This is a genomic window from Caproicibacter sp. BJN0012 (assembly GCF_035986805.1).
Taxonomy (GTDB): Bacteria; Bacillota; Clostridia; order Oscillospirales; family Acutalibacteraceae; genus Caproicibacter.
Genome location: NZ_CP142518.1, coordinates 2,758,803 through 2,814,644 on the forward strand (window position 1 = coordinate 2,758,803; position 55,842 = coordinate 2,814,644).

At 55.0% G+C, this 55,842-nt stretch carries 58 protein-coding genes and 1 tRNA gene (1 of these 59 cut by a window edge); 19 read left to right on the top strand and 40 right to left on the bottom strand.

The window, feature by feature from the left end; translation table 11 throughout:
• Window positions 1-158 precede the first annotated feature (158 nt).
• On the bottom strand, window positions 159-998 hold the full coding sequence (locus VA597_RS13455) for a prenyltransferase (RefSeq protein WP_128743340.1): 840 nt from the start codon (window positions 996-998) through the stop codon (window positions 159-161).
• A gap of 356 nt (window positions 999-1,354) precedes the next feature.
• On the opposite strand from VA597_RS13455, the gene VA597_RS13460 reads away from it, so the two are divergent.
• Window positions 1,355-1,582 carry a helix-turn-helix transcriptional regulator gene (locus tag VA597_RS13460; RefSeq protein WP_128743342.1) on the top strand — a complete coding sequence of 76 codons (228 nt, stop codon included), beginning with the start codon at window positions 1,355-1,357 and terminating at the stop codon, window positions 1,580-1,582.
• Window positions 1,575-1,922 (top strand): hypothetical protein, encoded by a 348-nt coding sequence (locus VA597_RS13465; protein ID WP_128743344.1) that lies wholly within the window; start codon window positions 1,575-1,577, stop codon window positions 1,920-1,922. Before VA597_RS13460 ends, VA597_RS13465 begins: the two co-directional genes overlap by 8 nt.
• Before the next feature lie 23 nt (window positions 1,923-1,945).
• Here VA597_RS13465 and VA597_RS17800 read toward each other — a convergent pair whose 3' ends face one another.
• The 9 genes from VA597_RS17800 to VA597_RS13510 form a co-directional block, all read right to left on the bottom strand.
• Window positions 1,946-2,296, bottom strand: a complete 351-nt coding sequence (locus VA597_RS17800; protein WP_243112521.1) for a hypothetical protein — start codon at window positions 2,294-2,296, stop codon at window positions 1,946-1,948.
• 261 nt (window positions 2,297-2,557) lie between these two features.
• A tRNA-Leu gene (locus VA597_RS13475) sits at window positions 2,558-2,644 on the bottom strand.
• Window positions 2,645-2,770: 126 nt separating this feature from the next.
• Window positions 2,771-3,568, bottom strand: coding sequence for an RnfABCDGE type electron transport complex subunit B (locus VA597_RS13480; RefSeq protein ID WP_128743346.1), 798 nt, complete (start codon window positions 3,566-3,568; stop codon window positions 2,771-2,773).
• Window positions 3,569-3,581: 13 nt separating this feature from the next.
• Entirely contained in the window at window positions 3,582-4,193 is a 612-nt protein-coding gene (locus tag VA597_RS13485) for an electron transport complex protein RnfA (protein ID WP_128743348.1), read from the bottom strand.
• Window positions 4,190-4,897: an electron transport complex subunit RsxE gene (gene rsxE / locus VA597_RS13490; RefSeq protein ID WP_128743350.1), complete on the bottom strand. Its 708-nt coding sequence runs from the start codon at window positions 4,895-4,897 to the stop codon at window positions 4,190-4,192. Before rsxE ends, VA597_RS13485 begins: the two co-directional genes overlap by 4 nt.
• Window position 4,898: 1 nt before the next feature.
• On the bottom strand, window positions 4,899-5,456 hold the full coding sequence (locus VA597_RS13495; protein ID WP_128743352.1) for an RnfABCDGE type electron transport complex subunit G: 558 nt from the start codon (window positions 5,454-5,456) through the stop codon (window positions 4,899-4,901).
• The gene (locus VA597_RS13500; RefSeq protein ID WP_128743353.1) at window positions 5,440-6,402 is read right to left on the bottom strand and encodes an RnfABCDGE type electron transport complex subunit D; all 963 of its coding nucleotides are present in this window, start codon (window positions 6,400-6,402) and stop codon (window positions 5,440-5,442) included. Before VA597_RS13500 ends, VA597_RS13495 begins: the two co-directional genes overlap by 17 nt.
• Window positions 6,402-7,742 carry an electron transport complex subunit RsxC gene (rsxC, locus tag VA597_RS13505; protein ID WP_128743354.1) on the bottom strand — a complete coding sequence of 447 codons (1,341 nt, stop codon included), beginning with the start codon at window positions 7,740-7,742 and terminating at the stop codon, window positions 6,402-6,404. The genes VA597_RS13500 and rsxC overlap by 1 nt, the downstream gene beginning before the upstream one ends.
• A gap of 117 nt (window positions 7,743-7,859) precedes the next feature.
• Complete coding sequence (locus VA597_RS13510) at window positions 7,860-8,912, bottom strand: FAD:protein FMN transferase (protein WP_164919073.1); 1,053 nt, start codon at window positions 8,910-8,912, stop codon at window positions 7,860-7,862.
• 238 nt (window positions 8,913-9,150) lie between these two features.
• Between VA597_RS13510 and VA597_RS13515 the strand changes: the two genes are divergently transcribed.
• Window positions 9,151-9,627 (top strand): YbaK/EbsC family protein, encoded by a 477-nt coding sequence (locus VA597_RS13515; RefSeq protein WP_128743357.1) that lies wholly within the window; start codon window positions 9,151-9,153, stop codon window positions 9,625-9,627.
• 5 nt (window positions 9,628-9,632) lie between these two features.
• Window positions 9,633-10,298 (top strand): tRNA (guanosine(46)-N7)-methyltransferase TrmB, encoded by a 666-nt coding sequence (gene trmB, locus VA597_RS13520; RefSeq protein WP_128743359.1) that lies wholly within the window; start codon window positions 9,633-9,635, stop codon window positions 10,296-10,298.
• Window positions 10,299-10,374: 76 nt separating this feature from the next.
• Here the strand turns inward: trmB and VA597_RS13525 are convergent, their stop codons facing one another.
• From VA597_RS13525 to ispD, 7 genes are all read right to left on the bottom strand, one after another.
• The gene (locus VA597_RS13525; RefSeq protein WP_128743361.1) at window positions 10,375-11,298 is read right to left on the bottom strand and encodes a hypothetical protein; all 924 of its coding nucleotides are present in this window, start codon (window positions 11,296-11,298) and stop codon (window positions 10,375-10,377) included.
• A 236-nt stretch (window positions 11,299-11,534) separates the two neighbouring features.
• Window positions 11,535-12,809, bottom strand: a complete 1,275-nt coding sequence (locus VA597_RS13530) for a CdaR family protein (RefSeq protein WP_128743362.1) — start codon at window positions 12,807-12,809, stop codon at window positions 11,535-11,537.
• Entirely contained in the window at window positions 12,809-13,699 is an 891-nt protein-coding gene (cdaA, locus tag VA597_RS13535) for a diadenylate cyclase CdaA (protein ID WP_128743364.1), read from the bottom strand. The genes VA597_RS13530 and cdaA overlap by 1 nt, the downstream gene beginning before the upstream one ends.
• Window positions 13,700-13,862: 163 nt before the next feature.
• The gene (locus tag VA597_RS13540) at window positions 13,863-14,999 is read right to left on the bottom strand and encodes an aminotransferase class V-fold PLP-dependent enzyme (RefSeq protein WP_128743366.1); all 1,137 of its coding nucleotides are present in this window, start codon (window positions 14,997-14,999) and stop codon (window positions 13,863-13,865) included.
• The gene (locus VA597_RS13545; RefSeq protein ID WP_243112522.1) at window positions 14,996-15,229 is read right to left on the bottom strand and encodes a putative Se/S carrier-like protein; all 234 of its coding nucleotides are present in this window, start codon (window positions 15,227-15,229) and stop codon (window positions 14,996-14,998) included. Before VA597_RS13545 ends, VA597_RS13540 begins: the two co-directional genes overlap by 4 nt.
• 58 nt (window positions 15,230-15,287) lie before the next feature.
• Complete coding sequence (gene ispF / locus VA597_RS13550; protein ID WP_326974756.1) at window positions 15,288-15,785, bottom strand: 2-C-methyl-D-erythritol 2,4-cyclodiphosphate synthase; 498 nt, start codon at window positions 15,783-15,785, stop codon at window positions 15,288-15,290.
• A complete protein-coding gene (gene ispD / locus VA597_RS13555) occupies window positions 15,782-16,498 on the bottom strand; it encodes a 2-C-methyl-D-erythritol 4-phosphate cytidylyltransferase (protein ID WP_128743370.1) in 717 nt (238 codons plus the stop codon). The genes ispF and ispD overlap by 4 nt, the downstream gene beginning before the upstream one ends.
• A gap of 140 nt (window positions 16,499-16,638) precedes the next feature.
• Between ispD and VA597_RS13560 the strand changes: the two genes are divergently transcribed.
• A complete protein-coding gene (locus VA597_RS13560; RefSeq protein ID WP_128743372.1) occupies window positions 16,639-17,118 on the top strand; it encodes an acyl-CoA thioesterase in 480 nt (159 codons plus the stop codon).
• A 64-nt stretch (window positions 17,119-17,182) separates the two neighbouring features.
• Here the strand turns inward: VA597_RS13560 and VA597_RS13565 are convergent, their stop codons facing one another.
• Window positions 17,183-17,776, bottom strand: coding sequence for a sigma-70 family RNA polymerase sigma factor (locus VA597_RS13565; protein ID WP_128743374.1), 594 nt, complete (start codon window positions 17,774-17,776; stop codon window positions 17,183-17,185).
• Between the two features lie 160 nt (window positions 17,777-17,936).
• Between VA597_RS13565 and VA597_RS13570 the strand changes: the two genes are divergently transcribed.
• The gene (locus VA597_RS13570; protein WP_128743376.1) at window positions 17,937-19,469 is read left to right on the top strand and encodes a YifB family Mg chelatase-like AAA ATPase; all 1,533 of its coding nucleotides are present in this window, start codon (window positions 17,937-17,939) and stop codon (window positions 19,467-19,469) included.
• A 72-nt stretch (window positions 19,470-19,541) separates the two neighbouring features.
• Here VA597_RS13570 and VA597_RS13575 read toward each other — a convergent pair whose 3' ends face one another.
• The 13 genes from VA597_RS13575 to VA597_RS13635 form a co-directional block, all read right to left on the bottom strand.
• Window positions 19,542-22,031, bottom strand: coding sequence for an SH3 domain-containing protein (locus VA597_RS13575; RefSeq protein WP_128743378.1), 2,490 nt, complete (start codon window positions 22,029-22,031; stop codon window positions 19,542-19,544).
• Window positions 22,032-22,289: 258 nt separating this feature from the next.
• Window positions 22,290-23,432 carry a (R)-2-hydroxyglutaryl-CoA dehydratase subunit beta gene (gene hgdB / locus VA597_RS13580; protein ID WP_128743380.1) on the bottom strand — a complete coding sequence of 381 codons (1,143 nt, stop codon included), beginning with the start codon at window positions 23,430-23,432 and terminating at the stop codon, window positions 22,290-22,292.
• Window positions 23,432-24,715, bottom strand: coding sequence for a 2-hydroxyacyl-CoA dehydratase subunit D (locus tag VA597_RS13585; RefSeq protein WP_128743382.1), 1,284 nt, complete (start codon window positions 24,713-24,715; stop codon window positions 23,432-23,434). Before VA597_RS13585 ends, hgdB begins: the two co-directional genes overlap by 1 nt.
• A gap of 77 nt (window positions 24,716-24,792) precedes the next feature.
• Window positions 24,793-25,575, bottom strand: a complete 783-nt coding sequence (gene hgdC / locus VA597_RS13590; RefSeq protein ID WP_128743384.1) for a (R)-2-hydroxyglutaryl-CoA dehydratase activase HgdC — start codon at window positions 25,573-25,575, stop codon at window positions 24,793-24,795.
• 91 nt (window positions 25,576-25,666) lie between these two features.
• Window positions 25,667-26,743, bottom strand: coding sequence for an NAD(P)-dependent oxidoreductase (locus tag VA597_RS13595; RefSeq protein ID WP_128743386.1), 1,077 nt, complete (start codon window positions 26,741-26,743; stop codon window positions 25,667-25,669).
• A 115-nt stretch (window positions 26,744-26,858) separates the two neighbouring features.
• A complete protein-coding gene (locus tag VA597_RS13600) occupies window positions 26,859-28,220 on the bottom strand; it encodes a sodium/glutamate symporter (protein WP_128743388.1) in 1,362 nt (453 codons plus the stop codon).
• Window positions 28,221-28,443: 223 nt separating this feature from the next.
• A complete protein-coding gene (locus tag VA597_RS13605; protein WP_326974757.1) occupies window positions 28,444-30,207 on the bottom strand; it encodes an acyl-CoA carboxylase subunit beta in 1,764 nt (587 codons plus the stop codon).
• Between the two features lie 16 nt (window positions 30,208-30,223).
• Window positions 30,224-31,015, bottom strand: a complete 792-nt coding sequence (gene gctB, locus VA597_RS13610; RefSeq protein WP_128744329.1) for a glutaconate CoA-transferase subunit B — start codon at window positions 31,013-31,015, stop codon at window positions 30,224-30,226.
• The gene (gene gctA / locus VA597_RS13615; RefSeq protein WP_128743391.1) at window positions 31,015-31,977 is read right to left on the bottom strand and encodes a glutaconate CoA-transferase subunit A; all 963 of its coding nucleotides are present in this window, start codon (window positions 31,975-31,977) and stop codon (window positions 31,015-31,017) included. Before gctA ends, gctB begins: the two co-directional genes overlap by 1 nt.
• Window positions 31,978-32,023: 46 nt before the next feature.
• Window positions 32,024-33,166 (bottom strand): sodium ion-translocating decarboxylase subunit beta, encoded by a 1,143-nt coding sequence (locus tag VA597_RS13620; protein ID WP_128743393.1) that lies wholly within the window; start codon window positions 33,164-33,166, stop codon window positions 32,024-32,026.
• Between the two features lie 12 nt (window positions 33,167-33,178).
• Entirely contained in the window at window positions 33,179-33,565 is a 387-nt protein-coding gene (locus tag VA597_RS13625) for a biotin/lipoyl-containing protein (protein WP_128743394.1), read from the bottom strand.
• A 49-nt stretch (window positions 33,566-33,614) separates the two neighbouring features.
• Window positions 33,615-33,878 (bottom strand): hypothetical protein, encoded by a 264-nt coding sequence (locus VA597_RS13630; protein WP_164919074.1) that lies wholly within the window; start codon window positions 33,876-33,878, stop codon window positions 33,615-33,617.
• A 383-nt stretch (window positions 33,879-34,261) separates the two neighbouring features.
• Complete coding sequence (locus VA597_RS13635) at window positions 34,262-35,443, bottom strand: acetyl-CoA C-acetyltransferase (protein ID WP_128743398.1); 1,182 nt, start codon at window positions 35,441-35,443, stop codon at window positions 34,262-34,264.
• A gap of 243 nt (window positions 35,444-35,686) precedes the next feature.
• Here VA597_RS13635 and VA597_RS13640 point away from each other — a divergent pair, with 243 nt between their 5' ends.
• The 4 genes from VA597_RS13640 to VA597_RS13655 all read left to right on the top strand — a co-directional run bounded on the left by VA597_RS13640 (window position 35,687) and on the right by VA597_RS13655 (window position 38,309).
• Window positions 35,687-36,463, top strand: coding sequence for an IclR family transcriptional regulator (locus tag VA597_RS13640; RefSeq protein ID WP_128743400.1), 777 nt, complete (start codon window positions 35,687-35,689; stop codon window positions 36,461-36,463).
• Window positions 36,464-36,595: 132 nt separating this feature from the next.
• Entirely contained in the window at window positions 36,596-37,363 is a 768-nt protein-coding gene (locus VA597_RS13645) for a sulfite exporter TauE/SafE family protein (protein ID WP_128743402.1), read from the top strand.
• A gap of 232 nt (window positions 37,364-37,595) precedes the next feature.
• Window positions 37,596-37,775, top strand: a complete 180-nt coding sequence (locus VA597_RS13650; RefSeq protein WP_128743404.1) for a hypothetical protein — start codon at window positions 37,596-37,598, stop codon at window positions 37,773-37,775.
• A gap of 297 nt (window positions 37,776-38,072) precedes the next feature.
• Window positions 38,073-38,309: a FeoA family protein gene (locus VA597_RS13655; protein WP_128743406.1), complete on the top strand. Its 237-nt coding sequence runs from the start codon at window positions 38,073-38,075 to the stop codon at window positions 38,307-38,309.
• On the opposite strand, the gene VA597_RS13660 is transcribed toward VA597_RS13655, so the two are convergent.
• Complete coding sequence (locus tag VA597_RS13660; RefSeq protein WP_128743407.1) at window positions 38,293-38,595, bottom strand: hypothetical protein; 303 nt, start codon at window positions 38,593-38,595, stop codon at window positions 38,293-38,295. The genes VA597_RS13655 and VA597_RS13660 overlap by 17 nt on opposite strands.
• Window positions 38,596-38,670: 75 nt before the next feature.
• Between VA597_RS13660 and VA597_RS13665 the strand changes: the two genes are divergently transcribed.
• Entirely contained in the window at window positions 38,671-40,107 is a 1,437-nt protein-coding gene (locus VA597_RS13665; RefSeq protein ID WP_128743409.1) for an alanine/glycine:cation symporter family protein, read from the top strand.
• A gap of 151 nt (window positions 40,108-40,258) precedes the next feature.
• On the opposite strand, the gene VA597_RS13670 is transcribed toward VA597_RS13665, so the two are convergent.
• Complete coding sequence (locus tag VA597_RS13670; protein ID WP_128743411.1) at window positions 40,259-41,077, bottom strand: undecaprenyl-diphosphate phosphatase; 819 nt, start codon at window positions 41,075-41,077, stop codon at window positions 40,259-40,261.
• A gap of 282 nt (window positions 41,078-41,359) precedes the next feature.
• Between VA597_RS13670 and VA597_RS13675 the strand changes: the two genes are divergently transcribed.
• The 3 genes from VA597_RS13675 to VA597_RS13685 all read left to right on the top strand — a co-directional run bounded on the left by VA597_RS13675 (window position 41,360) and on the right by VA597_RS13685 (window position 43,477).
• A complete protein-coding gene (locus VA597_RS13675; protein WP_442861462.1) occupies window positions 41,360-41,737 on the top strand; it encodes a NifB/NifX family molybdenum-iron cluster-binding protein in 378 nt (125 codons plus the stop codon).
• Between the two features lie 257 nt (window positions 41,738-41,994).
• Window positions 41,995-42,423, top strand: a complete 429-nt coding sequence (locus tag VA597_RS13680) for a DUF3842 family protein (protein ID WP_128743413.1) — start codon at window positions 41,995-41,997, stop codon at window positions 42,421-42,423.
• 58 nt (window positions 42,424-42,481) lie between these two features.
• Entirely contained in the window at window positions 42,482-43,477 is a 996-nt protein-coding gene (locus VA597_RS13685) for an asparaginase (protein ID WP_128743414.1), read from the top strand.
• On the opposite strand, the gene VA597_RS13690 is transcribed toward VA597_RS13685, so the two are convergent.
• Complete coding sequence (locus VA597_RS13690) at window positions 43,464-45,281, bottom strand: tetratricopeptide repeat-containing glycosyltransferase family 2 protein (protein ID WP_128743416.1); 1,818 nt, start codon at window positions 45,279-45,281, stop codon at window positions 43,464-43,466. The two genes, VA597_RS13685 and VA597_RS13690, sit on opposite strands and share 14 nt — an antisense overlap.
• 72 nt (window positions 45,282-45,353) lie before the next feature.
• On the opposite strand from VA597_RS13690, the gene VA597_RS13695 reads away from it, so the two are divergent.
• From VA597_RS13695 to VA597_RS13705, 3 genes are all read left to right on the top strand, one after another.
• The gene (locus tag VA597_RS13695) at window positions 45,354-45,560 is read left to right on the top strand and encodes a hypothetical protein (RefSeq protein ID WP_128743418.1); all 207 of its coding nucleotides are present in this window, start codon (window positions 45,354-45,356) and stop codon (window positions 45,558-45,560) included.
• A gap of 17 nt (window positions 45,561-45,577) precedes the next feature.
• Window positions 45,578-45,928 carry a VOC family protein gene (locus VA597_RS13700; RefSeq protein ID WP_128743420.1) on the top strand — a complete coding sequence of 117 codons (351 nt, stop codon included), beginning with the start codon at window positions 45,578-45,580 and terminating at the stop codon, window positions 45,926-45,928.
• 165 nt (window positions 45,929-46,093) lie between these two features.
• Window positions 46,094-46,321 (top strand): hypothetical protein, encoded by a 228-nt coding sequence (locus tag VA597_RS13705; RefSeq protein ID WP_128743422.1) that lies wholly within the window; start codon window positions 46,094-46,096, stop codon window positions 46,319-46,321.
• A 203-nt stretch (window positions 46,322-46,524) separates the two neighbouring features.
• Here VA597_RS13705 and VA597_RS13710 read toward each other — a convergent pair whose 3' ends face one another.
• Both VA597_RS13710 and VA597_RS13715 read right to left on the bottom strand, forming a co-directional pair.
• The gene (locus VA597_RS13710) at window positions 46,525-47,307 is read right to left on the bottom strand and encodes a zinc dependent phospholipase C family protein (RefSeq protein WP_164919075.1); all 783 of its coding nucleotides are present in this window, start codon (window positions 47,305-47,307) and stop codon (window positions 46,525-46,527) included.
• Between the two features lie 106 nt (window positions 47,308-47,413).
• Window positions 47,414-49,207: an EAL domain-containing protein gene (locus VA597_RS13715; RefSeq protein WP_326974758.1), complete on the bottom strand. Its 1,794-nt coding sequence runs from the start codon at window positions 49,205-49,207 to the stop codon at window positions 47,414-47,416.
• A 157-nt stretch (window positions 49,208-49,364) separates the two neighbouring features.
• Here VA597_RS13715 and VA597_RS13720 point away from each other — a divergent pair, with 157 nt between their 5' ends.
• Together VA597_RS13720 and VA597_RS13725 are read left to right on the top strand one after the other, a co-directional pair.
• A complete protein-coding gene (locus VA597_RS13720; protein ID WP_326974759.1) occupies window positions 49,365-51,098 on the top strand; it encodes a methyl-accepting chemotaxis protein in 1,734 nt (577 codons plus the stop codon).
• 74 nt (window positions 51,099-51,172) lie between these two features.
• Complete coding sequence (locus tag VA597_RS13725; RefSeq protein ID WP_128743429.1) at window positions 51,173-51,649, top strand: metal-dependent transcriptional regulator; 477 nt, start codon at window positions 51,173-51,175, stop codon at window positions 51,647-51,649.
• Window positions 51,650-51,739: 90 nt separating this feature from the next.
• On the opposite strand, the gene VA597_RS13730 is transcribed toward VA597_RS13725, so the two are convergent.
• The 4 genes from VA597_RS13730 to VA597_RS13745 form a co-directional block, all read right to left on the bottom strand.
• Window positions 51,740-52,111: a DUF134 domain-containing protein gene (locus VA597_RS13730; RefSeq protein ID WP_128743431.1), complete on the bottom strand. Its 372-nt coding sequence runs from the start codon at window positions 52,109-52,111 to the stop codon at window positions 51,740-51,742.
• Between the two features lie 77 nt (window positions 52,112-52,188).
• Entirely contained in the window at window positions 52,189-53,526 is a 1,338-nt protein-coding gene (locus VA597_RS13735; RefSeq protein WP_128743433.1) for an MATE family efflux transporter, read from the bottom strand.
• A 239-nt stretch (window positions 53,527-53,765) separates the two neighbouring features.
• Window positions 53,766-54,947, bottom strand: a complete 1,182-nt coding sequence (locus VA597_RS13740; protein ID WP_326974760.1) for an iron-containing alcohol dehydrogenase — start codon at window positions 54,945-54,947, stop codon at window positions 53,766-53,768.
• A 136-nt stretch (window positions 54,948-55,083) separates the two neighbouring features.
• On the bottom strand, window positions 55,084-55,842 hold the 3' portion of the coding sequence (locus VA597_RS13745; RefSeq protein WP_128743437.1) for a pseudouridine-5'-phosphate glycosidase. 171 nt of this gene lie beyond the right edge of the window; 759 of the gene's 930 nt are visible here — the last part of the coding sequence; its start codon lies off the right edge, out of view — the gene reads right to left on this strand; it ends in the stop codon at window positions 55,084-55,086.

Here is a 55,842-nt window from a genome sequence, read left to right on the forward strand (position 1 = left end):
TACGTCTTGCTTATCCGGCTACCGGCTTCATAAAACAACAGTGCATTTAATACGGTCCCTTGGCATACAACGGCCGCAATTGTAGTCTCCAATAACATTAGACAGAAAAAATAAATCACAAGCAGAACGGCTCCGTATGCCCATAATACGAATATAGGCTATTTGTCTGTTTGAAGATTTCGCAAAATTTCATGATAGCGTATTGTTGCCAATTCGCTTGCTTTACCCTTTTTACAGAAAGAAAGCCCGGCCAGTTTCGGAACAACGCGCTCAACCACAATCTGCCCATCCACCATTTTAGATTCCAATGTTTCCAAGGCTTCAAGAAACCGTTTGTCCTCTTTTGCCCGGTTGTAAAAGGATAAGACGTAGACATAAATAAAAAGGTTGTAGTTTCGGAAAGGGTATTCAACTTGCATGAATAATGTGCCAATTCCATAGTGACACGGGCCAATAGGTTTCCTGATTGTCCAATGCTCCAGCAAAAAATCCACGGCCTTGTCAAGTGCAGGTTTTTTGTTAAGATAATCGGTGAAACGGAACGCGTTAAGAGCGTTAAGCGTGGGGAAAGGATTGGAATACTCCGTTTCCGGCCCTCGGCCAAAGCTGAATTTATTGCAACGCCAGCCGCCGTCTGTATACTGAATATCAAAAAGATGCTTAAAAGTCTTTTGCAATCTGAAATCAGATACATAACCCATGTGACAAAGCACATTGGCGGCGTGGATGGTTTGGCATGGGTAAACAGGGCCTTGCGGATACAGCTTAAAACGTCCGTCCTCCTGCCACGCACCGAATATTAAGGCAGCGGTTTCTTTCAGTAGAGGTTCTGTAGGTTCCATGCCCAATTCCAATAGGTACATTACGCTCTCTAAAGTTGAGAATGGCGCACCCTTTATCAAACGCTTATCCGGCGTAGTCCAAAGGTCAGCTCCATTATCATGCCTATGGGACAATATCACTTCCACATCTGATGCATATTGCTTCTCTACAGCCATCCTTTTCACCTCCTTTAATGCGCATCCCAGGCATAAGGCTGTATAGATTTAGCCAGTTGGCTCCCGACAAAATAATCTTCTTGATGGAATTCCCGCCTATCGGCGTTTTAATAACAAGTATACTCTAAAAATATAGAAATTCAATTAAATTCTGACCGTCCCCTGGCTTTAGGTCCCTGCGTGGATTGTATTTTGCTGTCCTGATCTTAGAGGCGGGGATTTTCTATATATCCGTAATCTGTTGACCTTAACACGAATTTTATCCGCCTCTTCCGCAAGTATACTTTGCAATATGCAAAGTATACTTGACATTTCTTTTTGTTAATGTTATATTTGTATTGTCAGGAGGGGTTTCTTTGAATGATAAGACCAAACTAAAGAATCGCTTAAAAGTCGCGCGAGCCGAAATGGATATTTCTCAGGAACAGCTTGCAAAGATGGCGGGTGTGAGCCGGCAAACAGTCGGTTCCATTGAAAGCGGGCAATACTGCCCGACGGCTAAACTTGCGTTAGTCCTTTCAAAGTGTCTACAAAAAAGTTTTGAGGACTTATTTTATTTAGAGGAGGAAGATAATAATGGATAAAATGGACAAGAAGCAAGGCAAGGATACCCCCCTTTACGGTATTGTTGATGAGCGGACAAAAGCCGTTGTATATCAAGGAGATGCATATACCGGGCGGTTTATGTTATTTGCGGTACTCTTTGCCGTTTTTATTCGCGGATTGGACCTCAACATCCCATTTATAGATTCAAATTGGGATTTAATGCTGATCGTCATAATCGGCGGCGGCATTTCCACCGTATATCAGATCAAAAGCAAAGTTGTGTTTAATCGTCCGTTCTCCCGGAGTTTTCTTTTTCTCATTGCTTTGATAGCCATAAGCGCTCTGATAGCATTTATTTTAATTTTTTTCAAGCGATAAACCCTATTAGGCTGTGTTGGCTTTTAAAGCCTCGCGGCCTTTTCTCCTGTGAACTCTTCCCAGCGTTTGACCGCCAAATCGCAGTACGGGGGAAAACTCCATCGCGCAGCAGCGGCGCTCAGTCCGCTCCGCCGCGATGATCGTGTGCCGCTGCCGGAAAACGGCTCCAATACGATACTGCCCCGGCCGCTGTGCATTTTCAGGCACCGCCACGGCAGTTCGATAATTTCCCGCGCCGGGGGCGTCGGGGGACAAATTCGATGCAGAAAGACAAAACAGATCGTGAGCAGAGTGCCGGGAGCGCGTCGGGACATAAAATCTGAAAGGGCGACCCTTATTGAGAGCAGAATCAGCCTGCTGCGTTTTCCCGGCACTTTACTTACTCCCCCTTAAAAAATATGGGAGAATTAAATTTGTCACAAAGAGAGGTGCCATATGGCAACGAACATTTATATCCCGTCGGCAACGCATGGGCTGGGAGTGACAATATGCGTATTTTGGGCGTAACAACCGGCGAGACCATGCTTTATGCCATGCTTGCCGCAAAGATCAATCGACCCGTGTCTTGAAAATCCCAATGAGAATAAAAAAAGCCCCAAATCCGCTTAAAAAGAGGACTTGGGGAAACCACAAAATGGTGCCGGTGGTCGGACTCGAACCGACACGTCCAAAGGACACGGCATTTTGAGTGCCGCACGTCTGCCAAATTCCATCACACCGGCAAATTTATTTGTTTTCTCAAAAACTACAGCATGGAGTATTATATAATAAAAAGGCACCGAAATCAAGTCCATTATCAAAAAAACCGGAATATCTGCAGTGAGATATTCCGGTTTTCCGAATTAAAATCATTCCGCGTTGTAGAGACCGATAATATGTCTTGGGCACGCTTCAACGCATTCCCCGCATCCCACGCACTTTTCGGGATCCACGGCCGCCAGGAAATTCTTGACATGAACCGCATCGTATTTGCAGGTTTTTTCACATTTCATACAGCCAATGCAGCCAACCTTGCACACTTTATTGACAACGTTTCCCTTGTCGCAGTTGCTGCACAGTACCACCGCCTGCTTTTTGACCGGAACCAGCGTGAGCAGATGCCTCGGACAGGCCTTCAGGCACATGCCGCAGGCAACACAGTTTTTCGGCTCGACCATTGCCACGCCATTGCGTACGCTGAGGGCATTATAATCGCAGGAATTGACGCAATCACCCAAACCGATGCAGCCAAAGGTACAGCTGGTCGGGCCGCCCGCGACCGCGGCAGCGGCGGCACAGCTTGTAATTCCTTCATATTCCACACGGTCGGTCGTGTTGTCATGGCTGCCCAAGCAGCGGACGACCGACATGTGGGGCTCCACGGAAGTTGCGGCAACGCCAAGATAAGCGGCAATCGCGTTGGCAACATCGTTGCCGCCCACGGTGCACAGTCCGGGTTTCGCCGTTCCTTCCGCCAGAGCTTTTGCATAGCCGTCGCATCCGGAGAAGCCGCACGCGCCGCAGTTTGCGCCGGGCAGCATCGCACGGACATCCTCCGTCTTCTGGTCCTTCGGAACTGCCATCACGATGGACGCGACCGCAAGAATCAAGCCGGACAGAAGTCCGATAACTACCACAATCAAAACTGGAAGTAAAATCTCATTCATTCTCTACCATCTCCTAACCCAACATGCCGTCGACAAGACCTGAGAACCCGAGAAACGACAGGGAAACCAGAGATGCGGCGATCAGAGTGATCGGCAGACCCTTCATAAATTTCGGCACATCATTAAGTTCCATTCTTTCACGTACGCCCGAGAACATGATCAGGGCAACCATGAAGCCGATGCCCGCGCCAAACGAGTTCATCAAGGCCTGCAAGTAGCCGTAGCCGGTGGGATCCGCAGTGTGTTTGTCAAGCACCAGCATGGTCACGCCGAGGACGGCGCAGTTCGTCGTAATCAGAGGCAAATAAACTCCAAGGGCGTTGTACAGGGACGGAATGTATTTCCTCAGTACCGTCTCAATGAACTGAACCAAAACGGCGATGACCAGAATAAACACGATGGTCTCCAGAAAAGCCAGGTCCTGCGGCACCAGAATTCCATAATAGATCGGCCATGTGACCGCCGTGGCGAGGACCATAACCACCGTTACGGCGATGCTCATGCCCGTCGCGCTGCTGCGGCTTTTGGAGACGCCCAGGAACGGGCAGATGCCGAGGAATTTATCAAGGATATAGTTTTCCGTCAAAATAGCGGTAAGAAAAATCGCAAAAAGTGATTTTATCATTTCGTTTCAGCCTCCTTGTCTTTGCCTACGATAAGGGAGCAGTTTTTGGAAAGCGCGCAGCCCGCGCAGCCGGTGAATCCGCCGCAGCCGATTTCCTCGGGGGCTTTCCCCTCGCCGGAAAGCCGGTTTGCGACGGCGATCAAAAGTCCAAAGACAAAGAATCCTCCCGGAGGAAGCAGAAACACGATGATCGGAGGCATAAAGCCCGAAAGGATCGGGGCATTGAAAACCGTGCCGTTGCCCAGCAGCTCGCGGATGATGCCCATCGCGAGCAGCGTGGCGGTAAAACCGATGCCCATGCCGATCCCGTCCAGGATGGAGGGTAAAACCTTATTTTTGCTTGCATACATTTCGGCACGGCCGAAAATGATGCAGTTTACAACGATCAATGGCAGATAAACGCCCAACGCGGCCTTCAATGCGGGGGAAACCGCCTCGACAATCATCTGGACAATGGTCGTAAAGCTCGCGATTACCACGATGTAGCATGGAATGCGGACCTTGTCGGGGATAATATTGCGCAGCGCGGAGATAATCGCGTTGGAGCACACCAGAACAAAGGTTGTGGCAAGTCCCATCCCGATCGCGTTGCCGGCCGCCGTTGTGAGCGCCAATGTGGAACAGGTGCCCAGAACCAGCCGGAGCACGGGGTTCTCCTTGATAATGCCCTTTGTAAGTTCATGTATCGGACTGTTTTTAGCCATATTACTCACCACCCTTTACTTTCTGATAGTCCTCAATCGCCTCGTTGACGGCCGTCGTCACTGCCTTGCTGGTAATCGTGGCGCCGGTCATGGCATTGATCTGTCCTTCCTTGGCTCCGCCGCCTTTGACCACTTCAAAGCCCTTTTCCGGAGCCTTCTGTTTGTACTGGTCGCGGAACGAATCCTTCTGTGCGTTCAGGCCGAGGCCCGGGGTATCGCTGGTGCTCAGCAGGATCACTCCCGTGACCTTGCCGTCCTTGTCAATGCCGGTCATAACCTGAATCTTGCCGCCGTAGCTGCTGGCCTCGGTCGTGAAAACATAGCCGGCAATGTCGCTTCCCTTTTTGCCTACGTAACAATCCTCGTTCTTTGCGGACTGCTCAAAGGATTCGGCGGTCGGAAGGGCCACTCTGCGGGATTCCTCTGCGTCTTTCGCGTTCTGCGCCGCGATGGTGTCTTTGGTCGCCATGTTGGTAAAGGCCAACAAAGCCGTCATGACCAGGCAGATGGCGACCAGGATCATAGTCGGCTTCAGAATTTCTTTAGCGCTTAGCTTCATCTTTCACAGGCTCCTTTCCGAATGCCACCGGGCGCGTCGCGGAATCGATCAGCGGCACAAGAATATTCATGACAACGATGGAGTAGGATACGCCTTCCGGCAGGCTGCCGAAATTCCGGATCAGCATGGTGAGAATGCCGCATCCGACGGCAAAAATGACCTTGCCCTTGGTGGTGATCGGAGAAGTCGTGTAGTCGGTCGCCATAAAGATCGCGCCGAGCATCAGGCCGCCGGAGAGCAGATCCATCAGAACATCGCGGCCCATAAAGAGTGAGAGAACCGCCGCGGTGCCGATGTAGCACAGCGGGATCACAGGGGAAATCACTTTGCGGGCCACCAGATAGATTCCGCCCAGGAGCAGCGCAAGGGCGCAGGTCTCGCCCAGGCAGCCCGCCCGGTCGCCGACGAACATATTCAGGTAGCTGGGCAGCTGGTCAATTGACGCGCCCTGCTTTAAAAGGTTCAGAGGGGAAGCGGTGGTGACCGCGTCGGAAGTATGAAGGTAATAAAAAGGCTTTGCCCACGTGGTCATGGGTGTGGGGAAAGAATTCATCAGGATAATGCGGGCGGTCAGAGCAGGGTTGACAAAGTTCTGGCCGATGCCGCCGAACATCTGCTTGACCACCACGATCGCGACCATTCCGCCGAAAGCGGCCATCAGCGGATGAATGGTGACAGGCAGGTTGAAGGCGAGAAGCAAACCGGTCACCACCGCGCTCAAATCACCGATGGTGTTTTCCCGCTTCATGACTTTGCGGCATATGTACTCGCTGAGGACGCAGGAGATGATTGTCACGGCCATAATCAGCAGCGCACGCGGCCCGAACACAATGACTGCGGCGATGGCGGCCGGCACAAGCGCCAGGATCACATCCAGCATAATCTTCCTGGTAGTCACCCCGCTCCTGATATGAGGCGAGGACGATACGACCAATTTCTCTTCCATTATTTCTTCCCCTCCGCTCTAACCAAAGCTTTGCCAAGACGAATTGCCTGAACCAGCGGCCGGCCGGCAGGGCAGTTGAAAGAGCAGGTTCCGCATTCCATGCAGTCCATAATGTCCAGGCTGTTCAGCTCTTCCACGCGCTTCGCAACGGTATTTTTCTCAAGAAGCGTCGGCATCAGGTTCATCGGGCAGCCGGTCACGCAGCGCCCGCAGCGAATGCAGGCGGAAGGCTCCAGCTTATGCGCTTCCTTTTCATCCAGGCAAATAATCGCATTGTTTTGTTTAATGACGGGCAGATTGTCGCTTGCAATCGATACGCCCATCATCGGGCCGCCCATCAGGATCTTTTTGGGAGTGGCTTTGTATCCGCCGCAGAAATCGACGATGGTGCGGATGTTCGTGCCGATGGGCACAATGACGTTCTTCGGTTCCTTAATGGCGGAGCCGTCGATGGTCAAACGCTTTTCAACCAGAGGCATTCCCGTTCTCAGGAACTTGCCCAGGTGTGCGCAGGACGTGACATTCATCACAATGCACCCCGCGTCCGCCGGAAGCTTGCCGACCGGAACGCGGCGGCCCGTGCAGGACTGGATCAGCACTTTTTCAGCGCCCTGCGGGTAACTGGAGCGCAGCTCGAGCACCTTGATCTCTTTGTCGGACTCTTCCTTGCTCTCGCTCAGCACTTTGTTGAACTTGGCGATGACGTCCGGCTTGTTCCCCTCGACCCCCAAGATGACCCGATGCAGCCCAAGCCAGTGTTTGACCGCGCGGACTCCGGTGAAAATATCGTCGGTGTCTTCGATCGCGCACCGGTTGTCTGAGGTGATGTAAGGCTCGCATTCCGCCACATTGACAATCAGTGTGTCCACATTTTTATCGTCCGGAACCTTCAGCTTGACGTGCGCGGGGAATCCGGCGCCGCCCAGCCCGACCAGGCCGCAGGCGTGAACCGCGTCCAGAAACTCCGGAAGGCTGTTGATGACCGGAGGTTTCACATCCGGTGAGACTTCCATCTTGCCGTCGGAATCAATCACAACCGCGTCCATGAACTGGCCTCCGGACAGCGTCACCTTTTTGATCGCGCTGACGGTTCCGGAAATCGTTGCATGGATCGGTGCGCTGACAAACGCGGTGCTGTCAGCGATTTTCTGCCCAATCAAAACGGTATCCCCGACTTTTACCGTCGGAGCGCAGGGGGGACCTACATGCTGCTGCATGGGCAGGACAACCTGCCCGGGAGGCGGCAGCATGACGGATTCCATCTGCGCGGTGTTCTTCCTGTGAGGAACTGCCGCGCCGCCATGCGTTTTGAATGGCTGCGTTGGAAAAGTCAATTCCATGTTTAAATCCTCCAATACATACTAAACTAATGAAAATAACAATATTCAGTCACGGCACCCGGCCCGAAGTTTCCCTCTGACTCATGCCGAAGAGAACCCCAAAATATAAAGCAGGAATCATTTGGCGAGGACATAGTTTCCGCCGGTAATTTGAAAGCTGTCTTTCAGCCCGCCGGTTACATAAACCTGATTCGCGGAGTCAATAAACACGCCTTCCGCATGATAATCCGCAAGCAGTTTTTCGCCCTTTTCTCTTCCCAGAACAAAGCAGGCGGTCGAAAGCGCGTCGCTGAGCGCGCCGTTGTCACATTTGACGGTCACGGAAACCAACCCGTTGTTTTCGGGATAGCCCGTTTTCGGGTTTAGCAGATGGTGGTAGGTGACACCGTTTTCCGTAAAGGTCTGTTCGTATGTTCCCGAAGTGGACACAAAGCCGGAAGCAAGATCGATCTGCCCCATGGACCCGGCGCTGTCATCCTTTGTGTCCGGGTCGCGGATCGCGATATGCCAGGGGGACCCGTCCGGCTTTGAGCCGTAAACCCCGATGCTCCCGCCGACCGCGATGATTCCATATTCCGCGCCCGCGCTGCGGTAAGCCGCGATCGCATCGTCGCAGGCGGCACCCTTCCCGATCCCGCCCAGATCGATCGCCATATAGTGCAGCTTCAGCGACGCTTTGGAATTTTTTGCATCGACGCGCAAATCCTGATAATTCACATACTGAACAAACTTCTGCACTTCCGACTTGGCCGGAGCATGCTGGTTTTCCCCGCCGAAGTCCCAGAGCGACGACACCGGCAAAATCGTGGGATCGTAAGCCCCATCCGATTTCTGGGCCACATCCAGGCTGGCGGAAAGAATGGAAGCAGTCTCAGGGTCAATGGAAATCCAATCGGTCCCAGCGGCCGCATTCAGGCGCGCCACATCGGAGGTGTCGATGCGCCATGAAATTTCGTTCTCCAGCCGCGTTATCTTACCCAGCGCCGCCTTTGCCGCTTCTTCGCCGTTTTTTCCGTATACGGTCTGCTGTATGTAAGTTCCCATCGCGAAGTCTGAGCTTTCATAGGAAACGGGCTGCCGCTCCGTCCGATACCAGTAAAAGCCCGCCAGGACGGCAGCCCCGCAGAACAAAACGACCAGCGCCGGGACGATTCTTTTTTTACCGCGCATCAGCTTCCCCCTATGTTGCATATCTATGTGAATTATATCACATTTTCACCGAAAGTCCAGTAAAATGAGCAAAATACGCGGGAATCAGCCGGTTTTTCATACAATTGTGCAAAGAAAATTCTAAAACCTTCCCGATCTGAAATTTTATCATTCAGCCTGAAAAAAAGACTAAAAATATCCCCCATTCCTTTTCTTTATGATATAATCATTTGCAGAAAGCAACAGGAGGATGAAAGCGATGTCTGTCGACAAAGTAAAAAAATATTTGGCACGGTTTTCCATGCAGGACCGGCTGAAGGAATTTCCGGTCTCCAGCGCGACGGTGGAACTCGCGGCGAAGGCCCTCGGAGTGGAGCCGGCCAGAATCGCCAAAACGATCTCCTTCCGCCGGGAAAACGGCTGCATTCTGATCGTGGCCGCCGGAGATACGAAAATAGACAACGCGAAATTCAAATCGGAATTCGGGTTTAAGGCGAAAATGCTCGGCGCCGAAGAAGTGGAGCCCCTGACGGGGTACCGGATCGGAGGCGTCTGCCCGTTTGACAATCCGGCACAGGCGCAGGTCTACTGTGATGTGTCGTTAAAGAGGTTCGAGACGATTTTCCCCGCGGGCGGCAGCGAAAGCTCCTGCGTGTCGCTCGCCTGCGACGAGCTGTCCCGCCTGTCCAACAGCGTCCGCTGGGTGGATGTCTGTAAAAACCGGGAAGGTGCCTGACCGCCATGAGAATGCGGACGAAACATTGGGCGGCTCCGGAACTGGACGCCTGCCCGTATTTTTACCGGAAGCCGGAGCAGTACCTCGGCCGCTGGCACAGTCTTTTCGCAAGACAGCAGCCTGTTTACCTGGAGCTTGGATGCGGAAAAGGATTTTTCCTCGCCGGGGCCGCGCCGCGCCATCCGCAGATCAACTATCTTGGAATCGATCTGAAGGACGCCGTCCTCGGACCGGCCCGCAGAAATATAGAGCAGGCGTTCCGCGAGGCGGGCCGCCCGGTGGATAATGTGGTCCTGACGGCGCTCAACATCGAGCAGATTCAGTTTGCAATGGGGCCGCAGGACCAGGTGGACCGGATCTATATCAATTTCTGCAACCCATGGCCCCGAAAGAAACATCAGAAACGCCGTTTGACGCATCCGCATCAATTGGAGCATTACCGGCAGATCTTAATCCCGGGCGGGGAACTGCATTTCAAAACCGACGACGAGGGACTGTACGCGGACACCGTGGAATATCTGGAATCCTGCGGGTTTCAGATTTTCTTGCGGACGGAGGACTTGTACGCCGACCTGCCGGAAGACAACATTCAAACAGAACATGAAAAAATGTTTTTGCAGCAAGGCGTTAAAATCAAGGCGCTTTCCGCGCGGCTGCGTGAAAATCCATGAGAGAGGACCGGGCGTAAACCCGGTCCTCAAATTTTGCTGCAGCTTCGCGATTGGCACGGCATCGCCGGCTTCTCTGTCAGCCGCCGCCCTGATCCCCGATCGCCTGGACCGCGCCGCCCTGAAGCAGCTGATCCACCTCTTCGTAGCCTGCCGGAAAAGCAAAGTTGTAGCGCGCCGGAAGCGCGAATACGTATTTGGAATTGCGGGCCAGCTCGCTCGGACCGATCGGAGCCGCCCCGATATGGAATTTGTCCTGCCCAAGCGCATTCCACTGGTCCGGGGTGAAAACCAAAATCGGGATGTCCTGCCGCGGCGTCTCCTTGGTCCACTCCGGGTGGCGGACCAGGATCTCCGGGCCGGTCTCCGTGATTTTTCCCTCCTGCCCCTGGACCAGCGAATACCCCTGCCATTCCTGGGTGAGAACGGTATAGCCCTTCCAGCTCGACGGAAGGGTTACCGAAAAACCATACTGATCATTCCGATAGACGATGGAAGAGGAAGAAGTTTCCTGATCCAGCGTGACGTCCACAATCATCCAGCGGCCCCCTATCTTTTGCACGGACAGTTTGATCCCCTGTTTGCCGGACTGCTGACCGCCCGACACGTCTGCGGAAGTTTTTTCTATGATTTCTCCCGTCACGTCATAGGCGTCGTCCGCCTGTTTCTCCACGGAAAGGATCTCAATCCGGTCCGGCCAGGGGCTGGAAGTGAGACGTCCCGGAGCCGAAGACGGTTCGGACTGCCATTCCTTCAGCAGAGAGGGCGAAACATATTCGCCATAATATTTTTGCATGTCACTGGCGACCGCTTCCTTTGCCGCTAAAAGAGAAACCTTCTGCAGCTGGCCGCCGAATCCGGTGACCAGATCTCTGACGGCCGCCTCCTGCACCTCGCCGGTTGACCGGGAGGAATCCGGCTCCTGTGCCGAAGGCGCACCACGGCAGCCGGCGGCAAGTGTACAAAAAGCCAGCGCAAGAATCAAACATCCAATTTTTTTCACGCTCACTCCCCCTTCGATGCCAATTCCCATACAAAATATGCAGGCTGTCTTCTATTCATACCCTGATGCGAAAGAAATGAAGAAAACCCCGCCCTGTCCATTTCTGGACAGGCGGGGCCGCTTTCGTAACACTCGGCTGGCCGGCACAGGCTTTGCAGCTGAAAACGGCGCGTCCGCCCGCCGACCCGTTTTATGTCGCTCCGAATCCCGGCGTTTCCGGCCGCGGGCCGGCGCAGTCATCCGCTGACGCTGAGATTGACCATATAGCTGCCGTATACCCAGGAGCTGGAGGCGTTGCTGATGCTGAACGTCACCGGCATCTCCGTGTGACCGGTAAAATTTTCGCTGTCCGACAGATCGATTTCAGCCACCAAATTGCTTTCCGTCAGTTTTGCGATTTCCTCTTTCGGCCCGACGACCGTGACGTTCAGCGTCTTGGTGTAAATTTCCGCATGCTTTCCGGAACCCAGATTTTTTACGCTGAAATTCGTCACAGTAATCTTTCTTGTAGACAGGCCGCTCAGAGCCAAGGTCACCTTCGCGGTCGGAATATTGCTCAGGTTCTTGCAGGTCGACGGCAGACTGACATCGACGTCGAAACTGTTGGTACTGGGGCTCACCTTGGAAAAATCGATCGGCGCAAGGCTGACCGCCGACAAATTGGTCAGCACGCTGGAGGGTCCCGCCACCTCAATCGTCCGGGGATCGATCGAGATCTCGGAGCTTCCAAGGGACAGCCCGGCCGGCTTATTGGTGAAGACGGCATCCAGCGGCAGGATCTCCCTCGGCAGAACCGGAATGCTCACCTCAACCTGCTTCAGGCTGAGCGTCAGTCCGCTGTCTGTGATCTTATTTCCGTTCACGTCATACAGGACCAGATCCGCGGTAAAATTCTTTGTATCCTTCAAAGTATCGGTCACCTTGTATTCAAAAGCGACCCGGTTGACCTGCTGCACCTGCTTTTCCGGACCCGAGACCGTCACCGTGTCGCTGTTGAGCGCGGGCGTCCCGACGAAAAAGGAAGGATCCGATTTATAATTTTCGGGATAGGTGATATCGCTCTGAATATTAAATGTTTTTTCCTTGTAGCGGTCGACGACGACGATAGCCTGCTCCGGCAAAACAGAGGACACGGTGAAATCTGTCAGGTTCCGTTTCTCCGTCTTCTGGGCGGTCAGGGGAAGCGTATAAGTATTGGGGGAAGTAATCGACGAAGCCGAAAGCGCAACCACCTTCAGGTCGTCGGCACTGATCTGGTTGACCACCAGGCTGTTCCCCTTGACATACACCGTCGCCGTCTTGTTGACAGGGCTGAACACCTTGAGCCCGTCGGCCTGGGCGGCGTCGGAAAGCGTGATTTCGATCGGGACGTTCGCAATTGCCCGCGGGTGGTCCTCCGTATCCGCCGACGTGACAAAAAACCAGAGAAATATGGAGACAAGAAGAGAAAAAACCAACACAAATTTATTATTATAAAACAGCTGATCCATGGAAATCTTTCTGATTTTCATTATTTTTTCGTCCTCCGGAAAGAAGGAATCCAGTTTTGCCTTTTTTCGACAGGTTCGGCCGCTTCGGAGAGCATAAGGCTCTCCAGTTCGCTGTTCAGCGTCTCCCTTGTGTAATTTCTCGTAATCGTCCCGTTCCTCACGACGGAAATCTGGCCGGTTTCTTCCGAGACCACGACGATGACCGCGTCCGAATTTTCGCTCATGCCGATCGCGGCCCGGTGCCGGGTTCCGAGTTCCACGCTGACCTTGTCGCTTTTGGTCAGGGGAAGGATGCATCCGGCGGCGTGAACCATCCCGTCACGGATGATCATGGCCCCGTCGTGCAGCGGAGCTTTGTTGAAAAAGATATTGCAGATGATCTGGACGGATGGCACCGCCTCGACAATGGTGCCCGTGTCGATGATATCGCCCAGCTTCGTCTTCATCTCAAATACGATCAGCGCCCCGGTCTTTTGCCGGGACATCTGAGCGGCCGCGTCGACGACTGCGTTGACCGCCCTCCGGTTTTTCTGAAGCCTCATCTCCGCCTCGTCCGAAACAAAGCTGAGGCCCAGATACCATTTTTTCCCCGTCCCGATTCCGCTGCGGCCAAGCTGTTCCAGGGCGCGCCTGATTTCGGGCTGAAAAACAATCAGCAGAGCAATAAAAGCAAACTGGAACAGATAACTGATGATGCTCTGCATCAGATACAGATTGAGCCAGTAGGAAAGGAGCCAAACCGCCATCAGCACCAGAATCCCGCGCACCAGCTGCCCCGCTCTTGTTTCCCGTACCAGTTTGACCGCGTTGTAAATGATAAACGTGACAAGGGTGATGTCAAGAGCGTCGGCAAACCGAAAGTTATGGATCAGCTGAAGAAAAATATTCCATAGGCCGATGACAAAATCCATACTTTTTACCCTTTCCTATCGAACCGGGCGCCCGGCTTCCGATCCTTTCTTTTAAAAACCTATCCGCAAACAGTCTCCGGCGCAGGATATCCGGCCGGAGTCCGGTTTTTCCACTTCCATTTTAGCATATATGATTTTAGAATCAACCTTTTCTTTCTCAATTTTAACGGATTGAGGCCAAAACCTGCGCCAACCGGTCCATCTCTGCCCGGCGCGTGAAAACGGAGGGGCAGACGCGCACCGCGCCCTGCTCCAGCGTGCCGTAAAACCGGTGTGCCGCGGGAGCGCAATGCAGCCCGGACCGGACTGCGATGCCATATTCATTCAGTTTTCTGCCGACCGTCTCGCTCGGCAGGTCGCCCACGTTGAACGACAGCACCGGCGCAAAATACCGCGGATTCGGTTCGTCAGCGTAAAGCCGGACGTTGGAGAGCCTTGACAGGCGCTGGTACAGGTACTGGACAAGGCCGATTTCATGCTGGAAAATCCGATCGGTCCCGCGCGCCCGGACAAACTCGATCCCCGCCCGCAGGCCGGCGATCCCCGGCATGTTCTGGGTCCCGCTTTCCATCCGCTCAGGCATGGCCTCCGGCTGCTTCGTCTGCGCGGAATTGGTTCCGGTCCCGCCTTCGATCAGCGTGTTCAGCCCGCTGCCATTCGCCGTGATCAGAAGGCCCGTGCCCATCGGGCCGTAAAGCCCCTTGTGGCCCGCGATGCAGAGATAATCGATCCCGCTGTCCGCCATATCGACGGGAAGCACCCCCGCGGACTGAGCGCAGTCCACCGCGATCGGGACCCTGTACTCGTGGCCGAGCGCGGCGATCCGTTCCACCGGAAGCCGGATGCCCCACACGTTTGAGGCGTGAGTGCAGACGATCAGCCTGGTATTGGAGCGGATGGAGCGGCGGAAGGAATCCACCGTGGCATCGTTGTCGCCCGGGTATACCCGCGCTTCCGTCACCTCTACGCCGGCTTCGGAAAGCGCGTGGAGCGGGCGGGCCACCGCATTATGTTCCAGGCAGGAGGTGACCGCGTGGTCGCCGGGTTTCAGAAGTCCTTTCAGGACATAGTTTACCGCGTGAGTGCAGTTCAGCGTAAAGGCGACGCATTCCGGCCCCGGCGCGTGAAAAAAATCCGCCGCTGCCATCCGGCAGCGGTAAACTTCTTCAGCCGCGGCAAGGGACATATCGTGCCCGGCCCTGCCCGGATTCGCGCCGTAATTCCGGAGGGCGTAGGCCACCGCGCTGCGCACGGAATCCGGTTTCGGATAGGTGGTGGCCGCATTATCCAGATAGATCATATCGTATCCTCTCTTTCCGCGCGTCCATTGACCGGGACGCCGTACCGAAGAAGAATGTCTTCCGCTTCGTCGGCTCTGCCGCCGGGAACAAAAATACAATATCCGCAGCCCCCGTTCGCGTAGCTGCCGGGTATTCTTTCCACATAGGAACGAATTCCCAGCCGGACCAGTATGTTGCGGCTCTTGATGGCATTTGTAATGGAACCGACGAGTATCAACGGCTTGCCCACAACAATCCCCCCTCTGTTTTTACTAACAGAATATGCGGTGGGCAACGGTTTGACTATTTCACTTTACCGCATTCTCCCCAAAAACAGCGGTGTCGATCAGGCAGACCGCCTGGGCGGCAATCCCCTCTCCTGCGCCGGTAAAGCCCAGACGCTCCTCCGTCGTCGCCTTTACGCTGACGCGGTCTGCGGGGATTTTGCACGCCCCGGCGATCCTCTCGCGCATCCGCTGAATGTAAGGGCTCAGCTTGGGAGCCTGGGCAATCACAGTGGAATCGATACTGAGAACGGCATACCCTTTTTCTCCCAAGAGATCGGAAACTTTCCGAAGAAGCCCTATGCTGTCCGCCCCCCGGAAAGAAGGGTCGCTGTCCGGAAACAGCGCTCCGATATCCCCAAGCGCCGCCGCCCCCAGCAGCGCGTCCATCACGGCGTGCGCCAGAACATCCGCGTCGGAATGTCCGAGAAGCCCCTTTTCACAGGGAATTTCAACTCCGCCCAGAATCAGCTGGCGCCCCGGCGCAAGGCGGTGAACGTCGTATCCCTGCCCAACTCTCATGAAAGGCCCTCCCTTTTTTTCAGGATTGCTTCCGCAATGACGAGATCCTCCGGCGTGGTCAGCTTGATATTCTCATAGCTTCCCCGGCACAGATGGACCCTGACCCCGATCCGTTCAACCAGCTGGCAGTCGTCGGTATAGTCCTTTCCGTCCTCCCGGGCTTTTGAGAGCGCCCGCCGATAAAGATCCATGCGAAACGTCTGCGGCGTCTGCACCGTCCAAAGTCCTTCCCGATCCGGCGTGGAGAGGACCCGCTGCCCGGAATCGATCCGCTTGACGGTATCCTTCAGAGGCGTCCCCAGAGCCGACGCGCCGGTTTTGAAAGCGTCCCTTACGCACAGATCAATTTCCTCCGGCGTCACAAGCGGCCTTGCGCCGTCATGGACGGCAAGATATCCGGCGTCCCGCGGAAGCGCTTCGACCCCCGCGAAAACGGATTCCTGCCGCGAGGCCCCGCCGGGGACGACCGCGGCTGCCTTTTGGATGCGGTATCGGCCGATACAGTCCCGCATCGCCCCAAGGTCCTCCTTGCGGCAGACGATGACGACCTGCCCAACCGCCCGCGCACCGTCAAACGCTCTCAGCGTGCGGACCACCGCCGGAACGCCCAAAACCGGAAGAAACTGTTTCGAAATGCCGCTTCCCATTCTGGCCGACCGGCCGGCGGCGGCAATCACTGCGCAGCATACATCCGCCGCTCGGTCAAAGTTCATTGCATTCCCTCCAAAAAATGTCTTCCGTCATCAGTAATTTTCTCCGTCGGCGCCGAGGGCGTCTCCGAGCGAATCCGGTTGAAAATCGATGAATAACGGCGTATGATTATGATAATAAAAAATGGAATGGTGGAATCCATATGGGCGAAATCAAAGCAAAACATGTCTCAGATTCGGAAACAGAGCAGATACAGCCTGTGTTTTACTCCAATTTAAATTTGCAGCAGCGCCTGTTCGGCGGGGAGCTCGTCTCGTGGATCGACGTGGTGGCCGGCGCCGTCGCCCGCAGGCATTCCTCGAGCAACGCGACCACTGCGGCGATCGATAACCTGCAGTTCAAGCTGCCGGTTGTCGCCAACAGCGTCGTGGTACTGCATGGGAAAATGACCTATGTTGGACGCACTTCGATGGAAGTCCGTGTGGACAGTTACGTGGAGGAGCTTTCCGGCGAGCGAAAGCTGGTCAATACCGCCTACCTGGTGCTTGTGGCCCTGAGCGAGGACGGGAAGCCGATTCCCGTTCCCAGGCTGATTTGCGATACCCCGGAAGAAAAGGCGGAATGGGAAGCCGGCGAAAAGCGCCACGCTTTAAGAATTCAACGCAGACAGGAATCTTTCTGAAAAACGCCCCGGAAATCCGGGGCGTCTCGCTTCTTCTTACCCGCCAAACAGCGGACCCGAAAACTCAGATGCGGTTTTTGAGCTTCATCCGGGCGCGTTGCAGAGCATTATCCGCCGCTTTGGGCGTGATGGACAGCTTTCCGGCGATCTCGGAGTAACTGTACCCGCCCAAATACAGCCGAAGCACGCGAAGCTCCCGTTCCGACAGGGCGGACCGGATTTTCTCCCACATCTGGCCGACGCCTTCACTGCTCGCAAGCAGGGTCTCCGGGTCCCATCCCCCGGATTGCAGCTCCAGCCCCGGACGCTCACTGTCGCTGAGAGACACAAAGTCGCTCAGCGGTTTATTTTTCCTGCTCAGGGCGGAGCGGTAGGCCATAATCATGCGGTTCGCGATGCAGGTGCCCGCATAAGTCTTAAAGGCGGCGCCGCCTGAAGAATTGTAAGCGCGCGCCGCGTTGAAAAGACCGACCAGCCCCTCCTGGCAGAGGTCGTCCGTTTCCAACTGGGCGGAATGAAACGGCGCCGCCTTATAGCGAATCAGCGGGATATACCGCGCCGTCAGTTCGGCGAAGGCGTCGGAATCGCCGTCTTTTACAAGCGCGGCCAGCTGGCTGTCCGTAAAACCGGCAAGCCGTGTACGGTTTGGAACTGACAAGGCAAACACCTCATGACACACTTTCCTGCAGTTTCATCATACCTTACATCCGTCAAGAAGTCAATGGAATTCTCCCGATCCGCCTTTCCCAAAAGGAATTCCATTGCGGATTTAAGTCGAAAAGAGTATAATAAATATATTATGATCTGGGGGAATGGGAATGGTATCACATTTATACGGCATGGGTCTTTACGGCATGGATGCATTCCCCGTGGAAGTGGAGGCGGACCTCTCCTCCGGGCTCCCTTCGTTTGAGGTGGTCGGGCTTCCGGACACTGCGGTGAAGGAATCCCGCGACCGTGTCAGATCCGCGATGAAAAACTGCGGCTTCGACTTTCCGGTCAGCAAAATCACCGTGAATCTGGCTCCGGCCGACAAGCGGAAGGAAGGGCCGATTTACGATCTGCCGCTGCTGATCGCCCTGATGAAGGCCAGCGGGCAGCTGGACGCGGACCTTGATGGGAGCGTCTTTATCGGCGAGCTTTCCCTGACGGGCGAACTGAGGCCGGTGCGCGGGATTTTGCCGATGGCGATCCGCGCGCGGGAAGAGGGCTTCCGCCGATTTTTCGTGCCAAAGGAAAACGCCGCGGAGGGCGCGGTGGTCCGCGGGATCGAAATCTATCCCGTGGAGGACCTTCCCGGACTTCTGGGGCATCTGAACGGCGGCGGACAGATCGTTCCGGCCAAGCCCGCCGAGCCGGGGCCCGGCGGTATGCCGGACTGCCCCGACTTCGCCGACGTCTGCGGCCAGGCGGAAGCCAAGCGCGCACTGGAGATCGCCGCCGCCGGCGGGCATAACGCGCTGCTGATCGGGCCGCCCGGCTCCGGAAAGAGCATGCTGGCACGGCGCATTCCATCCATCCTTCCCGAAATGACATTCGAGGAGACCATTGAAACAACGAAAATCCACTCCATTGCCGGGATCCTTCCTCCCGGCGTCTCATTGGTGCGCACGCGGCCGTTCCGCTCTCCCCACCACACCGTTTCCCCCGCCGGGCTTTCGGGCGGAGGCAGTATTCCCCGCCCGGGGGAAATCTCTCTGGCCCATAACGGCGTGCTTTTTCTGGACGAGCTTCCCGAATTTTCACGCAGTTCGATGGAAGTTCTGCGCCAGCCGATTGAAAACGGAGCCGTCACGATCTCCCGGGTCGGCGGCACGGTCAGCTACCCTTGTTCCGTGATGTTTGTCGCGGCCATGAATCCCTGTCCCTGCGGATATTTCGGGCACCCGACGCGGCGCTGCACCTGCTCGCCCCAGGCGGTTTCGCACTACCTGTCGCGGGTTTCCGGCCCTCTCCTCGACCGGCTCGACCTTCACATCGAGGTGCCGCCCGTCGACTTCGAGCAGCTGGACACACACGGCAAAGAGGAAAGCTCCGAGTCCATCCGGCGCAGGGTCAACGCCGCCCGCCGGATTCAGAACGAGCGGTTCCGCGGAACGGGCGTCTCCTGCAACGCGAGAATCCGGACCGACCGGCTGCACGAATTCTGCCGGCTGAGCGAATCCGGGCGCGCCCTTTTAAAAAAGGCGTTCGACCGGCTGGGGCTTTCCGCGCGCGCCTATGACAGGATCCTGAAAGTGTGCCGCACCATCGCCGATCTGGACGGGAGCGAAACCATTGAGCCCGCACATGTCGCGGAAGCGGTGCAGTACCGCAGTCTGGACCGCAAATACTGGCTCAAGGAACTGTGAGCAAAAAGGGTCCGCAGAATGCTTTTACATTCTGCGGACCCTTTTATCGTTATGCAGACTTTTTATTCGCGTTTACTGCAGCGACGAAGCCGCGCTCGGATAGCCGTACCCGTACTTGTTGTAACGCAGCGCGTCATAATCCCCGTAATTATAAACGTTTGCTTCCCCGAGGCGCCGATAAAACAGGCCCGTGTAGAACTTGCCGCCCGCCTGGTTCCAGCGGATCAGCTCCGTGCCGAAGGCGTAGGCATTCGTATAATTCAGGTCGTGAACAAGCTGGCCGGAGCACGCCAAACTCACATAGCCGGCGTTCACCCAGCCGGTCGTTCCGTCCGCCAGCTTTACCTTGTACCATCCGTCCTTTTTGTCGGAGAAATCTCCGCCTGTCACGGTGACAGCCGTTCCCGCCGCCACCGACCCGGTCTGAGCGGACAGCATCCCGCTGTTGCTCCTCACCTGCGTATCCAGCGCGACGGTCGCATCATAAGTGGTCCCGGAAGAGAAATCCGGCGGCCTGACCGCATTTTTCATAATCTTGATAAAATCCATTTCCGTCGAGCTGTTGAAATATCCCGAGCCAACGTTATAGGCAAAGCTGATCAGGCAGTCCGCCTGATACTGGTCCATCAGAAAGCCGTTGTTTTTAATCATCTTGTTCAGTTCCGACGTATAGGAGGAACTGTTGATCTTATTTACCATCATGGACCAGGCCTCGGTCGCGCTGACCCCGTTGTAGAATTCGGCGTTCGCCCCCAGCGTACAGCCATAGCCGATCGTGGGGACCTGGCTTGAGGACATCGTATCCGTGTAGACGCAGGAAACGTATCCCTCCCATTTGGAAATCAACCGGATCATCTCGTCGCTGACGCGGCGCTGTTCGGAAGTCGTCACGGACCGGTCGCTCTGCGTGGCGACATAAGCGCTGGTGGTAAAGCCGGTGCTGCTGTAAGCCCCGCCGGATCTGGATTTCGCAAGGACCGTGTAATTGCCCGGGCTGTTAAAGGAAGCAGCCGCCTTCCAGACCTTGGTCGTTACCCCGTTCGTCGTTTCCGCCGTGCTGCTTTCCGCAGTCGCCGTAACCGTCTTTCCGTCCGGGCCGGTCACGACAAATTGCACTCCGTCGCGGCTGTTGTCCGTAATTGCCGTCAGCGCCACGCTCTCCCCCGGCGAGGCGATATTCGGAGAAGCGTAAGCCGTGCGGACAGGCTCCGCGTCGGAAACCGTCACGCTGCAGACCGCCGTCGAGGAACCGGATTTCGCGGTGATCGCCGCGCTGCCCGTTGCAACGGCGGTGACATACCCGTTTACGACCGTTGCAACGGAAGCGTTGCTGCTCGTCCAGGTGACGTCCGCGCCGCTCGGGTTGGTCGTCGCTTTCAGATACAGCGTTTTCCCCTCCGGCACGGTCTGGCTTCCGGACGACAGGGACAGCGAGGAAGCCGACGTTCCTGTTCCCGTATTTGAACCGGCCCCTCCGCCCGTCGACGTCCCGTCTGAATAATGAATGCTCACATAATCGGCGCTGACGTAACCCGATTTTCCATCCGCCGTCTGCACTTTCACCCATCCGGAGGCCGGAGCGGCCAGCACCCGAAGGCTTGTGCCGTTGGCCAGATTAGCAAGGATCTTGCTTGCCGTATTCGGCTGTTCCCGCAGGCGCAGAACGTCGGCCGTCACGGACGCGCCCGTAATGTTGGCCGCACCGGAGTCGGATGCGCCTGTGCCGGAATCACCCTGGCCGCCGTTCCCCCCCGATGACGCGGAGGAAGAGCTTTGGGGGGAAGAGGATGACGAGGAAGACCCGGTGCCCGCGCCGGTATTCGCACCCCCCGAAATAGTCAGATACTTGCGGCTGCACCAGCCCTCCTTGCCGCTCTGTGTGCGGACCTGCACCCACTCAGAATTGGAATTGTTCAGGACGGTCACGGCAGCGCCCTTGCTCATGGTGAGCAGCACTTTGTTGCTCATTCCCGCCCCCGAACGCAGATTCAGATAGTCGGTGGTCTTCGCCGTCGCGGAAGAGGAAGACGAACCGGCCGAGGAAGCCGGGGCCGAGGAAGCCGAAACAGTCAGATACGCCCGGCTGCACCAGCCCTCCGTACCGCTTTTCGCGCGGACCTGCACCCAGTTGGGGCTGGAATTGTCCAGGACCGTCACCGAAGTCCCTTTTGAAAGCACCAAAAGGATTTTTCCGCTCAGGGAAGAACTCTGCCGAAGGTTCAGATTGTCCTTCGTTTGAGCAGTTGACGCGGAGGAAGAGGATGTCTGCCCGGAAGAGGACGAAAAACTGAGGTACTGTTTGAAGCAATACCCCGATTTGCCGCTTGAGGTCTGGATTTTCGCCCACTGCGCGTCCGAATTGTCAAGGACGGATACCGATACATTTTTCGAAAGGGTCAGGATGACCTTTGTATTTGTTCCGACCCCCTCCCGCAGATTCAGATAGTCCGTCGTTGTCGCCGTCGCCGCGGCCCGGGCGGAAGCCGCCGGGAAAGATAATATCACGAGGCAGCCCGCGCAGAATGCGGAGACCGCCCTTTTTACACAACCTGTTTTTTTCATTCGATTCACTCCACTGCCGGTCGTCGTTCACATAAAAATCCACTCTGCTGTCTTTTTACAGGCCCATAAGAACTGTAAATTCTGTTATGATTATAAACTAAAAAATGACAATTGGCAACCTTACATTTCATCTTTCGCGCATTTTGATTTCCTGGAAAAGCTCCCGCCCATTTTCCCCCGATATCAAAAAGCGGTTCCCTCTCCGGGAACCGCTTTTTGTTTGAACGTATCGGGAAATCAGTCTCTTGGAATCAGATTTTAACTCAGAGCGTCGGCAAACGCCTGAATCGCAGTTCTCGCCTGGCCAAAATCACGCATCTGATGATCGATCCCCAGACGGATGTGAGGAATCTTCTCCGCATCCAAAGCCTTCTTCAGGCAGGGATACTCCATCTCTTCGGGATCGCAGAACTGCTGCATGAAAAGGACCAGGCCGTCGGCTTTGCGGTCCCTGCACAGTTGGGCGACATACTCCCCGCGGCGGTTCTTGTTCGAATACTGATCGTAAAGGAGCACGTCGTAATCCTGGTTTTTAAACTGGATCGCCAGCGCGTGGATCGGATCGGCATCGTCTTCGGGGCAATCGCAGCGGAAGGAACGCGTTTCATGCGCAACGTCGTCGGCGACAATCGCGCAATTGTTTTCATCGAGGATTTTCAAAAGCTCGGGGTTGTCGCAGATAATTCCGGAAGTAACGATTCTGACGCCCTTCCAGTCCGAATCGGAAAGCGCTCTCAGCTCTTCATTCAGAGCCTCCAGCTTGCCGGTGTATTCGTCCTTCCGCATGAAATAGGACGCCTTCAAAACGCCGCTTCTCATCACTGCCGAAACGGCCTCCGGGTGCTCGCCCGCCAGCCGGACGAATTCGCGCCGGGCCGCGCGGGAACGGTTGTAAACCTTGATCGCGTTCAGGATGTCTTCGTCGGTCATTTTTCCGCCCGAGACCTCGTCCAGTTCCGCGCGCATCTTTTTGTAGCGGGATTCGGCGTATTTGACGCCGCATTCGGGAAAACGGTTCTGGGGATGCGCAAGGAAGATGACTTTCATCTTGTCCTTCATGGCGACCTTGATGTTCTGGGAATTGGGGCGGAGCGTATCGCAGCAGGTAGGGGTGATCACGGCGTCAAGGCCGTCCAAAGTGCCGTCCAGAAGCATTTCAAGGTCGAGCTGGACCAGAGAGCAGTAGAAGCTCGCGCAATATTCCTTGGCTCGGGAGATCGTCTTGGTATTGGAACCCCACATTCCCACGGGGAACATCCCGGCGGCAAAGACCAACTCTTCCGGGGCGAAGTAAGGCATGACGCCTACGGCTTTCACGCCCTTCGCCTTGTATCGGTCCAGCTGCGCCTTCGGGCTGTCGGCAATTTTTCTGAATTCCGCCAATCTTTCCGCAATCGCCATCACTTGCCACTCTCCTTTTTCCTGTCTGCCTCTTCCATCGCCTCGGCGAGAGCTTGCACGCGGGTTTCATACTGGGCCGCGTTGAAGTTCCTGCCGTCGGCCTGATCGCCGTCGTAGCCGACAACCGGGATCCCGAGCTCATCCTGCCAGCGGCGCTGCATCTCGGGCATGTAGCCGGACCAGGCTTTACAGGCCCTGTTGTAATGGACAAGGGCCCCGTCCACCTTGTTGTCCCTGCACAGCTGCGAACGCCAGTCGACGCCCTTTTCGAGGCAGACACTGTTGGGGGCCACCGCATAGGAGCGCGCCATGCCGTCGACGTCGTTGAACCGGAACGCAAACGCGGGCGCGTACACGACGGCCGTAACGTTCAACCCGTGCTCTTTCAGAGGCTTGAACAGCTCGCGCAGATGCGGCCACGGCGGGATGCCCTCCATCATGATCCTGTGCTGCTCCGGGAAAGGAAGGGTGGATTTGCCGGATTTCAGGTTCTCCTCCAGCTCGGACGCCAGCAGTTCGAACGCTTCCGCCGTTTCCTTTTTCCCGCGGGCGGTGACGACGTCCGCCATGTGGTTGTACAGATCGAAGCCGGACATCGGCGAGGGCTTATACTGCAGGTAATTGCAGACCTTCAGCCACGCGTTCGCCGTGCGGTTCGAGTATCCGCATACCTGTTTGAATTTTTCTTCGTCAAACTTCCTGCCTGTCAGATCTTCCAGCTGCCCGATCGCAAGATCGAACTGGCCGCGGACATAAGCCACAAAGTCTTCGTCGACCTCAGGCTGGTTCGAATAGGGAATATCGACCATGATCAGCGGAATATTGTGGATCCGGGCCAGATTCTCATACCATTTCGTCATGCAGTTGCAGATATTGTTGCAGCAGAGGACAAAGTCGGGCATGGGCATCCGCCTTGCCTCGTTCGTCGTTTCATTCCCCATCGCATAGGCGAGATTGATCCGCGCATAAGAGCAGATGTCGGCGTCATAACCCGCGTCCTCGGCGATCGTGCAGAGGCGCCCGTCATCGTGATGCGCGGCGATTCCCGCGGCCTGATTCTCAGGGTAAACGACATTCAAATCGAAGGTTTCGGCAATTTCGCAGGGAAATTTGGACGAAGACCATCCGACGAGCTTCCCCGCCGCCTTCGCGTCGCGGGCCGCCTGATAAACATCATTGACGACTTTCTGCAAAGCCAAAACGCCGGGAGACTGTGTTTTTTTCTTCTTGACCGGAGCGGCAGCCGCCGTGACCGGCGCCTGATCCGTCTTCTTATCATCCATGAATCGTTTCCTCCTAACTGTTATTACGCAACTGACAGCATCCTGCGAATGGTGCTCGTCTCTGAAGCCAAATGGGCTTACCGGCATTGATCGAAAGCAAACAGCGCGGCGCCGAGCGCGCCGTTGTACTGGGCCAGCGGGGAAGTGCCGATCTCCGTGCCCAGCTCTTTTTCCAGCGCGTGCAGCACTCCGTAATTCCGGGCGACGCCGCCCGTCATGACAACATCCGGCCGGATGCCGACACGCCGGGCAAGCCCTCCCACACGCCCTGCGATAGACCGGTGAATTCCGTCGATAATATCGCATTTGTCCGATCCCTTCGCAAGCTGAGAGATCACCTCCGATTCGGCGAAGACAGTGCAGGTCGAGCTGATTTCGACCCGGTTTTTGGATTCTGCCCCGAGCTCCGCAAGATCGCCGACCTCAACTTCCAGCACCCGCGCCATTACATCCAGAAATCTCCCGGTTCCCGCGGCGCATTTGTCGTTCATGGCAAAGTTGACAAGGACCCCGTTTTCGCCAATGTGAATCACTTTCGCGTCCTGCCCGCCGATATCGATCACCGTATGTACGTTCGGAAAAAGGAAATAAGCGCCGCGCGCATGGCAGCTCAGTTCGCTCATCTGCTTATCCGCGATCTCCAGGGAATTCCTGCCGTATCCCGTCGCCAAAATAAAGCCCATGTCCTCCCGTTTCAGGCCGCAGTCTTCCAGCACCCCTGCGACGGCCCTGCCGGGACCGCTGGTCCCGGCGCCGACGGAAATCAGGGATTTGCCGACAATGTCCCTCCCGTCTTTCATAACGATACACTTCGAGGCTGTCGAGCCGATGTCGATTCCCATCGTATAAAGCGTACTCATAAATTGCCTTCCTAACACAAGATATCATTCGAATTCCGGCCAGCCTGTGAGGCCCACCAGTCACTCCCGCCCCACGGATCCGCCGCCGGCATCAGCCCTCATAATAAGGCAGCTGTTCGTCAAACCTCTCTTTTTTATATCCGTACCATGCAATCAGATGCCTGATCGTTTCCTTTGCCTTCGCAGATGCGGCGACATCCGAATTGAATCCCTGATGCGGCTGCACATAAATGTTGGCGCTGCGGTCCAGCGCCCGGCCGAGCATTTTTTTCGCCGCCACGCGGTCCGCATTGCCTTCAAACGGTCCTTTCCCATTCAAAGCCTTGGAAAAGCCCTCCTCGTCGGAGAATACGTCCACGCCGATTCCGCCAATCAGCCCGGCGTCATACAGTTCCATCAGAGTGGATTCCGGGGCGATGTCGCCTCTTGTCACATTGATAAAGATCAGGCCCTTTTTCGCGCGGGAAAGATAATCTTTAGAAAAATAATTGACATTGTAAAACCTGCTTCCCGGTATCCTGGTCAGGTTCATCACATTGATCATGATATCGCTGTTTTGGAGCGCCTCTTCCTTTGTCACAAAGTGGACGCTGTGGTGATACAGGGAATCCAGCTCACCCTGCCGGACGTCTACCGCCTGGGCCTTCAGCCCGTTCGCCTCCGCCAGCTCGTAAACCCTTTTCCCGATCTTCCCCACGCCGAATACCGTCGCGATTCTGTTTTCATTCAGCTCCATAAAAGAAACCGACTTATTTCTTTCAAAGTTAATGGTATTTGTCGTGTAGTGATTCAGGCAGCCCGCGGCGGCATACAGAAATTTGATCGCGGTCTGTGCAACGGCGTTGATACAGTATTCCCGGAGGGAAGTGATATTGGCCGCGCCGGCAAGCTGTTCAAAATGGTCGTAACCTGCGCTCCTTGTAATAATGCTTTTCTTTTTTCCCGCCAAATAGTCAGGAGGCAAAACGGAATGGGTTTTCGTCGTGATAATATCCGGAAGCACTGTTTCCGGATTCTTTTTCAGATAGTCCTGCAGATTGTCCGGGGTGATCAAATATTTTAAGCCTTTCGGAAGTTTCCCCTCCCGCTGCGCTTTTTTTGTTTCTTCGTCCAAATGCTCCGACTCCGCGCCGAGTGCCTCGAAATGCATGATATCGTATATCGACATGTAAAAGGCCTCCCATAATATATAGATGCAAAGTAACGTGCCCGCCCGCTTCGGATTCAACATTTCTGTCGCCGAAGACGCGATGGCATGCGTCTTCGGCAACAAAGGGAGCAGCTTATTTCTCCTCCCGGTATTTCGGTATTGGCTTTGACGGCACCCACCATTTCAACCGATAGGCAATTACGAATAAAAGTGCAACAAACCCCAGGCAAACCCAGGTGACAATGTGCGCTCCGATCGATGCCATGTTCATCAGAATAATCGGAGGCGCAACCTGCAGGGCCACGATAAACGGACGGTTAAACAGATCCGCAATACCGGAGTCCTCAATTCCTCTGGATTTCAGTTCCGGATCGACCACGCGCTGAAGCAAAACGCCCGTAGCCGCCACTCCGGTCGCATGGCCCCAAACCATCATATTGCGCTCAAACCAGTCCTTCGGCGAACTCTTTGCTCCGACAAGCATAAACCACAGCCAGTTGATCACAAAGCCGGCAACACAAACCACAATCAGCGGAATCGCGTATTTGACAACGATGCCAAGCTGTAAGGAGCCGACGCCGGAAATAATCAGGAAGTCCGTCGAAGTGCCGCTGATTCTGCTGATGCTGCCGCGATCTATGTATTTGCTGGTCCCTGTTCTATTCATAATCGCGTTCAGAATAAACCCGAAAAGCAGCGCTGTGCAGAAAGCGGGAATTTCAACCCCTCCGATCAGAGGCGCAAGGAATTTGGAAAGATAATAGCCCGCAACGGACGCTACCAGAACAAGAGTCAGGTGAAACGCCAGCGGATCAAGGCTGATACTGGAAACTGTCAGCTTTCCGCTGGAGGTCTGTTTCTCCGGAGGAATCAGGCCCGTGCGCAGTTCCTCCGGCAGTTCTTTCGGGGAAGCAACATAATGTGTATACCCTCTCCGGGCGCCCCAGTTAATAATAATGATGCCGAGGATGATCCCTCCCACAATTCCAACCGTCGCTGTGGTGTAGCCGAGCGCCGAGGCTTCCTTCCAGCCGAGTTTCGCATACTCGTCTCCCACAGCTGCGGCTGTCCCGTGACCGCCGTAAAAACCGGTCGCCATCATCAAACCGAACCCGGGATTGAGCTTGTAGAAAAAGTTCAGAACGTAGATAGTAAGGAACATGCCCACGCCGTATTGCAGTACGGCGATTCCCGTGATGTTGAAAAACATGCCGCCGAGCGTCGGACCGGAGACCTGTTCTTTCGTGGGTTTATCGCCAATGGGCATCGCCGCAAAAATCAGGACAATCAGAACGCTTGCATAAGTACCCAGGCTGGACGAGAATGGAATGACTTTCAATCCGTTGGGCCCGAACGCCAGGGCGAGAAAGCCCGCAATCAGCGAAGGCGGAATAAGAAGTTTCTGAAAGATTTTAATTTTGGCACGCATAATCTGCCCGAGCAATAAAAGGCCCGCCATAAAGCTAACATCGGTGAATACAGTCCATAGAGTCATTGATACAGCCTCCCCAAAATAAATTCAATTTTAAAACCGGTGAACCCGATTTTTTACCATAAAGGTAAAGCCGATGAATCTTTGACAAAGAAAGCTATGAAAAGGTATTCTCATAAGGACTTTAGGTAAATCTCACAACTTTAAGAGAAATTAGGATTCGTAAAATCTGCAGTGTCCGCGCTGCGGCAGCGCGAACATTCTGCAGGTATTGGAAGGATTCATCTTACCCTTGTTTGTAAGTGTTAAAGTCGCGGATCACGCGCGGCAGCAGCATCTGGTGGAACGCGCAGATGGATTCCGGATTCTGATAGACGGAATCGACGAACGCCATGGCGTAGCGGCGGATCTGCGGCAACGGCACGATCTCATCCACAAAGCCCGCCTGCGCGCAGAACTTCGGGCGGGATTTTTCATCGTATTCCCCGATCATCTCGTTCATTTTGTCGATCGTCGGCTGAAGATCCTTGCCGGCCTTTTGATCTTTCACGAGCCTTCTCGAATACATCGCCGCGGCCGCCGTCTCCCCGTTCATCACATACATTTCGGTCGCCGCCGTGCCGAGCGAAAACGCGTTGGTGCTGTTGCCCTGCGGACCGCCCATGACATAATGCGCGGCGGCGGTCCCTTTCCGGAGGGTGATCTCCATCTGGGGAATGCCGGAACTTTCGATGGAATAGATCAGGGACTGGCCCAGGCCCAGAAGCTCGGCGCGCTCCGCGTCGTCGCCCACGTCGATTCCCGTGGTGTCCTGGAACCAGATGATCGGAATGCGGTCGCGCCCGCAGAGCGTCACGAACTCGTTCATTTTGATCAGGCCCTGACGGTACAGCTTCCCGCCGATCCCGACCGAATTCCGCTTGTACTCCGGGTACTGCATCAGCAGCCCCTGCACATTGGCGACGACGCCGGTCAGAAGGCCGTCGATCTTCGCGAGGCCCGCCACAATCTCGGGGCCGTAGCCCGGTTTGAACTCGGAAAATTCGCTGCCGTCGAACACGCGCCCGAGAACGTCGTAGATGTTATACTGCTTCTTCTGGTTCATCGGGACAATATCGTAAAGCTCATTGGCGTCATACCGGGGCTCGCGGGGATCATCCACGCGGAAAAAGTCGAGATTGTAGGCTGGGATATCGTCCATATACTTTTTAATGGCTTCCAGAACGCCGAGCTCCTCGGTGTAAACCTCGCGGAAAAATCCCGTCTGGCTGTAATGGACGGCGATAGACCCCGGCGGGTCCGTTTTCGCCTGGGACTGCGCTTTGATCAGCTGCTCTGCGCCCTCCAGGTCCATATAGCCCTTCGGATTCATGCCGCCGAGGATCCCCGCGCCGCCGACCGCCATATTGGCCTTCGCGTGCGCGATCAGGATGGTCGGGCTGATGCTGTGATAGCCGCCGCCCGCGGGGTTGGTGCCGTAGATGCCCACGAGAACGGGAACGCCCAGCTGCTGCAGCTCGGCATTGCGGTAAAACGGGGTCCCGCCCCCGCGGCGGTTCGCATAAACCTTTTCCTGCTCATCCAGCTTCACCCCGCTGCAGTTCAGGATATAGACGAGCGGAATATGAAGGCATTTGGCGGTGTCGGAGGCGCGCAGAAGATTTTCCGACTGGCCGGGCACCCAGGCCCCCGCCAGCTTCTTGTTGTCGGAAGCGACCACCACGGCCCATTTGCCGTGGATGCGCCCCAGGCCCTTCAGGATCGCGGTGGAGCGGTCCTCGTTCCCGGCCGGATTGTACAGGCTGTTCAGCGGATGCCAGGTTCCCTCGTCGACCAGCGCGGCGATGCGGTCCCGCGCGGTCATCTGGCCGGAGGCGCGCAGGGATTCGTCGGAGCGCCCGGCGGCCTCCGCCTCCGTGGCCAGACGCCCGATCTCCGCCTCCGCCTTTTTCAGCGCGGCCTCATTCTCTTCATTGGCCCCGCGGAGCGGCTTGCCGATCACGGGCATGTTCTGAAAATAGCCCGGCATGGAATATTCGTGGCTGCTCATTCGCTCACTCCTCTGCTCACTGGGGAACCTTGATGAACGCCTGGCCCGGATCGATCTCTTCCCGGATCATGCGGATGACTTCCGGGTCCGGAGCTTCCAGCCGGACCGCCTTGGACACATCGATTTCAAAGCCGGTGTTCTCAAGGACGTCCTCCGGGGAAGAAGTCGGATAATAGCCGGCCAGATACATGCGTTTGGTCTTCTCGTCAAATTTCATGACGCCGCGGTCCGTCACGACCATCTGCGGCCCGCGGTTGGTCGGAAGATGCTTTTTCGCGCGCCCGTCCGGCCCGTCGATCCACCCGGGGCTGGTGACATAGTCGATCTGGTTCATAAAGCGGCGTTTTTCATGCTGCATCATGATGATCGTATTGGAATAGGTGGAAATCCCATTCGCGCCGCCGCTGCCCGTGAAACGGGTGGCCGGATGGTGGTAGTCGCCGATGCAGGTGGAGTTCACGTTGCCGTAGGGGTCGATCTGCGCGCCGCCAATAAACGCGATCAGGCGGTCCGTGCCGTGCAGCCACTCGTTCGCCTCAAAGCCGATGAAGCGGATGTTCGGCCACTGGACGGCGCAGTGCGCCATAAAGCGGCAGTCGCCCACGCTGCGTGGCACCTCGATCGGGGAGCAGTCCATCAGGCCGCTTTCCACGATCAGGTTGCATTTCGGCGCGTAAACGCGCTTCGCGAGGGAAGCGCCGATCAGCGGAAGCCCTGTCCCGACGATGACGACCTGACCGTCGCGGATCGATTTCGCAATGGTAACCGCCTGCATTTCCTTGTTGGTGTAATTTGTATAATCAGCCATCATTTGCCCTCCTTGGTCATGTCAACCGCATACCCAAAACCGGGAACAGCCTTCAGTTTCGCCAGGCGCACCGCTCCGAGCCTGTTCAGATATTCGCCGTGGTCCTTCACGCCGTAAACCCATTTGTCCAGGAACGCTTTGAAATCCTCGTCGGTCCTGCTCGCCTTGTCATACTCCTTAAAGTACTCTTTGTCGTAGTCGTACCTCCCGTAGCACTGGGAGGGATGCGCGCCGTAAGGCGCCAGAACAACCGCGTCCACGCAGAAGCCCGGGATGGAGTTTTTCTCCGGTTCCCTGCGGATCTCTTCGTTGCTGACGATCTCTTCGCACGTGACGACGCAGTGCTTGGAGGCAACGGCGATGTCAACGTCGTGGAATTCATCGCCGACGATCCGGCATGTGCCGTCCGGAGAAGCCGTCTGGACGTGGATAACCGCGGTGTCGATCTCGGGGACCGGACAGAGGACCACTTTGTGTCCGGGGTGGAAGGGGTCGTCCTGAATCACGAATTTATCGTTCGGCAGCTTGTCGATCTTCTGCCGTTCCTCCTTGCTGATGCCCCATTTGTCGACCAGGTCGGAACCCATCATCAGACGGACCGGAAGATAGGGAAGGCCCAGGGAGGCGGCGTGAAGCTGCAGCATCAGGACATCCTGGGAATAGTCCTCCACCAGAAGCCTGCCCTCTTCCACGGCCTTGCGGAAGCGGCGGCAGACGTTGGTAAAACCGGAATTGGCTATGTAGCAGTTATTGAACGCTTTCACGCGCCCTTCCCCGATCAGCATATCCCAGTCCCCGCCGGCCGGGCCGCTTTCCCCGATGAAATCCTTCTGCCCCTGCCGAAGGATTTCATCGACGGCGGCATACGGTTTGCGGTCCGTCGTAAAACCGCCGATGACCAGATGATCGCCGTCATGAACAAACTCTGAAATCGCGTCTGACAAGGAATATATTTTTCCCAAGCCAAAGACCTCCTAAAATGATTTGTAAAATGGTATATTGAACGGTTTACTTACCGAAAACCATCATAAAAAATCCCGCGGCGACAGCCGTTCCGATCACCCCGGCCACATTGGGACCCATCGCGTGCATCAGAAGGAAATTGGCCGGGTTCGCCTTCCGGCCCTCCACCTGGGACACGCGGGCGGCCATCGGCACGGCGGAAACGCCGGCGGAACCGATCAGCGGGTTGACTTTGCCGTGGGTGATGAGATAAAGGAGCTTGCCGAGCAGCAGACCGCCCGCTGTGGAGAAGCTGAAAGCGATCAGCCCCATCGCGATGATCGCCAGGGTCTGAGCGCGCAGGAAAAGCTCCCCGTTCGCGGTCGCTCCCACGCTGAGCCCCAGCATAATCGTCACAATATTGCACAGCTCGTTCTGGGCCGTTTGTGAAAGCCGTTCCACCACACCGGATTCGCGGAAGAGGTTGCCCAGCATCAGCATGCCGATCAGCGGCGCCACGGACGGCAGAAGCAGCACGCACAGCAGAACGACGAACACCGGGAAAACAATCTTCTCCGTTTTGCCGACCTTTCGGAGCTGGCCCATTTTGACGGCCCGCTCTTTTTTTGTCGTCAGCAGACGCATGATCGGCGGCTGGATCAGAGGGATCAGCGCCATATACGAATAGGCGGCCACCGCGATCGGCGCGACCAGAGTCGGCGCAAGGTTGTTCGCGAGAAAAATGGAAGTCGGGCCGTCCGCGCCGCCGATAATGCCGATTGCCGCAGCCTGCGCCGGAGTGAACAGCCCTGTCGCGTTGGCGAGGATGAACGCCACATAGACTCCGAACTGAGCCGCCGCGCCGAGAAGCAGGCTGACGGGGTACGCGATCAGCGGCCCGAAATCGGTCATCGCCCCCACCCCCATGAAGATCAGGCACGGAAACAGATCGCTTTTGATTCCGTAATAAATGATGCTGATCAAACCGGAACGGTACCACGGGGTCGCTTCCGTCATGATTCCCGAGAGCGGAAGGTTGGCAAGGAACATTCCGAAGGCGATCGGAAGCAAAAGCAAAGGCTCAAACTTTTTAGCAATCGCAAGATACATGAGGACAAAGGAAATCAGGATCATGACCCCGCTCTGCCAGGTAAACGCCGCGAAGCCGGATTCCTTGAGAAGCGTCCCCATAACGGAAAAAAAATTCATAGGGAAGCCTCCTTATTTCAAAGTTACAAGGGTCTGGTCGGTATCCACCATGTCGCCCTTTTTCACCGGAACGGCGGCGACCGTCCCGTCGCGGGGCGAGACGATTTCGTTTTCCATCTTCATGGCTTCCAGCAAAAGCAGCACCTGTCCCTCCTTGACGGCGTCGCCGGCGGAAACCCTGACGTCCAGAATCGAACCAGGCATGGGGCTTGTCACATCCCAGGATCCGGCGGAAGCCGCCGCGGGCGCCGGAGCCTGCGGAGCGGCCGGGGCCGGAGCGGGAACCGGCCGGGCTGCCGGAAACGCACCTGCGGACCTCGGAAGGGGATTGAACCCGCTCTCCTCTTTTTCGACTTCCACCTCATATCTTTTGCCGTTCAGGGTAACTATGTATTTCATAAACTCTCTTCTCCTCACAATTTAATGCCGGGCGGTTTGCTTCAAACATTCAGATTTCCCGGAACCCCGTGATCCGGAAACGGTCTATCGGCAAATTCACTTCCTCGCTGACCGCCGCAATCAGGACCGCCAGAATATCGTCTTCTTTTTTTTCTTCCGCCGGCGTCTGCCCTGCGGATTCTTTTGTGGAAAATATCCTAGAAAAGACCATGATCGCAAGCGCCAGAATGATCAGGATAAGAAACACGACACAAAATCCCATTCCAAAAACCGCCAGCGACTGAATAAAACTCATGTTCGATTCCGTCCACATAACGCCAAACCTCCAATCACAAGTTTTCATAATATGGAATCTATTCCAGTCATGCAATATGTTTTTTGACCGCGTCTCTGAATTTCAGCAGAATAATTTCATGATACGGAACCAATTTCAATTATACAGTATAATTCCATCATACAGAATAAATTCCATATTCTTCCCCGCTTGTATCTATTATATTGAGTCGGCAGACAAATATCATAACAATTTAGAAAAAAAGCAAATTTTTTTATCGTATATCAACGATACAAATTACCGGTAAAGCAAATGAAGCAAAATTGCGGCGCAATTTTGCTTCATCGCTGAACCTTTAAATGGACCGTGAGCTTTGTATGATTTCGCCTAGCCTAATCGTTCTTTGGCAAACTGACGACATGCTATATGCGCTGAACAATCGCGGAGACACCCATTCCGCCGCCGATGCAAAGGGCCGCGAGCCCGTAATTTGATTTCCTGCGCTGCATTTCATGAAGCAGAGTGACAAAGATCCTGCACCCGGAAGCGCCGACCGGGTGGCCGATGGCAATGGCGCCGCCATTCACGTTGACTCTGGAAAGGTCCAGGTTCAGGAGCCTGCATACGGCAATGGATTGGGCGGCAAACGCCTCATTCAGTTCAATCAGATCCATATCGTCAACAGTCAGGCCGGTTTTTTCCATAATTTTTTTCGTGCTGAAAGCCGGTCCGATCCCCATATAGGCTGGATCCACCCCTGCGGACTGCCCCGCAATCCAGTAAGCCATCGGGGTCACGCCCAGTTCCCTGGCCTTGTTCTCGCTCATTACGACCACGGCCGCCGCCCCGTCATTGATGCCGGAAGCGTTGCCGGCCGTCACTGTGCCGCCGGGCTTGAACGCCGGCTTCAGCCTGGCAAGGCTCTCCTTTGTCACTCCGGCGCGGGGCCCTTCGTCCGTGTCGAACGTCAAAGTCTCTTTTCTTGTTTTTACTTCCACCGGGACAATCTCTTCGCGGAAACGCTTTTCCGCAATGGCTTTTTCGGCCTTCTGCTGGCTCGAAGCTGCAAATTCATCCTGCATTTCGCGGGTAATGCCATACCGTTCCGCGACATTTTCGGCTGTTATCCCCATATGGTAATCGTTGAAGGCATCCCAAAGGGCATCCTTGATCATCAGGTCCTCCAGGACCCCGTTGTTCATGCGGTATCCGAAACGCGCTTTTGAGACCGCAAACGGCGCCATGGACATATTCTCCATGCCGCCGGCCACAACAACGTCCGCTTCGCCGGTTTCAACCAGAGCCGCGGCAAGATTGACGCTTTTCAGGCCGGAACCGCAGACATTGTTCAGCGTTGAAGCCGGGACCGTTTCCGGGATGCCGGCGAACATGGAAGCCTGACGAACGACATTCTGCCCCAGCCCGGCCTGAATGACGCATCCCATCAGCACTTCGTCCACCTGTTCCGGAGCGACTCCGGAACGGTTCAGCGCCTCCCGGATCACAAGAGATCCCAGCGTTGAAGCCGGAACGTTGGAGAGGGCCCCTCCCATTTTTCCCACGGCCGTCCTTACGGCTCCTGCCAAAACTACTTTCCTGGACATTTTTCGTACCTCCGTTTTCATCGTCATCCCCGCCGGGTTTCATCCCGACGGCAGACGACAAATGGTATTTATTTTGTATACCGAAATATATGTCATCTATGATAGCATTGTTCTGCCTCTCTGTCAACGAAAGCAGCTATTTTTTATGAAATGATTCCAGTGATTCCGAAATGAATTGCATCATAAGGAATTGTGAGTTATACTTTTTTAATAAAGAACATAAACACAGAAAGGTAATGAATCATGATACAAAGCCTGATCCGGGCAATGGACGTTTTAGAGGCCCTGAAAGAACCGGAAAAATCATTCTCTCTCGCCGAACTGTCGGAAGCTCTCGACCTGCCCCCCAGCACCATTCATCGTATCCTTCAGACTTTCTGTTCTAAAAACTATGTCAAACGCGATGAAAAGACTCATCTCTATCAGTTGGGCCCGGCGCTGATTTCACTCGGAATGGCGGCAACGCGCAATGTAAGACTGCAGGATGCGGCCCCGCCCATTCTAAAAAAACTCTCCGCCATGACGATGGAAGACACTTTCCTTGTCATTGTGGCCGGTTTTAAAGGCCTGGTGCTTGAAAAAGTGGAGGGGCCGAACAATTTGAAGGTAATCGAAAAATTCGGCTCCGAAGTCGATCTGCACTGCGGGGCAATCAGAAAATCGCTTCTTGCCCACCAGCCGGATTCCTTTATCCGCGACTTCATTGACCATGGGCTCAGCCGGCACGCAGACAATACGATCACCGATCCGAAAACGCTGGCAGAGGATTTGGAAAAAATCCGCAGGGAGGGAATCGCCGTATCCTGCGGGGAATATATTCCAGGCGCCGTGGGGGTCGGCGCGCCCGTTTTCAGCAGGGACGGAACCGCCGTCGCTTCCATGGGGCTGATCGCTCCAGTCTCCCGCGCCGACGAAAAACGGATTGAGGTTTTCAAAAACGATGTAAAGCAATGCGCGCAGGAACTTTCCTATCATCTTGGATATGTGGAAAGTGCCTCGGGCAGATATCAAAAGGAATAGCCGGATATTGTGATACGCTGCCTTCCGGAGCCATGATCACGCCGTCCGGATTTTGCCTGCGGGCGGCGGCCTTATGATCCGCCCGGCCAACCGCGACTTTGCCAATCGTTTGGCTTATTTTGGGGAGATATTATGACCACTTTACAGCAAACCGTTATGATTTGCCTTCTTGTTTTTCTGGCAGGTTTAGTCGATGCCATCGCCGGCGGAGGAGGGCTTATCTCTCTTCCGGCGTACTACCTGGCCGGGCTTCCGGCGCATGTCTGTTTGGGTTCCAACAAGTTTTCCTCCTGCGCAGGGATGCTGTTTTCCACCGGCAGATTTCTGCGCAGCGGGAATATTCACTTGCGGACCGCATCCGTTGCCGCGTCCGCCGCCTTGGCTGGCTCCTTCCTCGGAGCCAGGCTGACCTTGTTTCTGGACGATCACGCACTTCGCATGGCGATGCTGATCCTGCTGCCCACGGCAGCTGTGTTCCTGTTCCTGCAGGAACGGAAAAAAGCGGACGTGAATACTTTCGACCGGATTCCGCGTCATCATGCGATTCTGCTTTCAGCGATAATCGGATTCACAATCGGCGCTTACGACGGATTTTTCGGGCCCGGGTCGGGCACTTTGCTGATCCTGGCTTTTACCGCTGTTCTCGGATTCGATATGAAAACCTCATGCGGCAATACAAAAGTGGTCAGCCTGGCTTCCAATCTGGCGGCGCTCACCACGTTCATCGCGGCGGGAACCGTCCAGTATCATCTGGCGGTTCCTGCGGCTGCCTGTTCTATCGCGGGCCATTGGATCGGCTCCGGGCTCGCAATCAGGAAGGGAGCGAAATTCATCCGGCCGGTGATGCTCCTCGTGCTGGTATTTTTATTTTCAAAGCTTATTTTTGACATGTTCGGCTAACGGTTTACAGATACATCATACGGCAGATCCGCAGGCCTCCCGCACCGGTGCAAGCACCGAGAAACGGGAGGCCTGTTTCTGATTCAACATAAACGGCAGATTTTCCCTGTTTTATTTTTCCGCAGGCATAAAGATGCGAATGGAAATGTGATTTAAAAACACCCATAAATTTATTTAACCCTATTAAGTATTTATTAATATAGTCGATATATTAGGCATAGAGGTGTTAAGCATGGTAAGCAAAGCCAGGGAAAAGGCGACCAAGAAATATTTACAGAAACTTGACGACGTGATCTTTCGGGTAAAAAAAGGCCGAAAAGCGGAAATAAAGGCGCACGCCGAGGCTCTCGGCATGAGCCTGAATGCTTATATTAATCATTTGATCGATAAGGACATGGGCTCCTCCAATTAATTGTGATGTATCTCTGCGTCGTTTTGCCGCGTTTTCAAGGTTCTCCGGAACAAAGGCAGTAACGGTCCCGTCCGATCAAAGGCGGGGCGTTTTTATTTCTGCTTTTCTCCCGGAAACAGCATTCCAAAAACAAATTCAAATACTCCTCCATCCTCTTATCTTTGTTTCGCATTGTCGGGCCCCCTTTCTTTGTCATGATTCAAAAAACGTAACACATTCAGAGAAAGAACCATAGATTAGTCTAGTGAAACAAATTCATCGACCGCTATCTGCGAAAATATACGGAGGCAAATTGAAATGAAACGAAGAGAAATTCCCCTGAACCAGTTGCCGGTCGGCGCCAAAGGCAGCGTTACTTCCCTGCTGTCCGACGGCACCACGAGGCGCCGCATGCTGGATCTCGGTTTAATCGACGGCACACAGATCGAATCGCTTTATCAAAGTCCATCGGGAAATCCGGTTGCTTATCTGATCCGCGGAGCCGTGATCGCGCTCAGGTCCGACGTGTCCGCAAAAATCATGGTGAACGCATAACCGACAGGGCAATTCCGTTTGAATCAGGCAAACCGGGGCGTCCTCCGAAAACCTGCTCGCCCGGATTTGCCCTGCTGCCAATAAGCCGTACGCCCGTAAACCGGCCTGTCTGCTTCGCCTCACCGTGTGAAAATGCGGAAGGCTGAAATTTATACTTTACTTTTTTAAAACAATAAATTATAATATTGAAGAAAATAAATAAATCCATAACACTGCCGGGCAATGGCGCCTGGCTTTCGTTATGGATTTTTTTATAACGGCGCATGGCCGACCGCAATTCAGGCATTTTTAGGGCATCCGAAGTCCGTATCCGAATCAGGCGGACCCGATGTTGTGCAAATAGAAAGAAGGGTTAAAATTTATGGAAACTTTCGCAAACATTCTTTCACAAGTCGACGGTTTCGTCTGGGGGCCGGTTCTCCTGGTTCTGCTGATCGGTACGGGGCTGTTTCTCACGGTCAGGCTGAAATTTCTGCCCTGGAGGAATCTCGGCTATGCTCTGAAATCCGTACTGAGCAAAGAAGCCCGCAGAACCAATCGGGGCATGGGAGATATCTCCCCGTTTTCCGCGCTGATGACAGCGCTGGCCGCGACCATCGGGACCGGAAATATCGTTGGCGTCGCTACGGCCATGGTTCTGGGCGGACCCGGCGCGCTGGTCTGGATGTGGATCTGCGCCATTATCGGCCTGACGTCGAAATACAGCGAGTGCATGCTGGCCATCAAATTCCGCGAAACGAACGAAAAGGGCGAAATGAGCGGCGGCCCGATGTATACGATGAAGAATGGATTCAAGATCAAATGGGTTGGCAAACTGCTCGCATTTCTGTTTGCCCTTTTCACGGTGCTCGCTTCTTTCGGCATCGGCAATATGACGCAGGCGAATTCCATTTCGGATGCGGTTCACAGCACGTTCAACGTTCCGACCTGGGTCACCGGGCTGGTCATCGCCGTTCTTGCGCTGATCATTCTGGTCGGAGGAATCGCCTCCATCTCCAAGGTATCTTCCATTCTGGTTCCCACCATGGCGGTCTTCTACACCATTGGCGGTTTAATCTGCGTTGCAGCAAATTATAAAAATATCCCCTCCGGAATCGGGCAGATTTTCAGCATGGCGTTCTCTCCCACTGCGGTCGCGGGCGGGGTCGGCGGCACCATTACGGCCAGCATGATGCAGGCTATGCGCTGGGGCTGCGCGAGAGGCGTTTTCTCCAACGAGGCCGGGCTTGGCTCCGCCGCCATTTCGGCTGCGGCGGCCACCACCGACCACCCATCCCGTCAGGGTTACATCAGCATGACCGGCACCTTCTTCGACACCATTGTCGTCTGCTCTATCACCGGACTGACGATCGCGTCGTCGGGCGTTCTCGGTTCCACCGGAGCGGACGGCAAAATTGTAACCGGAGCCGCGCTGACCATTCAGGCATTCTCCACCGTGATGGGAAAAGCCGGCGGATGGATCGTCACCGTCGGGATCGCTTTGTTCGCCTTCTCCACGATCATCGGCTGGGAGTACCATGGGGAAAAAGCTCTGGAATATCTGGTCCATAAACCCCTATATTGCTATATCTACCGCATAGTCTTTTCCGTCGTCGCCTTTGTCGGCGCGACAACATCGCTGGAAATCGTGTGGAACTTCTCGGATGTGATGAACGGGCTGATGGTGTTTCCGAACCTGATCAGCCTGATTGCCCTGAGCGGCGTGATTGCTGAGGAAACCTTTGATTTTCAGGACAATGTGCTGACCCCGGAGCGCCTTGCCAGAAAATCAGCCAGACTGCAAAAAGAAACAGATTGACGATCGGTCTTCCGAGCCGAGACAGGCCCCCGGACTTTATGGTTCGGGGGCCTGTTTTTGATGCGGTAAGCCGGATGCCCGGTTCCGGTTGCCGGAGCCGCAGCTTCGCCAAAAGGGCTTTTTTTGAGATCCAGGTTTTAAAAGCTTTGTTTTAATGATGAGCCAGACCAAAATATAACAGAACAACGGCCCCCAGGACGATGCGGTAATAACCAAACGGTTTGAAATCATGTTTTTTAATATAACCCATCAGAAAGCGAATGGCAAAAATCGAGACCAGGAACGCCGTCACCATTCCGCACAGCAAAACGGCGGCCTCCATCTGGGTGTAGGCAAACCCGAACTTTGCCATTTTCAGCAGACTTGCCCCCAGCATCACAGGAATGGCCAGAAAGAACGTGAACTCCGCCGCGATTTCCCGCGAGGCGCCGATCAAGATCGCTCCCAAAATCGTCGCACCGGAGCGGGAAGTCCCCGGAATCAGCGACAGCACCTGGAAAATACCGATGAAAAAAGCCGTTCGGTAAGACAGCACGGTGAAATTCCGGATGGACGGCACCTTTCCGCGGTTTCGGTTTTCCACCGCGATAAACAGAATTCCGTAAAGGATCAGCGTAACGGCGACGGTCTGGAAATTGTAGAAAACCGCGTTGATCGGGTCGTCGAACAAAACCCCAATAACTCCGGCGGGAACACAGGCGCACAGGACCTTCGCCCAGAGCGACAGAGTTTCTCTTTTCTGCCTCGGCGATTTCCGCCGTGAAAACGGATTCAGCTTATGGAAATATAAAACAATCACCGCCAGGATCGCACCGAACTGAATGACGACAAGAAACATTTCCATAAACTGCGCGGACAAATCCATTTTGATCCATTCATTGGCCAGGATCATATGACCCGTGCTGCTGATCGGCAGCCATTCGGTCAGCCCTTCTATGATGCCGAAGATCACCGCTTTCAAAAGATCCATCGAATTCCATTCCCCTATTCTTCAATAAAATTAATATCCGCATGAAACGAACCAAATCCGGCCGCATCTCATTTCTGAAAACTCAGGATTCTATTATAATTTTTTCTTTGAGGAATTGCAAGGAAATCAAGTCGTTTCAGATTGCGGATTCGCCTCCCTATCTTAAAGAAGTAGTTATTGACATATGCCCATAACCGTGTTACGATGAAATCACATCCGGAATACCTGGGTTCGGGCATATCAAATACTACGCAGCTTACGGCAAAATAAAACCAAAGGAGTATGATGATGATGAAAATCGCGGTCGCATGCGACGGAAAAAACGTGTCCGTCCATTTTGGACATTGTCAGGGATTCGAACTTTTCACAGTGGAAAACGGAAAGGTCTCGGGCCGTCAATTCTATCAAAATCCCGGCCACAAACCCGGCTTTTTGCCGGACTTTCTCAGTAAGCTCGGCGCTAAAACGGTAATTACCGGCGGGATCGGCGGCGGCGCAACCGATATTTTCAAAGAAAAAAATATCGAGGTGATATCCGGCGCGGAAGGAGACGCCGGAGAAAACGTGGAAAAATATTTGGAAGGCAAACTGGAATCGTCCGGCAGCGTCTGCCATGAGCACACATTTGAAAGCACCTGCGAAGAGCACAGCCGCCACTAGCCGAATACCGCAAAAGCCCGGGTGAACACCTTCTGTTCACCCGGGCTTTTGTTTTGGCGGGACCTCCGGCTTAATCTTAACCCAGGCAATTTCACAGTGTGGCAAGCCTTGCCGGAAATTATTTGTTTCCCATTCAAAAAACGATTGAAGTGCCGATTCTTTATGGTATAAAATAGAGAGGAAAGTCGAACGGACTCTCAGGAATTTTTTGCGGAAAGATGGTCTTTCCGCCGGGAAGGCGGCAGAAAGGAAAAGTTATGAATATCATTGTTATCGACGGTCAGGGCGGCAGCCTTGGAAAACAGCTGATTACCCAGCTACGAAAAGCCATGCCGAACCAGCCGATCACCGCGATCGGAACAAACAGCATCGCCACGTCCGTTATGCTGAAGGCCGGCGCCGACACCGGGGCCACGGGGGAAAATCCTGTTCTTGTCGGCAGTTCCGGAGCCGATCTCATTCTTGGCCCAATCGGGATACTGATCGCGGACGCGCTTTTGGGGGAGATCACGCCGGCCATGGCGGCGGCGGTGGGAAAAAGCCCTGCGGTAAAAATTCTGATCCCCGTCAGTAAATGCAACTGCACGATCGCCGGAACACCGGATCTGCCCTTGGCCAAGTATATTGAATCCGCCGTCTCAAAAACAGTGGAACTGGCACAGGGCAAATGCGCCGTTTCGTTTTAATCTTCCGAAACGGTCCCGCGCGTGTCATTTTTTGTCTTCCGAAGGGAACGAAAGCCTTATGAAAAAAATTCTCCTGCTGACTACGGGCGGCACGATCGCCTCCGAACCGACCGAAGAAGGTCTGGCGCCCGCAATGGACGGAAACCAATTCGCGGCCTACCTGAGCGGGCTGGCCGCGAATCATCGGATACAAATCGAGAATCTGTATCAGCTGGACAGCTCCAACATCCAGCCGGAGGAATGGCAGGGAATGGCAAGGGCCATTGCCGGTGCCTTCTGCCGCTACGACGGTATTGTCATAACACACGGGACGGACACCATGGCATATACCGCATCCGTTCTGTCCTATATGCTCCGCAACATTCCGATTCCTGTCGTGCTGACCGGCTCACAGCTCCCGATCCGGCATCCGCTGACCGACGGAATCGAAAATCTGCGCTGTGCGTTTGCCATGGCGGCCAGCGGCAGAACGGGCGTTTTTGTGGCCTTTGACCGCAAAATCATTCTGGGAACACGGGCGGTCAAGGTGCGCACCACGGGATTCGACGCTTTCGAAAGCGTGAATTGTCCCTACGCCGCCATTGTGGATTCCACGGGACTGAACCTGAATGAAGCCGTCCTGCAAAAGCCTTCTGGAAATTTTCAGCTGATGGACGGCCTCTGCGACAGCGTGATCCTGGTCAAGCTGACGCCGGGGCTGAATCCGGAAATTTTCGACATGCTGCTCAAAATGAAGTACAAGGGGATTGTGATCGAAGCGTTCGGAGCGGGCGGACTGAATTTTGTCCGCCGCGATCTGATCTCCAAACTTCATAAAGTCGTTCAGTCCGGCATCACCGTTGTCGTATGCAGCCAATGCCTGTACGAACGGAGCGACTTCACCATTTATCAGGCGGGGCAGAAAGCGCTGGAATCGGGCGTGCTGCAGGCCTACGACATGACGACCGAGGCCGCCGTCACAAAACTGATGTGGGCTCTCGGACAAACCGGCCGACCGGAAGAGATCAGGCGGATTTTCGCGACCTGCTATGCCGGGGAAGTCAGTCCCGCGTAGCCGCTCCGCTGCGGCCGCGTCCCTGCCCTGCCTCCGCGGCCCGGATCCGGCTCAGAATGGAAAAGCCCTCCGCGTCGACTTGATCCCCGGCGCAGATTGCCCGTTCCAATTCGTGAGAAGCGAGCTTCGCATAACCGTATTTACAATACAGTTTTCCAAGGCGGAGCAGGATACCGTCGCCCCGAATCGGCTTTAAAAGCTCCAGCGCCTTTAAAAATTCGTTCAGAAGGCCGGCCCGCAGCAGGATTTCCAACAGGCCGAAAAGGGAATCCAGATACTCTTGGGACACTTCTTCGCCCGCCGGAAGCGGCGCACAGGGTTCTCCCTTCAGCAGCGGGCGGAAGGCTGCTGCGACAAGACAATCCGGCCTCTCCAGTTCCGGCCCGAATTTCCCGGTATTCCGCCGGAGCTCCGCGGGGCCGAGGAGAACGCAGAGCTGGCGAAAGAAGGCGGCGCCGCTCGTCCGGCGGCAGGGGGCCGCTTCCAGGCAGCGGAACGCGCGCCGGTACTGCCCAAGAAAGAACCGGCAGATTCCCTCGCCGTAGCAGGCTGCGGGGCATTCCGGCGCCAATCGTTTCGCGCGGATGGAAAACTGCATGGCCTGGCGAAACATCCTCCTGTCGTAGAACAAGTCCGAAAGAATGAGCATCGGGCAGACGTCTTTTTCAGCCATTCTCAGGAGACGGGATTCCAGCCGGTCGGGCCCGCAGCCTTCCTCTTGGAGAAGGTTGATCATACGGGAAAAGGCCTCCCGGTCATTGGGATTGCACCGGATTGCCTCGCGGCAGTGACGCAGGGCCAGCTTCCGCTCGCCGAGCCGCTCATACAACGCGGCAAGCCGGTCGTGGGGTTTAAAGGTGGATACGCCGAGCACGCTGTTTCCGTCGGGCGGAGGCGGTCCCATACGGACACACTTCCGATAGGAACGGATGGCTTTTAATAATTTTCCGTGCCGCTGAAACATGCTTGCCCGGAGATACTCGAAATCCGGCAGTTCCGGGTAAAGGGCGAGGCCCTCCTGAATGTAGCGGCACTGTTCCCCGGTTCGTCCGAGCTGCTCACAGCACAGAATCATCCGGGTCAGCAGCATGGAGCCGTACCCCAGCGACGGCTCCAGCGTCCGGTAGCTGTCGCGGTAGCAATCCATCGCCTCTTCCGCTTTCCCAACGGTCAGATATTCGTTCCCCAAATTGAACTGCATAAAGCCGTTTTCCGGATCATCCTCCAATTCCCGCCGGATCAGCTCGATATTCCGGCGGTGTTTTTCTTTCTTTTCGATTTCAGAAGATAAATACCCGTAATGATAAAACCTGATCTCCGTGGCGGTCATGCCCGGCGGCCCCCCCGCCCCGGTAAGCTGTTCATGCACGCGGCCCCTGTAAAAATAGCCCCTCCCATTCCGGATCAGCCGGACGGTCATCGTGACCAGAATATTGCTGCAGTCCGCGCGGTCCCCGGAATAGCTCAACGTTCTTCCGCAGTAGACCTCAGAGGCTCCGTCCGGATCCCGGACCAGCTCAAGCAGGGCTCCCCGGTCCCCGGGTTCCAGCTCATCGTCCGCGTCCATTATCAAAATCCAGGTTCCGGTCGCTTTGGACAGCGCGAAATTCCTTGCCTCCGAAAAGCTGCCGCTCCAAGGCCGGCGGAACACTTTCGCTCCATAGTGCCGGGCGATCGGCACCGTACGGTCCGTGGACCCGGTGTCCACCAGGATGATTTCGCCGACAAGGCCCTCTATGCTGTCCAGACACCTGACCAGATTTTCTTCCTCGTTCTTCACAATCATGCAAAGGCTGACTGACATAGCAAGACCTCCGTTTTTGTCGGATTCCGCGGGTTGAACTGCTTTCTACTCTGTATAGTAAGATTTTGACTCATGGAACGTGACAACGGATTTGGGTTCGCGCGCCACCCACTGACGGCGGAGCAGAGGATTCGCGGCCGGCAGTCAAACAGCATACGGGAAATTGATTTTTTCAACAAATGCTGTTATAATGAACCGTCGCTTCAAACGGTGGCCCTGCCGGCGGAAAAGCGCAACCGTTGCCGCGGCCGTATCCTGGACGGGGATGAAATAAAATAAAAAAGGAGAATACGGCATTGAAGAATTTGGGATTTAAAGTCAGACATATTGGGCTGAACATGCAGGATGAGCCGGAAGCCAAAAAAACGGCGGACCTGCTGCTGGACCTTTTTGGCTTTGAGGAATCAGAAACTCCGATTTCTATTTTTTCGAGTCCGGAAATTGAAGTTATGAAGAAAAAGGGAGCGGGACGGCTCGGTCACATCGCGATTGAAACCACGGATATCGGGGAAGCCCGAAATTACCTTGCCTCAAAAGGCATCGAATTCGATGAAAATTCGGCTGCTTATTTTGACGGCGGCAAACTGAAATTGATTTATCTCAAAAACGATATAGCGGGATTCGCATTTCATCTCGTTCAAAAATAAAAAGCGGACACAATCTCAAAATCCGAACGGTTCCGGTTCTATTAAAATTGTTTTTCCTGTCATTCATGGAAATAAATTCTTAAAAAAATTAAAGGTGTCGGAATAGAATGGGAAAAAACGGTATAAAATGATGATAATGATATTTTAATATAAGGAGGAATTTCCATGCCTCGCGGCCGCAGAACCGGAGCCGACTCGATCGGCGAACAGATTGAGAAAATTGACAGCGAGATCGAAACGTACAAACAAAAGATTTCACTTGCGCGTGAAAAGAAAAAGTCCCTTTTAGCCAGGAAGGAAAAGGAGGAAATCTCCGAATTATATCAGGCCGTCAAGACCAGCGGCAAAACAGCGGGTGAATTTTTAGATACGCTGAACAGCCGGACGAAATAAGCGAAGACCTTTAAAGCCTGAGGAGATTTCAGACCGGCAATAAAAGTGAAAAGTTAAATCAATCATATGGAATCGAATTAAAAAAGAAAGACAAAATGCAAAAGGCGCATGGAAATAATTCCATGCGCCTTTTGTTCCTTTTCAATAATAAATCCGGCTGCAAAAATCCCCCGCCGAACCTTTGCGGGGGAAATCATGACATCTTATTCAAAATTCCTGGAAAAGCGGGCATTCAGCGGGGCGTTTCCGTCCACCGCGCTGAGAAAATTTTCAATCTGTTCCTGCGCCGTGGCCAAAGCGTCGGAAAACACGAAAAGCAGATGGTCCAGCGCCTGGGAACATTCCGGATCCGGCGCATCTCCCGCGACCAGTCCCTTTCCCTTCTTGGAAAACCCCGCGATAAAAATCAAAACCTTCAGCATCCGTTTCCATGTCTTTCTGGGTGAATAAAGAATAGAAAGACAGCACCGCATGGACAGCAGACTGCGGTCGAGCTGCCTGCGGACCGCATCCGGATAAAACGGCTCGGCACAGGCTGTGGCACCGCTCCCCTTCGGGATCAGCGGTTTCGGCGAAAAACGGTCCGGATCGATTTTCTGGCGGCGCATCAGCAGACGGTCAAACTCCGCTTCAATGGCGGCATGGGATAAACCGTCCTGCTGCATAAAATCTCGAATGACCGGATGGCAGCCGCTGTCGAGCGTAAAGTGACAGATAAAGCCGATTATGTAGGCAAGCCCGCCCTCGTCGCCGTCTTCCCGAAGGACGCAGACCGCGTTTTTCAGAAAGCCGGAGGCCGGTTCCCAATGGATCTTTACTCCCGTGACCGGCTTTCTCCGCAGAGGATGATAGTAGAACAGGAGATCCGGGCCCTGAAGGCCCAGAAGATATTCTTCCTTATGATTTTCGATCACGTGAGTCAATTCCTCAGGAAGCAGATCCTTAACCTTCAGTCCAAACAAAAAATGCGCGTAAAGTCCAGGCAAGCTCTTCCCTCCCCCCGTTTTGGACTCAACAATAAATTGATTATACACTAAATATATTAATTTTGCATTAATTTTTTAAAAAGGATAAAATTGTAATTTTAATAAATTACAGCCAGAAAATGCTGTCACCTTTTTGCTGCTTGCTTTTTTTCTTTAATCTTGCAAGCTCCTCCGTCAGTTCCAGCCGGTCCCGGAACCGCGAGCCTTGATCCCGGATCCCCGCCACCGACAGCGAGATCAGCGGAAATTTTTCTTTTCTCCCCCTGCGGTTCTCCGCCGAGATATATCCGTTCTGCACGTCCTGGGCGTTATAGAGTTCCAAAACCTCCGTATGGAAATCCCTCACGACCTGTCCGCAGTATTCCTCGGCCGTTTCGCACTGCGTCACAACGACAAAATCATCCCCGCCCACATGCCCGGCAAACTGGTCGGGGGGCAGATGCCGCTGCAGCACCTCCGCGAGCAGCCTGATCACGGAATCCCCGTTTTCGAATCCGTAGACGTCGTTATAGGCCTTGAAGTTGTCAATATCAAAATATATCACACAGTACGGCTTTTCACAGGCCAGGCACTGGTCAATTTTATGTTCGATCACCACATTCCCGGGCAGACCTGTCAGCGGATTCTGGTATTTGGCGTTGACGACTTCGATTTCCGTCGTCTTCTGAAGGAGGTCCTTGATGGTGACCGTCCCAAGGTATTTTTCATCGCGGGTGACAACGATGAAATCATACAGCTTATCCGGCGTCCGGGACATGGCCGCGTTGGAGACGGCATTGATCGGCGTGCAGCAGTCCACGGACAGAAAACGGGTATCCATCAGAAAGGAAATGGGTTTCTTCTGGTGAAGGCTGAACCCGTACCTGCCGCTGAGCTGCAGGACGAGATGCGACTTTGTCACAACGCCCAGGACTTTCCCGTCCTTCACCACGCAGCAGCCGAACGCGTCAAGATCGTCTTTCAGCCTGTCGAAAACCGCCTCGACTTTCATTTCGGGCGGAATCGTTTCCGTCGGCGTGCAGATATTTGAGATATAGATATTGCTGGCCTGTGTGCCGAGGATATGCTTTTTTCTGCGGTTGAGCTCAAGAATCAGCTCCTTCGCGGCGGGTTCGGCTTCCCGGATCTGCTCGTCCGGCCTGCACAGAAAATATCCCTGCGCATACTGGACGCCGAGGTCCACCAGCGTCTCCAGCTCGCGCCGCGTCTCAACGCCCTCCGCAATCAGATCGATGCCCGCGGTCCTTGAGAGCTCCGCCATGCTTTTGACAAGGGCATAGCGGATGTTGTCGCGGTCGATACCGCGGACCAGGCTCATGTCCAGCTTGATATAATGGGGGCGGATGCTGCCGATCAGGTTCAGCCCGGAATAGCCCGCCCCCGCATCATCCACCGCGATATGGTAATTCTGTCCCTTGTAGTGTTCCACCGTTCCGACAAATCCCTGCATATCGGACACCGCATTGCGTTCCGTGATCTCAAAAATAATATTTTCCGGCCGGATTCCGTATTGCTCCAGATATTTGTGGGTGAACCCCTGGCGGAATTTTTCGTCGTGCATCACGTTCGGATTTACATTCAGAAACAGTTTCTTCCCAAGGACCGCGTATTCCAAATCCAGATAAGCGGTCCTCAAAGCCGTGGTTCTGCATAAAAGCTCCAAATCCCACAGGCGTTCGCTTTCTCCCGCCGCCTGGAACAGCTGCTCCGGATCGGATATGCCCGTTTCGCAGGTCATTCTGCTCAGCGCTTCATGGCCCAGCACGGAACCGTCCTTCAAAGAGACGATCGGCTGAAAAACAGTTTTAATGCAGCCCCCGTCGATAATATGGTCAAGATCCTGCCTGTGCTTTGAGTCCACTCCGATTCCCCTTCTTTCCCTGTATCGCGCGCTCTGCATCCATTATAATTTCCCGTCATATTTTTCCTGTTAACCGGATGTAAAATGAAGGTTAAACCTCTTTTTAAATTATTTACATGCTCTGAACAAGGCTCTAACAGACTGGTCCATCGAAAGCGCTATACTAGTTGCAGAAAAAAACGAAGGAGCATCACACATGAGAAAAGAGGCCGCAAAAAAGAAAAAGCGCGGCATCGCCCGGAAACTGATTCTCGCCTTCTGCGCTGTCTCCGCCTGCTCCGCGGCCGTCGCCGCGATTGGCAGTCACGGTATGGCGCGCGCAAATTCAGCCGCAGAAGAAAGCATGCGGGTTGCGGAAAGGCTGCCGGCCGCCGCCCACGCCATGACCTGTCTTTCGCACATGGAATCTTCCGCGCGCGATGCGGTGATCAATTTCCATAATTCCGAACTGTTTGAATCGGACAAGGCCTCCATTGACAAAAGCCGGAAAGATTATCAATCTTATGAATCGGAGCTGCTGCGGTCCGCCGGCTCCCCCGAAGCCTCGAAAGAACTGACGGAGGCCGCGGAGCAATTCCGGAAAGCGTTTGATCCCAAAATCACAGACGCGATAAAAGCCGCCGACAGCAGCCAGCTGGCCCCGGCGGACACCCTGCTGCAAAACAGCATCGCCCCGGAGGAAACGATCCTGCAGCATTATCAGAACTTCATGGACCTTCAGAACCGGGCGTCCGCCGGGGCGGCGGCAGAGGAAAAACGGGTCTCTTTCTTTCTCTTTCTCCTCCAGGGCGTTTTTTCGCTGTGTGCCATCGCCGCGTCCCTGTGGTTCGGCATCCGTTTTTCCCGTTCCATCGGGCGGCCTCTGGGTTCCATCGCCGAAGCCGCGCGAAAATTTTCCAACGGCTCGCTGGACCTGCGCATTTCCTACGCCGGCAGCGACGAAATCGGAGATCTCGCCGATTCTCTGAACGCGTCGTTTCGGCGGCTGCAAAATTATGTTTCGGAAACCGCCGCTATTCTGCTGAATCTTTCGGAAGGGGATTTCACCGGAGCGGATATTCCGGACTTCCCCGGAAATTTCGCCCCTCTATCCGCTTCCATCAACAGCATCCGGGAAAAACTCAGCGCGTCCTTCTCCCAGATCGGCTCCTCGGCAGACCAGATCGGCGCGGGAGCGGCGCTGGTGTCGGAAGGCGCGCAGCAGGTCGCCCGCGGGGCCGAGGAGCAGAGCCGCTCCGTCGATCAGCTCACCGTTTCCGTCAACGGCATTCTGGAAAAATCGCGGGAAAACGCGGACGATGTCGCCAGGATTCTGAAGGACACCGGCGCCGCGCTGGAAAGCGTGGAGGAAAGCGACCAGCAGATGAAGCGGCTTCTTGCGCTGATGGAAGAAATCCGCGCCTCTTCCGAAAAGATGCGGCAGATTTTGGCGCAGATCGACTCGATCGCATTCCAGACCAACCTTCTGGCACTCAACGCGTCCGTCGAGGCCGCCCGGGTCGGGAGCGCCGGGCACGGTTTCACGGTCGTGGCACAGGAGGTGCGCGCTCTTGCGGAAAAAACGGCGGCGGCGGCAAAACAGACGGACATTCTGATTGAGGATTCCGTCCAAAAAATCGGGAACGGCTGTGAAAGGGCGGAAAAGACCGCGTCGGAACTGACAAAAACCGCCGGGAAATTCGCGGAAATCAACGAAAGCATCGGCAGGATCACGTCGGCATCCGAAGATCAGGCAAACAGCGCGGAACAAGCCGCGCTGTCCGCCGAGCAGGTCGGCGCAGTCATCCGCACGAACGCCGATCTGTCCTCCCGAAGCGCCGCCGCAGGTGAGGAGCTCTCCGGCCATGCGGAGCTGCTGAGAAAACTGCTCGCCCAGGTCCGCCTTCAGGGGGAGCCCGGCACCCGCGATCAGGGCAAAATTTTTTCCTGAGGCTAATGAAATGGTTCTGAATGAAGCGGGATCCTGAATATGATTGTAATACCTCACTAAAGGATCTGACCAGAATGGACCATGAGACGAACGCCGAATTCCGCACCTTCCGCGGATACCAGTTGATCAGCCAGAAAGAAGGCCAGCTGACACCCGCCATGGAGGATTACCTGGAGATGATCTTCCGCCTTTGCAGCAAGGACGGCTACACACGGGTCGGCAGGCTTTCCGAGCTGCTGCATGTCAAGCCGTCCTCCGCTTCCAAAATGATGATGAAACTCGCTGAAATGGGATATTTGAAATACGACCGATATGAAATCATCCTATTGACGGAGAAAGGGCGCAGCGCAGGAGAATACCTGCTGGACCGCCACAACACCGTCGAGCGGTTCCTTCTTCTTGCGGGCAGCAGCGAACCATTGGAGGAAACGGAATTGATTGAGCATTCGCTCAGTGAAAGGACCGTCTCCTGCCTTAAAATCCTTCTCGATTTTTTCGAGTCCGACACACAGTCCCGAAAGCGTTTTGCCGAATTCAAAGACAAACGATAGCTTGGCGGAAAACACCTCCCGACGTAGTTATGTTCCTACATCGGGAGGTGTTTTCTGCCGGCACGCCGGACAGGGCTCTGACACGGCAGTCTATCCTTTGGATTCCGTTTCGGTTCCGCAATCCGGACAAGACGGGCAGCACCTTCTCCGGCAGCCGCACAATTCCCCGTTGGAACACAAGCGGTAGTTTCCCCCGCCGATTTTCAGCGTCCTGCCGTTCACGATGCAGTCCGCCAGCTTGTGGCGGGCCTCCCCGTAAATTCTCTGTACCGTGGAGCGCGCGACGCCCATTTCGGCCGCGGCCTCTTCCTGGCTGAGCCCGTTCCAATCGATCAGCCGAATCACCTCGTACTCCTCCACCGTCATCAAAAGGGGATCCGCCGCATCGGTTCCGCCCTCGGGGCCAAACACGCTGACCTGCGGCATGCAGCAGACTCTCCTGCATTTTCTGGGCCTTGGCATCGTCCCACCTCCAAACCGGACCAAACATCTTACGATTCATGATATCATATCGCCCGTTTGTCAAAAAGCATCCGCTTTCAAATGACCCTCCTCTGTTTCCATTTCCCGCCGGAAAAACGGATGAGAAACACGAGGGAGCGGACAACCCAGTCGATATACATGGCGAACCAGGTTCCCGGCAGCCCAAGGCCCAGCAGGAGACTGAGAATATAGCTGAACCCGATTCGGAAAACCCACATGGAAAGCATGGAAGTCACCATGGTGAAACGGGCGTCTCCCGCGGCGCGCAAAGCGTTCGGAAGCGTAAAGGAAACAGGCCAGATCACCGCGTTGAACACCGCGAAACAAGTCAGGATCTGGGAGGCGCTGGCCGTCGCCGCAGCGCTGAGATGGAACACCCCGACGATCGGGCCGGCAAACAGGAACAGGGCGACATTGATCATGCCCATGGAGAGATAAGCCGCTTTCATCAGGCGTTTGGTATAAAAAACGGCATGGTCGTAATCCTCGGCTCCAACGCACTGCCCGACCACGGTAATCAGCCCGAGGCCGATGGCATTCCCCGGAATATTGGAAAAGCTGGAAACGCTGTTGGCAATGGCGTTGGCCGCGATGGCGGAAGTCCCAAATGTAGTGATCAGATTCTGCACCAGCAGCTTGCCAACCTGAAACATTCCGTTCTCCAGCCCGTTTGGAACACCGATCGCCAGGATCTTCCGTATCATGTCGGGATGAAATTCAAAACGAAAAATATTTTCGATAAAGATAAGGTTCTCTTTTTCCTTAATCAGAATCAGCATGAGCACGGCCGCAACAATCCGGGACAGCAGAGTGGCCGTGCCGGCCCCCGCCACGCCCCAATTGAACCCATAAATCAGAATCGCGTTGCCGACGATATTAATCAGGTTCATCAGGATGGAAACCACCATGGAAATGCGGCTGTTTCCCATCGACCGGTAGAGCGCGGCGCCAGCGTTATAAATGGCCATGAACGGATAAGACAACGCCGTGAGATAATAGTAGGTTTGCGCGTTTGACATCACGTCGGGCGCTATCCCGCCGAAAACGAACCGCAGGATCTGACGGCAGAAAATCACGGAGAGCACCGTGATTCCGGAGGCCATTGCCGTGATGGTATAAAGCAGCTGTTTGGCGGACCGGCAGGCGCCCTCCCGATTCTGGCTGCCGAGATACTGGGACGCCACAACAGCCCCTCCCGTTGCGAGAGCCGCAAAAATCTGGATCAGCAGCGTATTGACCGCGTCGACCAGCGAGATGCCGGATACCGCCGCCTCCCCGGAGGTCGCGACCATGACCGTATCGGCCATTCCAATCGTGACAGCAAGAAATTGTTCTATCACCAGCGGCCAGATCAGCCGCACCAGTTCCCTTTTGGAAAAAGGCTCTTTTTCCAAGTGATCGCTTTCCGTAATACCGTTTTCCCTTCAATATGTATTCTGCTTTTAACATATTTTTAATGTATTATAGCATAGACGCCACGGAAATCATAGTCGTATTTTTTACGCCTTACCATTTCCTGACGCAAACTCCGTTTTTCCGGCGCCAGTCCCGGATTCAAATATGATCTTCCCGGAAAAGGCAAGAGGCCCGCAGATCATCTCCCTGCGGGCCTCTGCTTTACATATATTTTAGTTCAATGATTTGCCAAACTGTAGATTTGATAAACATCACTGCGGTCCAGGACCCGGAAGCTGCCCACTTTGCGTTCCCCACGGAAAACGCACCGGTCGGCGAGCTCCCGAAGGGTCTCCTCCCTCTGCACGCCGATACCCAGGCCGGAGAAATCGATTGGCATGTTCAGGGATTTAAAATAGGCTACCGTCTTTTCTATCCCCTCCAGCGCAGCCGCCTCCGTGTCGGCGCCGGCTGCGTTCCAGACATTCCGGGCATAGCGGGCAAAGCGCTCCGGCTTGGAACGATAGCAATAATGCGCCCAGGAGCTCCAAACGGCGGACAAGCTGGCGCCGTGAGCCACGTCGAACATCGCGCTGAGCTCGTGTCCCAGCTGGTGCACCGCAAAATCTTTCAGGGCGCCCAGGCCGGTCAGATCGTTGTGAGACAGGCTGCCCGCCCACATCAGCTCGCTCATCGCCTGATAATCATCCGGGCGTTCCAGCGCCTTGGTCCCGTTGCGGATCACCACGCGCAGCAGCGCCTCCGCGATCTCATCCGTCAGCTCGTTCCCTTCCGTCGGAGTAAAATAACGGTCCAGCGTATGCATCATGATGTCCACGATACCGCAGGCAATCTGGTACTTTGGCAACGTGTACGTCAGCTCCGGGTCAAGGAACGCAAAGCGCGGACGGTTCAGTTCGTTGCTCAGTCCCCGCTTTTCGCCGGTGTCCCGATTGGTCAGCACGGCGGCTTCGCTGGCCTCGCTTCCGGACGCCGAAATGGTCAGGATGACGCCCACGGGCAGGCTGGCTTCCGGTTTTGCCTTCTGAAGCCAGAAATTCCAAAGATTTGTTCCGGGATTCGCGGCTCCGAGCGCAATTGCCTTTGCCGTGTCAATGACGCTTCCCCCGCCGACGGCCAGGATGAAGTCCGCTCCGTATTCCACGGCCAGACTCACGCCCTTTTCCGCAAGTTCCAGCCGGGGGTTCGGCTTCACGCCGCCGAGGCTCCGGTATGCCAGGCCCGCTTCCTCCAGCGCCCGGCCGACCTTCGCCAGCAGTCCGCTCTTTTCCGCGCTGTGTCCCCCGTATACCAATAAAATCTTTTTCCCGCCGAACGCCCGGATTTCAGCCGCGACATTCCGTTCGCAGCCGCGGCCGAACAACACCTTGGTCGGAGAATAATAAGTAAACCCGTTCATCGCTGTCTTTCCTCTCCTTGTGATACGAATGCAATATTTTCCATCAGCAATCTTGGCTAATGGTATTATAGCATTTTCTCACCAACATAGGAACAGCCCGGTCAGAAATGCAAAAGGCTCCCTCAGGGTCCTCTGCTTATCGTTCCAACCCGCACAGCTCACAGGCAACCTTCGCGCCCAGCTCGGCGTTGTTGTAGACGAGCCGGATGTTGGCTTCCAGGCTTTTTCCCCCTGTGATCTTCTGAATCTTGTCCAACAGATACGGGGTGATTTCCTTGCCCTTGATTCCAAGCCGTTTGGCTTCCGCGCAGGCTTCGTCGATGGAACGGCTGATGTAGCCGGGGTCCATGGCGTATTCCTCCGGAATCGGATTGGTCACCAGAAGTCCGCCGCCGAGGTTCATATCCTGCTTTGCGCGGCAGATGCGCGCCAGCTCATTCGGGGTCTCCACACGGTAATCCACCCGGAATCCGCTTTTCCTCGTAAAAAACGCCGGCAGTTCCTCGGTCCGGTAGCCGAGAACGGAAACGCCTTTCGTCTCGAGATATTCCAGCGTCAGCCCAAGGTCCAGGATCGATTTCGCGCCCGCGCAGACCACCATGACCGGCGTCCGGGCCAGTTCCTCCAGATCGGCGGAAATATCCATGGTAACTTCGGCCCCGCGATGAACCCCGCCGATCCCGCCGGTCGCAAAAACCCGAATTCCCGCCAGGGCCGCAACGATCATGGTGGCGGCTACGGTCGTCGCGCCGTCCCCCCCGCGCGCGGCCAGCACCGGCAGGTCCCTGCGGCTCGCCTTGGTCACCGCCAGTCCCTTTTTGCCGAGATAGGTGATCTCCTGTTCCGTTAAACCCGCGCGCAGTCTTCCCCCGATGACCGCGACAGTCGCCGGCAC

What these genes read in the sequence shown, in the direction of transcription:
- VA597_RS13455 (WP_128743340.1), bottom strand. Translation starts at nt 998, where the DNA reads ATGGCTGTAGAGAAGCAATATGCATCAGATGTGGAAGTGATATTGTCC.
- VA597_RS13465 (WP_128743344.1), top strand. Translation starts at nt 1,575, where the DNA reads ATGGATAAAATGGACAAGAAGCAAGGCAAGGATACCCCCCTTTACGGT.
- VA597_RS13480 (WP_128743346.1), bottom strand. Translation starts at nt 3,568, where the DNA reads ATGAATGAGATTTTACTTCCAGTTTTGATTGTGGTAGTTATCGGACTT.
- VA597_RS13485 (WP_128743348.1), bottom strand. Translation starts at nt 4,193, where the DNA reads ATGATAAAATCACTTTTTGCGATTTTTCTTACCGCTATTTTGACGGAA.
- rsxE (WP_128743350.1), bottom strand. Translation starts at nt 4,897, where the DNA reads ATGGCTAAAAACAGTCCGATACATGAACTTACAAAGGGCATTATCAAG.
- VA597_RS13495 (WP_128743352.1), bottom strand. Translation starts at nt 5,456, where the DNA reads ATGAAGCTAAGCGCTAAAGAAATTCTGAAGCCGACTATGATCCTGGTC.
- VA597_RS13500 (WP_128743353.1), bottom strand. Translation starts at nt 6,402, where the DNA reads ATGGAAGAGAAATTGGTCGTATCGTCCTCGCCTCATATCAGGAGCGGG.
- rsxC (WP_128743354.1), bottom strand. Translation starts at nt 7,742, where the DNA reads ATGGAATTGACTTTTCCAACGCAGCCATTCAAAACGCATGGCGGCGCG.
- VA597_RS13510 (WP_164919073.1), bottom strand. Translation starts at nt 8,912, where the DNA reads ATGCGCGGTAAAAAAAGAATCGTCCCGGCGCTGGTCGTTTTGTTCTGC.
- VA597_RS13515 (WP_128743357.1), top strand. Translation starts at nt 9,151, where the DNA reads ATGTCTGTCGACAAAGTAAAAAAATATTTGGCACGGTTTTCCATGCAG.
- trmB (WP_128743359.1), top strand. Translation starts at nt 9,633, where the DNA reads ATGAGAATGCGGACGAAACATTGGGCGGCTCCGGAACTGGACGCCTGC.
- VA597_RS13530 (WP_128743362.1), bottom strand. Translation starts at nt 12,809, where the DNA reads ATGAAAATCAGAAAGATTTCCATGGATCAGCTGTTTTATAATAATAAA.
- cdaA (WP_128743364.1), bottom strand. Translation starts at nt 13,699, where the DNA reads ATGGATTTTGTCATCGGCCTATGGAATATTTTTCTTCAGCTGATCCAT.
- VA597_RS13540 (WP_128743366.1), bottom strand. Translation starts at nt 14,999, where the DNA reads ATGATCTATCTGGATAATGCGGCCACCACCTATCCGAAACCGGATTCC.
- ispF (WP_326974756.1), bottom strand. Translation starts at nt 15,785, where the DNA reads ATGAGAGTTGGGCAGGGATACGACGTTCACCGCCTTGCGCCGGGGCGC.
- ispD (WP_128743370.1), bottom strand. Translation starts at nt 16,498, where the DNA reads ATGAACTTTGACCGAGCGGCGGATGTATGCTGCGCAGTGATTGCCGCC.
- VA597_RS13560 (WP_128743372.1), top strand. Translation starts at nt 16,639, where the DNA reads ATGGGCGAAATCAAAGCAAAACATGTCTCAGATTCGGAAACAGAGCAG.
- VA597_RS13570 (WP_128743376.1), top strand. Translation starts at nt 17,937, where the DNA reads ATGGTATCACATTTATACGGCATGGGTCTTTACGGCATGGATGCATTC.
- VA597_RS13575 (WP_128743378.1), bottom strand. Translation starts at nt 22,031, where the DNA reads ATGAAAAAAACAGGTTGTGTAAAAAGGGCGGTCTCCGCATTCTGCGCG.
- hgdB (WP_128743380.1), bottom strand. Translation starts at nt 23,432, where the DNA reads ATGGCGATTGCGGAAAGATTGGCGGAATTCAGAAAAATTGCCGACAGC.
- VA597_RS13585 (WP_128743382.1), bottom strand. Translation starts at nt 24,715, where the DNA reads ATGGATGATAAGAAGACGGATCAGGCGCCGGTCACGGCGGCTGCCGCT.
- hgdC (WP_128743384.1), bottom strand. Translation starts at nt 25,575, where the DNA reads ATGAGTACGCTTTATACGATGGGAATCGACATCGGCTCGACAGCCTCG.
- VA597_RS13595 (WP_128743386.1), bottom strand. Translation starts at nt 26,743, where the DNA reads ATGTCGATATACGATATCATGCATTTCGAGGCACTCGGCGCGGAGTCG.
- VA597_RS13600 (WP_128743388.1), bottom strand. Translation starts at nt 28,220, where the DNA reads ATGACTCTATGGACTGTATTCACCGATGTTAGCTTTATGGCGGGCCTT.
- VA597_RS13605 (WP_326974757.1), bottom strand. Translation starts at nt 30,207, where the DNA reads ATGAGCAGCCACGAATATTCCATGCCGGGCTATTTTCAGAACATGCCC.
- gctB (WP_128744329.1), bottom strand. Translation starts at nt 31,015, where the DNA reads ATGGCTGATTATACAAATTACACCAACAAGGAAATGCAGGCGGTTACC.
- VA597_RS13620 (WP_128743393.1), bottom strand. Translation starts at nt 33,166, where the DNA reads ATGAATTTTTTTTCCGTTATGGGGACGCTTCTCAAGGAATCCGGCTTC.
- VA597_RS13625 (WP_128743394.1), bottom strand. Translation starts at nt 33,565, where the DNA reads ATGAAATACATAGTTACCCTGAACGGCAAAAGATATGAGGTGGAAGTC.
- VA597_RS13630 (WP_164919074.1), bottom strand. Translation starts at nt 33,878, where the DNA reads ATGTGGACGGAATCGAACATGAGTTTTATTCAGTCGCTGGCGGTTTTT.
- VA597_RS13635 (WP_128743398.1), bottom strand. Translation starts at nt 35,443, where the DNA reads ATGTCCAGGAAAGTAGTTTTGGCAGGAGCCGTAAGGACGGCCGTGGGA.
- VA597_RS13640 (WP_128743400.1), top strand. Translation starts at nt 35,687, where the DNA reads ATGATACAAAGCCTGATCCGGGCAATGGACGTTTTAGAGGCCCTGAAA.
- VA597_RS13645 (WP_128743402.1), top strand. Translation starts at nt 36,596, where the DNA reads ATGACCACTTTACAGCAAACCGTTATGATTTGCCTTCTTGTTTTTCTG.
- VA597_RS13650 (WP_128743404.1), top strand. Translation starts at nt 37,596, where the DNA reads ATGGTAAGCAAAGCCAGGGAAAAGGCGACCAAGAAATATTTACAGAAA.
- VA597_RS13655 (WP_128743406.1), top strand. Translation starts at nt 38,073, where the DNA reads ATGAAACGAAGAGAAATTCCCCTGAACCAGTTGCCGGTCGGCGCCAAA.
- VA597_RS13660 (WP_128743407.1), bottom strand. Translation starts at nt 38,595, where the DNA reads ATGCCTGAATTGCGGTCGGCCATGCGCCGTTATAAAAAAATCCATAAC.
- VA597_RS13665 (WP_128743409.1), top strand. Translation starts at nt 38,671, where the DNA reads ATGGAAACTTTCGCAAACATTCTTTCACAAGTCGACGGTTTCGTCTGG.
- VA597_RS13670 (WP_128743411.1), bottom strand. Translation starts at nt 41,077, where the DNA reads ATGGATCTTTTGAAAGCGGTGATCTTCGGCATCATAGAAGGGCTGACC.
- VA597_RS13675 (WP_442861462.1), top strand. Translation starts at nt 41,360, where the DNA reads ATGATGATGATGAAAATCGCGGTCGCATGCGACGGAAAAAACGTGTCC.
- VA597_RS13680 (WP_128743413.1), top strand. Translation starts at nt 41,995, where the DNA reads ATGAATATCATTGTTATCGACGGTCAGGGCGGCAGCCTTGGAAAACAG.
- VA597_RS13685 (WP_128743414.1), top strand. Translation starts at nt 42,482, where the DNA reads ATGAAAAAAATTCTCCTGCTGACTACGGGCGGCACGATCGCCTCCGAA.
- VA597_RS13690 (WP_128743416.1), bottom strand. Translation starts at nt 45,281, where the DNA reads ATGTCAGTCAGCCTTTGCATGATTGTGAAGAACGAGGAAGAAAATCTG.
- VA597_RS13695 (WP_128743418.1), top strand. Translation starts at nt 45,354, where the DNA reads ATGGAACGTGACAACGGATTTGGGTTCGCGCGCCACCCACTGACGGCG.
- VA597_RS13705 (WP_128743422.1), top strand. Translation starts at nt 46,094, where the DNA reads ATGCCTCGCGGCCGCAGAACCGGAGCCGACTCGATCGGCGAACAGATT.
- VA597_RS13715 (WP_326974758.1), bottom strand. Translation starts at nt 49,207, where the DNA reads ATGCAGAGCGCGCGATACAGGGAAAGAAGGGGAATCGGAGTGGACTCA.
- VA597_RS13720 (WP_326974759.1), top strand. Translation starts at nt 49,365, where the DNA reads ATGAGAAAAGAGGCCGCAAAAAAGAAAAAGCGCGGCATCGCCCGGAAA.
- VA597_RS13725 (WP_128743429.1), top strand. Translation starts at nt 51,173, where the DNA reads ATGGACCATGAGACGAACGCCGAATTCCGCACCTTCCGCGGATACCAG.
- VA597_RS13730 (WP_128743431.1), bottom strand. Translation starts at nt 52,111, where the DNA reads ATGCCAAGGCCCAGAAAATGCAGGAGAGTCTGCTGCATGCCGCAGGTC.
- VA597_RS13740 (WP_326974760.1), bottom strand. Translation starts at nt 54,947, where the DNA reads ATGAACGGGTTTACTTATTATTCTCCGACCAAGGTGTTGTTCGGCCGC.